The sequence below is a fragment of the Erwinia sp. JUb26 genome (assembly GCF_003751505.1).
GTDB lineage: Bacteria > Pseudomonadota > Gammaproteobacteria > Enterobacterales > Enterobacteriaceae > Erwinia.
Genome location: NZ_RJVB01000001.1, coordinates 918990 through 976660, shown reverse-complemented (window position 1 = coordinate 976660; position 57671 = coordinate 918990). Strand labels below are relative to the sequence as shown.

Annotated in this window: 54 protein-coding genes, 1 pseudogene and 1 other annotated feature (2 of these 56 cut by a window edge); of the genes and pseudogenes, 28 read left to right on the top strand and 27 right to left on the bottom strand. The window is 57.0% G+C overall.

The features are described 5' to 3' along the window. Together kdsA and EC836_RS04645 are read left to right on the top strand one after the other, a co-directional pair. Positions 1-67, top strand: partial view of a 3-deoxy-8-phosphooctulonate synthase gene (kdsA, locus tag EC836_RS04650; RefSeq protein WP_123330536.1) — the 3' end only. 788 nt of this gene lie to the left of the window's left edge; 67 of the gene's 855 nt are visible here — the last part of the coding sequence; the start codon falls outside the window, past its left edge; its stop codon occupies positions 65-67. Positions 68-179: 112 nt separating this feature from the next. Continuing rightward, positions 180-590, top strand: coding sequence for an META domain-containing protein (locus tag EC836_RS04645; protein WP_123330534.1), 411 nt, complete (start codon positions 180-182; stop codon positions 588-590). A 57-nt stretch (positions 591-647) separates the two neighbouring features. Here the strand turns inward: EC836_RS04645 and chaA are convergent, their stop codons facing one another. Further along, positions 648-1739: a sodium-potassium/proton antiporter ChaA gene (chaA, locus tag EC836_RS04640; protein ID WP_123330532.1), complete on the bottom strand. Its 1092-nt coding sequence runs from the start codon at positions 1737-1739 to the stop codon at positions 648-650. A gap of 397 nt (positions 1740-2136) precedes the next feature. On the opposite strand from chaA, the gene chaB reads away from it, so the two are divergent. Further along, positions 2137-2367, top strand: coding sequence for a putative cation transport regulator ChaB (gene chaB, locus EC836_RS04635; protein ID WP_123330530.1), 231 nt, complete (start codon positions 2137-2139; stop codon positions 2365-2367). A 9-nt stretch (positions 2368-2376) separates the two neighbouring features. Here the strand turns inward: chaB and EC836_RS04630 are convergent, their stop codons facing one another. The 5 genes from EC836_RS04630 to EC836_RS04610 all read right to left on the bottom strand — a co-directional run bounded on the left by EC836_RS04630 (position 2377) and on the right by EC836_RS04610 (position 8954). Further along, the gene (locus EC836_RS04630) at positions 2377-3399 is read right to left on the bottom strand and encodes a LacI family DNA-binding transcriptional regulator (protein ID WP_123330528.1); all 1023 of its coding nucleotides are present in this window, start codon (positions 3397-3399) and stop codon (positions 2377-2379) included. A gap of 28 nt (positions 3400-3427) precedes the next feature. After that, a complete protein-coding gene (locus EC836_RS04625; RefSeq protein WP_123330526.1) occupies positions 3428-4834 on the bottom strand; it encodes a sucrose-6-phosphate hydrolase in 1407 nt (468 codons plus the stop codon). Further along, entirely contained in the window at positions 4831-6204 is a 1374-nt protein-coding gene (locus EC836_RS04620; protein WP_123330790.1) for a sucrose-specific PTS transporter subunit IIBC, read from the bottom strand. Before EC836_RS04620 ends, EC836_RS04625 begins: the two co-directional genes overlap by 4 nt. A 39-nt stretch (positions 6205-6243) precedes the next feature. Then, on the bottom strand, positions 6244-7887 hold the full coding sequence (locus tag EC836_RS04615) for a carbohydrate porin (RefSeq protein WP_123330524.1): 1644 nt from the start codon (positions 7885-7887) through the stop codon (positions 6244-6246). 143 nt (positions 7888-8030) lie between these two features. Beyond that, positions 8031-8954 carry an aminoimidazole riboside kinase gene (locus tag EC836_RS04610; RefSeq protein WP_123330522.1) on the bottom strand — a complete coding sequence of 308 codons (924 nt, stop codon included), beginning with the start codon at positions 8952-8954 and terminating at the stop codon, positions 8031-8033. A 668-nt stretch (positions 8955-9622) separates the two neighbouring features. Here EC836_RS04610 and EC836_RS04605 point away from each other — a divergent pair. Next, entirely contained in the window at positions 9623-10300 is a 678-nt protein-coding gene (locus tag EC836_RS04605; RefSeq protein WP_123330788.1) for a gamma-glutamylcyclotransferase, read from the top strand. An 18-nt stretch (positions 10301-10318) separates the two neighbouring features. On the opposite strand, the gene EC836_RS04600 is transcribed toward EC836_RS04605, so the two are convergent. The 9 genes from EC836_RS04600 to EC836_RS04560 form a co-directional block, all read right to left on the bottom strand. Then, positions 10319-11761 (bottom strand): serine/threonine-protein kinase, encoded by a 1443-nt coding sequence (locus tag EC836_RS04600; protein ID WP_123330520.1) that lies wholly within the window; start codon positions 11759-11761, stop codon positions 10319-10321. A gap of 36 nt (positions 11762-11797) precedes the next feature. After that, positions 11798-12751 (bottom strand): hypothetical protein, encoded by a 954-nt coding sequence (locus tag EC836_RS04595; RefSeq protein WP_123330518.1) that lies wholly within the window; start codon positions 12749-12751, stop codon positions 11798-11800. A 14-nt stretch (positions 12752-12765) separates the two neighbouring features. Next, positions 12766-13542: a PP2C family serine/threonine-protein phosphatase gene (locus EC836_RS04590; RefSeq protein WP_123330516.1), complete on the bottom strand. Its 777-nt coding sequence runs from the start codon at positions 13540-13542 to the stop codon at positions 12766-12768. Next, positions 13539-14708, bottom strand: coding sequence for a type VI secretion system-associated FHA domain protein TagH (tagH, locus tag EC836_RS04585; protein ID WP_123330514.1), 1170 nt, complete (start codon positions 14706-14708; stop codon positions 13539-13541). The genes EC836_RS04590 and tagH overlap by 4 nt, the downstream gene beginning before the upstream one ends. 24 nt (positions 14709-14732) lie before the next feature. After that, positions 14733-15431, bottom strand: coding sequence for a type VI secretion system-associated protein TagF (tagF, locus tag EC836_RS04580; protein WP_123330512.1), 699 nt, complete (start codon positions 15429-15431; stop codon positions 14733-14735). Beyond that, positions 15415-17460 (bottom strand): type VI secretion system membrane subunit TssM, encoded by a 2046-nt coding sequence (gene tssM, locus EC836_RS04575; protein WP_123330510.1) that lies wholly within the window; start codon positions 17458-17460, stop codon positions 15415-15417. The genes tagF and tssM overlap by 17 nt, the downstream gene beginning before the upstream one ends. Then, positions 17460-18686, bottom strand: coding sequence for a type IVB secretion system protein IcmH/DotU (icmH, locus tag EC836_RS04570; protein ID WP_370346631.1), 1227 nt, complete (start codon positions 18684-18686; stop codon positions 17460-17462). Before icmH ends, tssM begins: the two co-directional genes overlap by 1 nt. Positions 18687-18791: 105 nt before the next feature. Further along, positions 18792-19280 carry an SH3 domain-containing protein gene (locus EC836_RS04565; protein WP_123330784.1) on the bottom strand — a complete coding sequence of 163 codons (489 nt, stop codon included), beginning with the start codon at positions 19278-19280 and terminating at the stop codon, positions 18792-18794. A 392-nt stretch (positions 19281-19672) separates the two neighbouring features. Further along, positions 19673-20221, bottom strand: coding sequence for a YbhB/YbcL family Raf kinase inhibitor-like protein (locus tag EC836_RS04560; protein WP_123330508.1), 549 nt, complete (start codon positions 20219-20221; stop codon positions 19673-19675). A gap of 852 nt (positions 20222-21073) precedes the next feature. On the opposite strand from EC836_RS04560, the gene EC836_RS04555 reads away from it, so the two are divergent. Further along, positions 21074-22510, top strand: a complete 1437-nt coding sequence (locus tag EC836_RS04555) for a YchO/YchP family invasin (RefSeq protein ID WP_123330506.1) — start codon at positions 21074-21076, stop codon at positions 22508-22510. 144 nt (positions 22511-22654) lie between these two features. Then, complete coding sequence (locus EC836_RS04550; protein ID WP_123330504.1) at positions 22655-23560, top strand: bestrophin family protein; 906 nt, start codon at positions 22655-22657, stop codon at positions 23558-23560. A 43-nt stretch (positions 23561-23603) separates the two neighbouring features. On the opposite strand, the gene EC836_RS04545 is transcribed toward EC836_RS04550, so the two are convergent. Beyond that, positions 23604-24671: a porin gene (locus EC836_RS04545; RefSeq protein WP_304466141.1), complete on the bottom strand. Its 1068-nt coding sequence runs from the start codon at positions 24669-24671 to the stop codon at positions 23604-23606. Between the two features lie 852 nt (positions 24672-25523). On the opposite strand from EC836_RS04545, the gene EC836_RS04540 reads away from it, so the two are divergent. The 6 genes from EC836_RS04540 to spy all read left to right on the top strand — a co-directional run bounded on the left by EC836_RS04540 (position 25524) and on the right by spy (position 33128). Beyond that, complete coding sequence (locus tag EC836_RS04540; RefSeq protein ID WP_123330502.1) at positions 25524-26744, top strand: aspartate aminotransferase family protein; 1221 nt, start codon at positions 25524-25526, stop codon at positions 26742-26744. Continuing rightward, positions 26741-27775 (top strand): arginine N-succinyltransferase, encoded by a 1035-nt coding sequence (gene astA / locus EC836_RS04535; RefSeq protein ID WP_123330500.1) that lies wholly within the window; start codon positions 26741-26743, stop codon positions 27773-27775. The genes EC836_RS04540 and astA overlap by 4 nt, the downstream gene beginning before the upstream one ends. After that, positions 27772-29241 carry a succinylglutamate-semialdehyde dehydrogenase gene (astD, locus tag EC836_RS04530; RefSeq protein ID WP_123330498.1) on the top strand — a complete coding sequence of 490 codons (1470 nt, stop codon included), beginning with the start codon at positions 27772-27774 and terminating at the stop codon, positions 29239-29241. The genes astA and astD overlap by 4 nt, the downstream gene beginning before the upstream one ends. After that, positions 29238-30563, top strand: a complete 1326-nt coding sequence (gene astB / locus EC836_RS04525; protein WP_123330496.1) for an N-succinylarginine dihydrolase — start codon at positions 29238-29240, stop codon at positions 30561-30563. The genes astD and astB overlap by 4 nt, the downstream gene beginning before the upstream one ends. Positions 30564-30634: 71 nt before the next feature. Beyond that, positions 30635-31666 carry a succinylglutamate desuccinylase gene (gene astE, locus EC836_RS04520; RefSeq protein ID WP_123330493.1) on the top strand — a complete coding sequence of 344 codons (1032 nt, stop codon included), beginning with the start codon at positions 30635-30637 and terminating at the stop codon, positions 31664-31666. 970 nt (positions 31667-32636) lie between these two features. Continuing rightward, positions 32637-33128, top strand: a complete 492-nt coding sequence (spy, locus tag EC836_RS04515; protein ID WP_123330491.1) for an ATP-independent periplasmic protein-refolding chaperone Spy — start codon at positions 32637-32639, stop codon at positions 33126-33128. Between the two features lie 90 nt (positions 33129-33218). Here spy and cho read toward each other — a convergent pair whose 3' ends face one another. From cho to EC836_RS04500, 3 genes are all read right to left on the bottom strand, one after another. Further along, on the bottom strand, positions 33219-34079 hold the full coding sequence (gene cho, locus EC836_RS04510) for an excinuclease Cho (RefSeq protein ID WP_123330489.1): 861 nt from the start codon (positions 34077-34079) through the stop codon (positions 33219-33221). 359 nt (positions 34080-34438) lie between these two features. Next, positions 34439-35266 (bottom strand): ammonia-dependent NAD(+) synthetase, encoded by an 828-nt coding sequence (gene nadE, locus EC836_RS04505; RefSeq protein ID WP_123330487.1) that lies wholly within the window; start codon positions 35264-35266, stop codon positions 34439-34441. 123 nt (positions 35267-35389) lie between these two features. Continuing rightward, positions 35390-36580: a multidrug effflux MFS transporter gene (locus EC836_RS04500; RefSeq protein WP_123330485.1), complete on the bottom strand. Its 1191-nt coding sequence runs from the start codon at positions 36578-36580 to the stop codon at positions 35390-35392. Positions 36581-36887: 307 nt separating this feature from the next. Between EC836_RS04500 and osmE the strand changes: the two genes are divergently transcribed. Further along, complete coding sequence (osmE, locus tag EC836_RS04495; RefSeq protein WP_123330483.1) at positions 36888-37223, top strand: osmotically-inducible lipoprotein OsmE; 336 nt, start codon at positions 36888-36890, stop codon at positions 37221-37223. A gap of 117 nt (positions 37224-37340) precedes the next feature. Here the strand turns inward: osmE and EC836_RS04490 are convergent, their stop codons facing one another. From EC836_RS04490 to hxpB, 4 genes are all read right to left on the bottom strand, one after another. Next, a complete protein-coding gene (locus tag EC836_RS04490) occupies positions 37341-37718 on the bottom strand; it encodes a DUF6515 family protein (protein ID WP_123330481.1) in 378 nt (125 codons plus the stop codon). 168 nt (positions 37719-37886) lie between these two features. After that, positions 37887-39284 carry an L-cystine transporter gene (locus EC836_RS04485; protein ID WP_123330479.1) on the bottom strand — a complete coding sequence of 466 codons (1398 nt, stop codon included), beginning with the start codon at positions 39282-39284 and terminating at the stop codon, positions 37887-37889. Between the two features lie 151 nt (positions 39285-39435). Next, complete coding sequence (locus tag EC836_RS04480; RefSeq protein WP_123330477.1) at positions 39436-40038, bottom strand: metal-dependent hydrolase; 603 nt, start codon at positions 40036-40038, stop codon at positions 39436-39438. Positions 40039-40222: 184 nt separating this feature from the next. After that, positions 40223-40894, bottom strand: coding sequence for a hexitol phosphatase HxpB (gene hxpB / locus EC836_RS04475; RefSeq protein ID WP_123330475.1), 672 nt, complete (start codon positions 40892-40894; stop codon positions 40223-40225). Between the two features lie 182 nt (positions 40895-41076). Between hxpB and EC836_RS04470 the strand changes: the two genes are divergently transcribed. Beyond that, on the top strand, positions 41077-41616 hold the full coding sequence (locus EC836_RS04470) for a YniB family protein (protein WP_123330474.1): 540 nt from the start codon (positions 41077-41079) through the stop codon (positions 41614-41616). Between the two features lie 42 nt (positions 41617-41658). Here EC836_RS04470 and EC836_RS04465 read toward each other — a convergent pair whose 3' ends face one another. Beyond that, positions 41659-42552: a fructosamine kinase family protein gene (locus EC836_RS04465; RefSeq protein ID WP_123330471.1), complete on the bottom strand. Its 894-nt coding sequence runs from the start codon at positions 42550-42552 to the stop codon at positions 41659-41661. A gap of 102 nt (positions 42553-42654) precedes the next feature. Continuing rightward, on the bottom strand, positions 42655-42948 hold the full coding sequence (ghoS, locus tag EC836_RS04460) for a type V toxin-antitoxin system endoribonuclease antitoxin GhoS (protein ID WP_123330469.1): 294 nt from the start codon (positions 42946-42948) through the stop codon (positions 42655-42657). A 290-nt stretch (positions 42949-43238) separates the two neighbouring features. Between ghoS and EC836_RS04455 the strand changes: the two genes are divergently transcribed. The 14 genes and pseudogenes from EC836_RS04455 (at position 43239) to EC836_RS04395 (ending at position 56075) form a co-directional block, all read left to right on the top strand. Then, positions 43239-43994 (top strand): YdiY family protein, encoded by a 756-nt coding sequence (locus EC836_RS04455; protein WP_123330467.1) that lies wholly within the window; start codon positions 43239-43241, stop codon positions 43992-43994. A gap of 302 nt (positions 43995-44296) precedes the next feature. Next, positions 44297-46225, top strand: a complete 1929-nt coding sequence (thrS, locus tag EC836_RS04450) for a threonine--tRNA ligase (RefSeq protein WP_123330464.1) — start codon at positions 44297-44299, stop codon at positions 46223-46225. 3 nt (positions 46226-46228) lie between these two features. Next, positions 46229-46780, top strand: a complete 552-nt coding sequence (gene infC / locus EC836_RS04445) for a translation initiation factor IF-3 (protein ID WP_123330463.1) — start codon at positions 46229-46231, stop codon at positions 46778-46780. 92 nt (positions 46781-46872) lie between these two features. Further along, positions 46873-47070 carry a 50S ribosomal protein L35 gene (gene rpmI, locus EC836_RS04440; RefSeq protein WP_010275699.1) on the top strand — a complete coding sequence of 66 codons (198 nt, stop codon included), beginning with the start codon at positions 46873-46875 and terminating at the stop codon, positions 47068-47070. A gap of 40 nt (positions 47071-47110) precedes the next feature. After that, entirely contained in the window at positions 47111-47467 is a 357-nt protein-coding gene (gene rplT, locus EC836_RS04435) for a 50S ribosomal protein L20 (protein ID WP_105594995.1), read from the top strand. A 119-nt stretch (positions 47468-47586) separates the two neighbouring features. Then, positions 47587-47711 (top strand) — a sequence feature (Phe leader region). Beyond that, a pseudogene (locus tag EC836_RS24810) lies at positions 47595-47636 on the top strand (hypothetical protein). (Overlaps the previous feature by 42 nt.) A gap of 78 nt (positions 47712-47789) precedes the next feature. After that, positions 47790-48773, top strand: a complete 984-nt coding sequence (gene pheS / locus EC836_RS04430; protein ID WP_123330461.1) for a phenylalanine--tRNA ligase subunit alpha — start codon at positions 47790-47792, stop codon at positions 48771-48773. A 15-nt stretch (positions 48774-48788) separates the two neighbouring features. Then, the gene (pheT, locus tag EC836_RS04425) at positions 48789-51176 is read left to right on the top strand and encodes a phenylalanine--tRNA ligase subunit beta (RefSeq protein ID WP_123330459.1); all 2388 of its coding nucleotides are present in this window, start codon (positions 48789-48791) and stop codon (positions 51174-51176) included. A gap of 4 nt (positions 51177-51180) precedes the next feature. Further along, the gene (gene ihfA, locus EC836_RS04420; protein ID WP_004157378.1) at positions 51181-51480 is read left to right on the top strand and encodes an integration host factor subunit alpha; all 300 of its coding nucleotides are present in this window, start codon (positions 51181-51183) and stop codon (positions 51478-51480) included. Between the two features lie 141 nt (positions 51481-51621). Then, positions 51622-52602, top strand: a complete 981-nt coding sequence (btuC, locus tag EC836_RS04415; protein ID WP_123330457.1) for a vitamin B12 ABC transporter permease BtuC — start codon at positions 51622-51624, stop codon at positions 52600-52602. A gap of 47 nt (positions 52603-52649) precedes the next feature. Then, positions 52650-53195, top strand: a complete 546-nt coding sequence (locus EC836_RS04410; protein WP_123330455.1) for a glutathione peroxidase — start codon at positions 52650-52652, stop codon at positions 53193-53195. Continuing rightward, positions 53196-53936, top strand: coding sequence for a vitamin B12 ABC transporter ATP-binding protein BtuD (gene btuD, locus EC836_RS04405; protein WP_123330453.1), 741 nt, complete (start codon positions 53196-53198; stop codon positions 53934-53936). 73 nt (positions 53937-54009) lie between these two features. Continuing rightward, on the top strand, positions 54010-54468 hold the full coding sequence (locus EC836_RS04400) for a C40 family peptidase (RefSeq protein WP_123330451.1): 459 nt from the start codon (positions 54010-54012) through the stop codon (positions 54466-54468). Positions 54469-54635: 167 nt separating this feature from the next. Then, the gene (locus EC836_RS04395; RefSeq protein WP_123330449.1) at positions 54636-56075 is read left to right on the top strand and encodes a protein adenylyltransferase SelO; all 1440 of its coding nucleotides are present in this window, start codon (positions 54636-54638) and stop codon (positions 56073-56075) included. On the opposite strand, the gene EC836_RS04390 is transcribed toward EC836_RS04395, so the two are convergent. Both EC836_RS04390 and EC836_RS04385 read right to left on the bottom strand, forming a co-directional pair. Beyond that, positions 56072-56851, bottom strand: a complete 780-nt coding sequence (locus EC836_RS04390) for a heme ABC transporter ATP-binding protein (protein ID WP_123330447.1) — start codon at positions 56849-56851, stop codon at positions 56072-56074. The two genes, EC836_RS04395 and EC836_RS04390, sit on opposite strands and share 4 nt — an antisense overlap. Continuing rightward, positions 56844-57671, bottom strand: the 3' portion of a protein-coding gene (locus EC836_RS04385) for an iron ABC transporter permease (RefSeq protein WP_123330445.1). 174 nt of this gene lie beyond the right edge of the window; only the last 828 of its 1002 coding nucleotides appear in the window; its start codon lies off the right edge, out of view; it ends in the stop codon at positions 56844-56846. Before EC836_RS04385 ends, EC836_RS04390 begins: the two co-directional genes overlap by 8 nt.

The window sequence follows — 57671 nt, the reverse complement described above, 5'->3', positions numbered from 1 at the left end:
CCTGGTGCAGATGAAAGCCATTGACGACCTGGTCAAAAGCTTCCCTGAGCTGGATACCAGCAACTAATACGGTACACTCTCTCCGGGCCTGGCTTTCAGGCCCGTTTTCTCTCTGACGTTTCTCTTCGTCTTTCGGCACCCGACGGCGTGCGGACCTGAGTTCTGTTTAAGGAGCCACGATGAAAAAATCCATTTTGCTGATGCTGGCGACCCTGGCCGCCAGCGGCTGTAGCAGTGACGGCAACCGTTTTAATGAACAGCAGCTGCTGAATCATTACTTTGTGCTGACTTCGGTCGATGGCAAACCCGTTGCGCAACGCGCCGGCATCCGTCCGGGTATCAGCTTCGCGCCGGGGCTCAGGGTCAGCGGCGTGATGTGCAATCGCTTCTTCGGCCAGGGGCAACTCGAACAGGATCGGCTGAAGGTGCCCCAGCTGGCATCAACCCGGATGCTGTGCCGTGACGGTGAACTCAACCAGTGGGAACAGATGTTGGGTGAGGTGCTGAATACGGGAGCCAGCGTAACGCTGGATCGGCAAACGCTGACGCTGAATGGGGCGGGACATACGCTGGTCTATCGTGCTGAGTAACGCGCGGAAGAAGAGTCAATCAGAGAGCAAAGGGCCGGATTATCCGGCCCTTTGATTTTACAGCATAACGGTCATCAGATAGGCGATAAACAACGCCAGATGCGCAGCCCCGTTCAGCACGTTGGTGCGCCCGGTTGAGAATGAAATCTGGCACAGGATCAGGGCTGAAATCATCACCACCATCTGCGGCGATTCCAGACCGAAAATCAGCTCCTGACCGGTCAGCGAAGCGATAATGGTGACCGCCGGTACCGTCAGCGAGATCGTCGCCAGCACCGAACCAAAGAACAGGTTCATCGCGCGCTGTACCTGATTGGCCAGCACCGCTTTAATTGCACCCAGCCCTTCAGGGGAGAGGATCAGCAGCGCCACCAGGAAGCCGGTAAACTGCTCCGGGGCATTCATTGCCGTCAGCAATTCACCCAGCGGATTGGCATTCATTTTGGTCACGGCAATCACGGCGATCAGATGCACAATCAGCCAGGCAGTATGCCACGCGCTGCTGTGTGCAGACGGTTTACCGTGATGTGGGTCGCCGTCATCATCTTCGTGTTCATAGACAAACAGACTCTGGTGAGTTTTGGTCTGGATCAGCAGGAATACCCAGTACATCGCCGCTGAAATCGCGGAAACCAGCAGTGCCTGAGCCATGGAAAAGTTGCCGTTCGGCAGCGCCACGGGCAGCACCAGCACAATCACAGCCAGCGGGAAAATGGCGATCAGATACTGTTTTACGCCGACCAGGTTAACGTACTGCGTGGCGAATTTGCGGCCGCCCAGCAGCAGGGCGAAGCCAACCAGCCCGCAGGTGACGATCATAATGATGGAGAACAGCGTATCGCGCATCAGCGCCGGGGCGGCATCGCCGGTGGCCATCAAGGCGGAAATCAGGCTGACCTCAAGGATCACCACCGAAAGGCTGAGGATCAGCGATCCGTAAGGTTCGCCCAGACGGTGTGCCAGCACGTCGGCATGGCGAACAACGCTAAAGGCGCTGCTGAGGATGGCGACCAGCGCAAGGGCATTAATGCCGACGACGACGGGCAGTGAGGTGGTGTTACCCCAGAACCACAGGACCAGCAGCGCGGCGAGGGGGAAGAACAGGGAGTACTCGGTGTGGCGGGTTTTACTGCTCTCGTGGGCACTCATAGGCTAACGCTCCTTATCGAAATCCGCTGGCCCAAAGCCGACATTATCGGGGGCCTTATAAAGTCGTGACTGAAGTATCAGTGACAAGTGGCGAAAGTGTAATCTTTTTTTTCACGTAGCCGAAAACTATTTACGTGATTTTACTGATTTTAAGTAAATTCGGTCCTAAATCATTATTTTTGATAATTTGGCGTTTATCATGATGAATTATCAGGTTGTTTATTAAATAAAATAAAATAATCTAAAGAATAAAGTGGGTTGATTATGGGTTTGCGGCGCGGTTATGGGCTGAGTGGTGCTGAATTTCTTTCAGATCGGTTAAAATCAGGGGTGGCAAAAAATGACCCGTGCACCAGGCTTTAAGAGTACTCAATGTGATTAATTCAGGAGGTCACTTATGCCTTACGATTCCCGCCAGGCGCTGCCCGACGCCGTTCAACACGTTCTTCCCGCACACGCGCAGGAGATCTATAAAGAAGCGTTTAATAACGCGTGGGAGCAGTATAAAGACAGCGACGATCGCCGGGGTAATGATTCGCGGGAGGAGGTCGCGCATAAAGTGGCCTGGGCTGCCGTGAAACACCAGTACCACAAGGGCGATGACGAGAAATGGCATAAGAACCGTTGATGCCTGGCTTTAGATTTGCGGATTTTTCGCCCGGCGCCATTTCAGCCGGGCGGGCAGCCAGCGCTGGGTCACCTCCGGCGTCTGCTCATCAATCAGCTGTACGATCATCTCAAAGCAGTTCCACGCCAGCAGCCGCTCATCCTGCTCGACCGTATCAATGCGCACTGACAGCGCGTCATACAGATAATGATCGTCAAAACTACACAGGTGCATCGGCGTATCCAGCAGTCCGTGCTGGCTCAGATAGCGCAGCACGCCTTCCTGTAGTCCGCAGGCCGCACAGAACAGCGCCTGCGGAACGCGGCCCAGACGGGCATACAGATCGGCAAACATTTCGTAACCGGAGCTGGAGTGGTAGTGACCGTGCATGATCCACTCCGGACGAACCGCCACGCCGGCGCGCGCTAAACCCTGTTGATAGCCGGCCAGACGATCGCGTGTGGGAGAGATACGTGGCTGCCCGCCGAAGAAGTAAATTTCGTCATAACCTTCGCGAGCCACCGCTTCCAGCAGCGTGGCGGTGGGTTCGGTAGCATCGGTGATCACCAGCGGCAGCGATGACTCGCCCAGATGGCGGTCAAAAAGCACCACCGGCAGCTGCTGATTAATTTTCTGATACTCGCTGTCATTCAGCATGCTGGAGGCCACAATCAGGCCGTCGATCTGACGCTGGATCAGGCTACTGACCGCCAGCGTTTCCTGACTGGCGTTTTCAGCGGTGCAGGCGATCAGCAGCTGCAGTCCCGCATCGCGGCACAGCATTTCGAGTTCGTGAGAGAAACGGGCAAAGCCGTGGTTGGTCATTTCCGGCACCACCAGGCCAAGGGTATTGCTGCGGCTGGAATTTAACGCGCGGGCGTGGATGCTGGGCTGATAGTGGTGCTGGCGAGCGATATCCATCACCCGGCTGCGGGTCGTTTCCGCAACGCGCAGCTCTTTGCCGCGACCATTAAGCACCAGACTGGCGGTGGATTTGGATACACCGGCCAGCCGGGCGATATCGTTAATGGTGATACGTTTGTTTTTAGTCACAGTGGCTTAGGCGTGAATGAACGGACGATCATTCTATCACGCATTGCCGCAACCTCCAGTGACTGAGGCTAATCTGCGCGCTGCCGCTGAACCGCAGATGCGGCTGTGCGTCCGGAAAGTAGCGCGATGACATCACCGCTTCGCCGCCGTTAATAAAGATTTCCACGCTGGAGTGGTCGCAGAGGATCTGCAGCGTGCGGACCTCACCGGACCAGCGGCGTTCTTCCGGTTTACCGCTGCGCAGGTTTTTGCGTCCCAGCGTCAGGCCATGATGATCAACGTTAAGGCTCAGTACGTCACCGAAGCTGGCGCGGAAGCTGCCGTCGACCGACAGCAGCAGTTCGGCACTGTCTACGTCCAGCGCAGGCAGGTTACCCGCAACGCCGTTCATCTGCGTTTCCTGCTTGCGCAGCAGCTGGAGTTCACGCGCCGGTCGCTGAATCAGCCGATCGCCCGCCAGCGTCAGTTCGCGAGGGCAGGTCATGGTATGGATCCAGCCGTGGCTCAGCGTCGGCTGATAAAATTCATCGCCGTCCGGTAGCCCCATCCAGCCAATCAGCAGGCGGCGTCCATCGTCGCTGAGGCAGCTTTGTGGCGCGTAAAATTCGAAGCCGAGATCGAGTTCATGAAACTCGCCGTGGCTGAACTGCGCCGTGTCGTAATCCAACGTGCCGCAGAAATAACCGCTCTGGAAGGTGTTGCGATAACGCCAGCCGTCGGCCTCCAGCCCCTGAGGGCAGGTCAGCAGGATTTCACGATCCTCCAGTCGGAACAGGTCCGGGCATTCCCACATATAGCCGAAATCGCTCAGCCCGTTCAGGCCGCTGCCCGCCATTTCGCCCAGCAGCGTCCAGCTGTGCAGGTCGGGGGAAATCAGCAGCAGCACTTTCCCCTGTAGCTGCAGGTCCTGCGCGGCCAGCACCATATACCAGCTGCCGTTATGCTGCCAGACTTTGGGATCGCGGACGTGGCCGGTATACCCTTCCGGCAGCGACAGCACCGGGCCGAGTTTGCGAAATTCGCCGTGTTCGTCCTGTACCGCCAGGCACTGCCATGCGGTACGTCCGTCCTCGAATTTCACGTTACCGGTATAGACCAGCGTCAGCTCGCCGTGATTGTCCACCGCGCTACCGGAGTAGCAGCCGTGGCTTTCGTAGCTTTCGGACGGCGCCAGCGCCAGCGGCTCGTGCCGCCACTGCACCAGATCCGCCGAGCTCCACTGACCCCAGAATTTGGCCCCGTGCGCACAGGCCAGCGGGTTCCACTGATAGCACAGCGTATAGCGGCCATTAAACTGAATAAATCCGTTGGGATCGTTCATCAGCCCGACGGGCGGAGCCAGATGCCAGGCCGGGCGATGACGATCGGCCGCCGCGCGCTGCTGGCCGCTGAGCACCGCGCGCAGCGCCTGTTTCACCAGATGGGCGTCACTCATGCTTTGACCTCAACTTTGATTTTCAGCAGTAAGGACAGCACAAAGGCGGTCACAAACGCAATCACCATGCCGATCAGATAGTTGATCATCGAGCTGCTCTGTACAATTGCCAGCCCCGGCAGGGCGGTCAGGCCCACGGCCACCATATTGACGTGCATCGCCACCACCCATGCGCCACCGACGGCACCGCCGATCAGCCCGGCGATAAACGGTTTGATAAACCGCAGGTTGATACCAAAGATGGCGGCTTCGGTGATGCCCAGCATCGCCGAGAACGCCGAGGGTAGAACAATACTGCGGGTGCGCACATCGCGGGTTTTAAACCATACCGCCAGACAGGCGCCGCCCTGGGCGACGTTGGCCATCGACCAGATCGGCAGGAGGAAGTTAACGCCGATTGAGGGGTTACCCAACAAACCCGCCTCAATGGCGTGGAAGCTGTGGTGCACGCCGGTGATCACAATCACCGAATACAGGCCACCGAAGATCAGCCCGGCCAGCCAGCCCGCGTGAGCGATCAGCGTGCTGAGCACCAGTGAAATACCCTCGCCCAGCCCGCGACCGGCAGGGCCGATAATCAACAGGGCGACGAAGCCGGAGATCACCACCGTCAGGAACGGCGTGAGGATGATATCCAGCGCGTTGGGGATAAATTTGCGCAGGTTTTTTTCACAGTGGCTCATAAACCAGACGGCCAGCAGCACCGGGAATACCGTACCCTGATAGCCGATCATCGCAATCTCCAGACCAAAGAAGTTCATGGTATGGAAACCGCTGGCGACACCCCACGCGTTGGTTAACGCCGGGTGGGTGAGAATGCCGCCCAGCGTGGCACCCAGATAGGGGTTACCGCCGAATTCACGCGCGGCGGTAAAACCAATCAGGATCGGCAGGATGATGAAGGCCGCCGAACTGCACATATCCAGCATGATAAACAGCGCGCTGCTGGCATCGACCCAGCCATACGTCTTGATCATGCCCAGCAGGCCCATCAGCAGGCCCGAGGCGACAATCGCCGGAATGATCGGCACGAAGATATTCGACAACGTACGCGCAATGCGCTGCAGCGGATTCAGCTTTTTCGCTGCGATATCCGCCGCTTCACTCTTGCTCGACTCGTTAATGCCCGCCACCTTAATAAATGCGGCGTGAACTTTATTCACGATGCCGCTGCCGAAGATGATCTGCATCTGGCCCGCATTGCGGAAACAGCCTTTGACGCCCTCGATCGCTTCGATGGCCTCCTTTTGCACCTTATCATCGTCGACCATCACCAGCCGCAGCCGGGTGGCACAGTGCGCGGCGCTGGCGATGTTTTCCCTGCCGCCCAACAGCGGCAGGAGTTCACGGGCTATTTTGTCAAAATCCATCATTCCCTCAGTCGGTGATTTAATGTTTCAGGCCGGTTATCAGAACCAGGTTTCCATCTGTACGCCAAAGTTCCATTCGCCACCGGCGCTGAAGCCGGTGCTGCCGAACGAATCATCGCTGGCATAGCGGTCCAGAGAACTGTTCCAGTCCATCCAGGTGGCGAACAGGCGAATTTCCGGGCGCGTGAAGAAGTCGCCGATATCGGCAACCTTAAACGTCGGCGCGAAGGTCAGTTTCCAGAAGCTGCCGGAAACGGCTTGCCGATCTTTATATCCCTGCGGATCGAGATCCATGTATTGATAGCTGCCTTCATAAGCCAGCGCAAAACTCGGGTTGATTTCCTGGATCAGGCGCGCATTTACCGTCGCCCAGCGGTAGTGGTCGCCTGCGGCATAGCGGTCGCTGCTGCTTTGTGCCAGCACCGCCGGGGCAAAGCTCCAGCGATCGCTCAGCGGCGTAACGCCGTAGCTGGCCAGACGCCAGGTCTGTGCCTGTTGGGTCAGGTTGCCGTCGGATCCGATACCTTTCACTTCGGCACCCAGTCCGCGGCCGTAAAGCACGGCGGTTTTCGCCTGGCCTTCACGCAGTCCCCAGAAGCTGTCGTTATGCAGTGCCAGCATGGCGTGCAGGCCGGTGTCGCCCGCGTTGTCGTTCTGGCGGGCGGTATTCACCCGCTCGTCGTTATCCTTCGCCCGCAGGCCGCTGAGCATCAGCTGGAACGGGCCGGCAAAGTTGTTGGTGGTGACAATGTAGTTTTGAATGGTGTTATCAATCGCTTCAATATCGCCAAAGTTACGGCCATACAGGGAGAAGCTGCTCTTCAGCCCCTCGTTCCACTGCACGTCGTAGATACCGCCACCGGTCCCGGCGAGGAATACCACGTCAGAATCGAGCCAGTGAATGTCGAAGTTATCGCGGTCGAAGCGCTTACCGGCCCACAGGGTACTGTGGCTGAACGGGCCGCTGAAATCCGGTAAATTGCCCAGCTCTACGAACGCCTGGCGAATATTCAGTTCGCTGGTGCTGCCTGTCCAGTCGTTGTAGTCCTTCTGGCCGTCCGCCAGCATCGCCTTGAAGCGGGTGGTGGCGCCGTTAGCCAGCTGCTGCTTGTGTTCGAAATTCAGTTCGACGTAGGTGTTGTTTTCATTGCCCAGTCGGCCTACCGCGCCGCCGGTTTCCCCGGCCGGGGTCAGGTAAGGGCCGCTCTGCGTTCCGGCGGCGGAGTCGTTCATGATCAGGCCAGAACGGGCGTAGCCGTGGAATTCAAATCCGTCAGCAAACGACGCTTTAGTTTCCACCGGTGCGGCGCTGGCCGTTTGCCCGGACTGAACGTTCGCTGCGCTGGCGGAATTCGCGTCAGCAGGGGCTGAAGCCGAGGCAGCCAGTGAACCTGACAGGCCATTACCTGCTGCGGCATGCGAAGTCGCCGCAGAGCCTGCCGTTGCCGAAAGCGCAGCCGTTTCATTTTGACGAGAGGTTTGTGCCTGAAGTCGGGCGACGTCTTTTTCTGCGCGGCTGGCGCGGGTTTCCGCGTTGGCAGCACGGTTTTCAGCCTGCTGCAGGCGCGCTTCCATCGCGGCTAATCGCGCTTCAAGGCTGCTGAGAGTCGGGGCGGCGAAACTGAGAGTGGGTGTTGCAAGCGCCAGGCCGATGGCAAGGGTCAGAATTGAAGGTTTGATCATCTTCGCGGTTTTCCAGAGAGTGTGTTTTATGATTTTGCTAAACCGGTTCGATCGCGAGGTTATGCCAGGTGGCACGAAATGATCAATCTGAATTGCTAACCCGGTTTAGGAAGTGTGATCGGGTTAGCATTTTATCCATTTAATTAGAGGATTTCGGCCAGATCGGCGGCATACGGTAGGGCGGTCATCGCGCCTTTGGCGGTGGTGGCCGCTGCGCCGCTGCGCTGGGCCTGCTGGATAGCGGATTCCAGCTGACGCGGTGCCAGCGGATTATCTTCCTGCGCCAGTGCTGCCAGCAGTCCGGCTACGAAGGCATCACCCGCGCCGGTGGTATCGACCACGCTAACCGTTGGTGCCGGGAAGTGCTGTAGCGAGCCGTTCTGCCACAGCCACACGCCGTCGGCACCGCAGGTGACCAGCAGTAGGGCGGGCTGGTAGCGACTGCCGAAATCGGTGATTCGGGCGGCGAGATCGCTGGCGTCGCTGAGTGTCGCCAGCTCGTCTTCGGACAGTTTAATGATATCGGCCTGGCTGAAGGCGGTATCCAGCAGTGATGACAGCAGCTGTCGGTCCGGCCACAGGTCCTCGCGAAGATTGGGATCGAAGCTTACCCAGCCACCGGCCTGCTTGATGGCGTGCATTGCCTCCAGCGCCGCGCTGCGGCTGGGTTCGGCGCTGAGAGCTATGGAGCACAGGTGCAGCCCTTCGCCGGCGGCGAAGCGCGGCAGCCGTTCGCTGCTGAGGAACAGATCGGCGGCGGGGCGCACCATAAAGGTAAACTGCCGCTCGCCGTGCTGGTCCAGGCTGACCAGCACGGTTGAGGTGCGATGACCTTTTTCGCGATGCATATTGCTGATATCAACGCCTTCGCCTTGCAGTGTCTGCTGCAGGAATTCGCCGAACGGATCATCGCCCACGCAGCCGATAAAGGCGCTGTTGCCGCCAAGCCGGGCGACGCCGACCGCGACGTTAGCCGGTGCGCCTCCGGGGCATTTCAACAGGCGATCGTCCTGTTCCGGTAGCAAATCAATTACTGCATCACCCAATACCCAGATTCGTTGCGTCATTGTGATTGTCCTGAAGTAAAAATCTGCCAGTAAGCTAAACTGGTTTAGCAAAAAAGAAAAGCGCTAATGATTGGATAGTTGAGGGTTGTCTGAACGTTCAGGGCATTGTGCTTGTAGCGGCGGGTCCCCTCAAAACTAACGAGTCGCTGTAGCTCTAAAAACTCACATTTCAGGCCGCACAAAACTAACAGAGCAGACGGGTAGCGCTCCCGAACGGGCTATTCGCAGCGCTGAGCGTAGAGAGGAAGGCCGGATTTGCCCACAGGGAAGTGGGCAAAAGGCGCAGCCGCGCAGGACGCGCGTCTGCGGCGGTCCGTGAGGCTGACGAACGAAGAGAAGGCATCGCGAAGCGACGCGAGGACCTGCCCGGCAGGGGACGCTCCCCGTCAGCGCAGTCATCATAAGTGAAGACAACACCACTCAGCGGGGATCCTAATCATCTCAATGAATGCAACACGTACAAAGCATCAACCCTATCGCTTACAGCAAATTTCACCCTCCCGTCACCGCCCGGACATTTTTTTTCTTTTGTGATCGACCTCTAACTTGAAAGCTGCTGAATAAATGCATAAGGTCAGTAATAATGTTTGATAAAATAGCTAAAAATAGTCAGATCACGGATGGCAAAATCAGCAGGACGGAATTTGAGCAGTGGCGTGGAGGTAAAAGTGTTAACACGAGATTTCTTATTAAAAGCTGACTGTAAAACCGCTTTTGGTGATATCGAGGACTCACTGTTATGGAGCGCGGAGCAGCGGGCCGCTTCGCTGGCGGCTGCCCTTGCATGTCGTCCTGACCACAGCCCGGTATGGATCTTCGGCTACGGATCGCTGATGTGGAACCCGGTGTTTGAAGCCGATGAAGTGGCTGCCGGAACGTTAGTTGGCTGGCATCGTGCGTTTTGCCTGCGCCTCACCGCCGGGCGCGGTACCGCCAGTCAGCCTGGCCGAATGCTGGCGTTGAAAGAGGGCGGTGAAACCACCGGCCTGGCCTTTTGCCTGCCCGAAGCAAAGCTCCATGAAGAGCTGGAGCTGCTGTGGAAGCGCGAGATGATCACCGGCTGCTATCTGCCGACCTGGTGCGAACTGGCGCTGGATGATGGCCGAAAAGTCACCGCGCTGGTGTTTATTATGGACCCACGCCATCCGCTCTATGAAACCGACTCCTGTCCGCAGACCATTGCGCCGCTGATTGCTAAAGCCACCGGCCCGCTGGGCACCAATGCCCAGTATCTGTTTTCACTGGAACAGGAACTGAACCAGCGCGGCATCAATGACGACTGCCTGACCGATCTGGCAAGCAAGGTGCGTGAACTGCAGCAGTGCCACAGCGGACTGGCGGGATAATCCCGCTCAGATATTCCATCAGTGCGCCGGGTTAATCAGCCAGGTTCCGGCGCGATCGATTTTTAACCGCTGGCTGTAATCGCCTCGGGTACTGTGTACCTGCAGCAGATAGTCGCCAGCGGCCAGATTCAGCACGGCGTAACCGCTGTTGTTTGGCGTCACCGCCATCGCGTTGTTGTTCAGCAACAGCGTATCCCCACTGCTTAATTTCAGATACACCGTTGCCAGCGCAGGCGCGTTAGCTGGTGCCGTCGTTGCACCGGCGTCGCTTTCTGTCGGCGTTACCTCAGAGGGTGATGCCGTATCTTGCGGCTGTGGATCGCGGTTCAGTATCCAGACCACCGCGCCCACGGCCAGCAGTGCCAGCCCGCTCAGCAGCAGCAGGGGCCCGGATAACCGCGGTGGATTTTTCGGCGTGAGAAGCGGCTCGGCGGCGCTGGCTGCCGGATTCACTGCCACGCTCGGAGCTTCCGTTTCCGCCTCGGTTTCCGGAACGATCACCGGCTCGGCCTGTGGTGCGATCGGCGGCTCGCCGAAGGCGCTGACTAACTCCTCCACTTCGCTGACCGGCAGACTGATCAGCGACGCCAGCTCATCTACCGACTGCGGGCGCTGCGTGGCATCCATCGCCAGTGAGCGATCGATGGCATTCAGCAGCGGCAGCGAATACCCCTCGGGGAGACGTTCACTCAGCGGCCGATAGCTGTCTTCAATGCTACGTACCACGCTAACCGGCGGCGGATTCCCAACGATAAGCGTATGCAGCACCGCACCCAGCGCATAAATGTCGGTCCACGGGCCCTGTTCCGCATCGCTTTCTTCGCAGTACTGCTCCAGCGGCGCGAATCCGGGCTTGAGCATAATTTCGGTTTCGTCAGAGAGGTTACCGATTTCTTTGCGGGCGGAGCCGAAGTCCAGCAGCACCGGTAGCTGATTTTCCTGGATTTGAATATTATCCAGCGAGATATCCCGGTGCAGGTAGCCCGCACGATGGATGGTGTTAATGGCGCCGAACAGCGGCGGCAGCAGCTGGCGGATCCACGCCTCGTTAATCGTTTGCGGCTGGTTGTTCTGCCACGCTTTTAAGGTCATCCCGCTGTAGAACAGCGTGCCCATATAGGCGGTACCGTTGCCCTGCCAGAAGCGCAGAACGTGCACCAGCCCGGGATGATTAAAGCGCGCCAGCAGTCGGGCTTCCTGCACGAAGCTGTTCATCCCGGCGTTAAACAGCCGCTGATGGCGCTCGGCGCGTAGCGTAACGGACAGATCCTCGCCGCGGGTGGCCAGCGAGTTCGGCATAAATTCCTTAATGGCGATAGTGCGTTCCAGCAGATGGTCCCAGGCGCGATACACAATGCCGAAACCGCCGCCGCCAATGACTTCCTGAATTTCGAACTCATTGAACCGGTAGCCCGGCGGCAGTGCTTTGCTCGCGTTTTGTTGCTGCTCGTTTGCCGACATAATAAAAACTCTCCTAACGTACGCTACGCCAGATACTCAATTAACGGTGCGCCAGGCACCTGTTGCCGGGTCGGCAAGATCGGCATGCAGGGCATCAACCAGCAGCACGTTCACTTTCACTTTGGGATTGATAACCGCTGACCATGACTGGCGCAGTGTCTCAACCCGCTCCTTAATTTCCGCAGCGTTGCTGGCGTCGGTTTTATCCATTTTAATCAGCAGCGTTCCCTCAAAGGACCAGGCGTGCAGTTCGGGACTAAACGGCAGCACCAGCCAGCTGTCCGGGGCATCTGCGCGGCTAACCACCATGCGCTGATTATTCACCGTCACCACCTCAAGTTCGCCGGAGGCAGGATGCAGATCGCGCAGCGGGTATCCCTGATAGAAGGTCACCGCCAGGGGCAGAGGAGGCTGCTGGCCATTCATCAGGCTCAGTTCGCTGTTGCCCTCCAGCCAGCCATCGGTGGTGCAGGTCATAGATTTCGCGTCGGGGATAAACAGCGACGCGCCGCGATCGTCCCACCACGTGCGGAAATGACAGCCGCCGGGCAGATCGAAATAGTGTAGTGGTACGGTGTTCGCCGGGCGGGAGATATCCAGCGGCGCGGCGTTATCGGCGGTCGCCGTAGCGGTGGCATCGGCGGTGATGACCGGCTGCCAGCCGCCGTCCTGTTGGGCGCTGCCAACGGCCAGCACCGAACCCCGGCTGCTGGTCATCTGCCAGGACAGCGCGTTCAGTTTGCCGCACTGGTTGCGCAGCAGATTGCCCACCTGCGGTAAGAACTTATCGAGCACCGCCGATTCGGTGGCTTTCGCGGAAACAATGCGCAGGTTAATCTGTTGCTGGCACCAGGACTGCGGCGCGCTGCTGGCGACATTGTCAATAAACACGTCCAGCGCAAGGCTGGGGGAGGAGACCACCCGGTAATCTTCCGCCTGCGCGCTGGCGGCAGCCATCAGGCTCAGGACAACTGGCAACCAATATTTCATAGCATTCCTTGAAATCAATCGCGCGGTGGTAAAAACCGGGCCGAATCCGTTAGAGAAAAAAGCAGTGTGGTGTCCTGTGGCGAGCCGCACCATACGGCCACGGCGCTAAGATTATCCTGTTTTTCGCTGCGGTCGATAGCTTTCTGCATTAGGGCCAGCCATTCCTGCGGCGAGTTTACCATTCTTAGCGCCTGTTCCATCTCGGCAGGCGTTAAATTATTCCAGAAACCATCGCTGCACAGCAGGAAAACATCGCCGTCTTCCAGCGGCAGTACGGGGCTGTAATCATGGGGCTTCGCGCTGTCGGTGCCCAGAGCGTTGTACAGTAAATGGCTGTTTATCCCTGTATTATCATAGCCGGCGTCCTGCAACTGCTGCACCAGGCTGTGGTCGCGGGTCATACCGTGAACCACTCCGCGGCGAAAGTGATACACGCGAGTGTCCCCGGCATGGCACCACCAGGCCCGCTGGCCGGGACGATCGATAAACAGTGCAGCCAGCGTGGTACTCATTTTACTGAAGGCGGGTTCGGCCTGCTGCGCCGCGCGGATGGCCCGTTCGCAGGCGATCACCATCTCTTCCGTCTGCAACGGTGTTAGCATCTCCAGGCCGGCAACCTCGGACAGCAGCGTATCCCGGGCAATGTACGCGGCGCGGTCGCCACCGGGGCTGCCCGCCACGCCGTCGCAGACCACAAATACACCGAATGTCTCGTTAAGCTGCGTCCCGGTGGCATCCTGATTGCTGGCCCGCGCGCCGATCTGGGAGGTGCTGCAAAAGGTGATATTCATCGATCCTCCTCGGCGGTTTGAGAATCTTTATACTGGTTGACTTCCATTTCGTACGCCTGCAGAAACGCCTCGCCAAACAGCGAGTGGAAATCATCCTCAATGTCTCCGGAAGTATGCTGATAGTGGCGCACAAAATAGTCCCACAGCGCCGCCTTGCGCGATGCGCTGAGCGCCAGTCTGGGGATGGCATTGTCCTGGCGGGCGTGTTCTTCCAGCCGCTGTGGATTAAACGATTGCAGCATCGCGGCGATAATCGCGCGGATCCCGGAGGTCATCCCCAACTGGTGGGCCTGCAAATCAACCAGCGCATCGCGCACCGCCTGCTCGGGCGGCATAAAGCCCGGCATCTGGCTTTGGTAAATCTGCATCAGCACCGTTTTCCCACTGGGTAATATTTTAAACGGATTGTTCGCCTCATTGAGGATCATGGTCATCTCGGCTTTGACTCCGCGCTTGAGGATCGAACGCGAGGAGAGCAGGGCGACCGTGCCCTGTGAGAACAGGCTTAGCATGCGGCCGGTCAGACGCATCTGTTCTTCGCTGAGTGCCGCGGCGTGTCCGGCGGCGGGATCCAGCCCCATGCCTTCCAGCAGCGCATGCAGCAGGCGCTGCTCATGGCTGCCTTCGGCTTTCGGAGACTCGCTGTCGCTGTGCTCAGGGGCCAGCGGGCCGATTGCCAGCCTGGCGGCAGCGTCGCGTGCGGCGCGCTGTTCAAGCTCTTCCGCGCTGGGTTTTTCCTGCGGGCGCTCCGGCAGCAGGGTATCCGGCTGAAGGATGCCCAGTGGATCGCCTGCCGCTTGGTTTTCGTCTCTGAACAGCAGCAGCGGATCGTCCAGCACGACGCCGTCGTCGGCCCGGTCAGGATCGCTGACCAGGATGTGGTAGTCGCCAATATCCAGCGTATCGCCGTGCACCAGTGAGACCTGTTCACCGCGAGCGAGGGATCGTTGATTGTGAATCACCGCGATAACGCTGCCCTGGCTGGTCAGGCGACACTCGCCGGTCGGAGAAACGTGAACCAGCGCCTGCAGGCGAGAAATCGTGCGTTCGGGATCGGGAAGCACCAGATGATTATCCGCGCTGCGGCCGATAGTTCCCCCCGGTGGGGTGAAATCGCAGCTGTCGGCGCTGTCCCGATCCTGGGGGGTTAAAAGAGTGAGTCGCATGCTTCTCCCGTTTTCGCTCCGGACTTAATCAGCCGGGTCAAACATCGGTGGATAGAGTCCGTGACGCGGCGATTTTTCGGCCAGGGTCGGATGAAACAGCTGGCTGAACAGCTGCGCGGTCAGATTGCCGCTGTGCTTATGGCTGACCAGCGGGTAGCCATCGCTCTGGTTGGTCCACCAGTAGCTGGTGTACTGCAGCGGATCGAAGCGGCGCGAAACGTCCTGCCATGCCAGCGTCGGGCAGTCGCGATAGCCAATAAGCGCTGTGGCATCGAGTTTTTCAGCCTGCGGCAGCGGGGCGAGCTTATTTATCGCCTGTTCCGTTTCATCGACGCTTTTCTGCTGGCTGACCGCCTGCCGCAGGGTATCACCGAGCGCATTAAACCATTCTCCGGCCAACGCCAGCTGTACCGGGTGCCACTGCTGTACCGCGATGGTCTGCGCAGCCATCAGCGGCCAGATGCGGCCAACCCGATCCCGCGATGGCATCAGGCAGCCAATCTGTACCTGCTGGACACCGAGCGTTGCGGGCAGCGCAAAATTCCAGATCGGCGCACGGGCGAAGGCCTCAGTACAGCCATTGTGGGCATGCTGCCACTGCGCTACGCCGGACTTAAACCAGTTTGACCAGTGGGCAAGCCGGGATTCCGGCATCCGGCGATGCACAAAATCGCCCGCCGCCGGGAGTTTGCCATACCATCCCGGATCAGTGTGGGTTGCCATTTTGCTTTCTCATTATCAGTGCGCCGTCGCGGGCATACGGCGAGCTTTGGATCTGCCGATCGAGAAGCTGGCTCAAATGCCAGTCCAGCTGCTTAAGCTGAGCGTCGGTCATATCCGGCGGCGGATTGCGCGACAGGATTTGCATCACCCAGTCGCGCAGGAACGGGCCGTCGTAGCTGCGCGGCTGATACAGCATTTGATAGGCGCGCAGAGCGTTGTGGCTGAAGCCCTCGTCGCTACCGTTATCTTCCCGCAGCGTCAGCGTTATCGCCTGGGCAACGCGCGGCAGCAGCAGCGATTTCAGCGCGTTCTGATACAGGCCCCAGCTGGCGTTAAACAGCTGCTCTCCGCGATATAATCCACCGCGCATCGTCAGCGGTGGGGCCGAATGCGTAAAGTCGGGCGACTCGGGTAAGGCCACCAGGCTGTTTAAAAACGGCAGCAGGCCGGTAATATCGCCACCGTTATTCTCGCTGAGTGTGCGGGCCTGCTGCTGAATTTCCGGCAGCCGATCGGCAACCTGCTGTAAATAGCGCTGATTTTTATCATAGCTTACGAACCACAGCGCGCAGCAGGTCACTAAACCGGCGGCCAGAGCGGCATAGCCCATTCGGTGCAGTCGCTGATTGCGCTGCTCCCAGCGCCGGTCGCTACCGGCCAGCGCGCTTTCACGAAACACCACCTTGCTGAGCAGGTCGTGAATAAAATAGCTTTGGCCTTTGTTGGCCGGAATCGGTGCCGTGCGGCTGACGCTGTTCCAGCTGGCCAGCGACTGTCCCTGAGGCTGCGGCAGTTGAAGCTTACGCGCCAGTTCGCCCATTACCCGGTCGAACGGCAGCCCTTCCTGGGTACCGCTGGTAAAGAACAGGCCGCGCACGGACCAGGGCAACTCACCCTGTTGAGGGGCGAACATCGTGGTCAGATATTCCGCCAGCAGCGGGCGCAGCGAGGCAAATTCCTGTGGGAAGAGGAAGCAGTCTGCGCGCTCCTGCAGGTCGGTCTGCCGCGCCATGTTGCAGGCAAGGTCGGTCATCAGCTGATGGCAAAGCTGATGGAAATGGTGCTCAAACTGCGGCAGCAGCGGGGTATCCACGGCCCGATCGGCGTGCAGTGGGAAGGTGAATCCAAAAATCTGCTCGCGCTGGCTTTTATCGCACTGGGCAAAATAGCTCATAAAACCTTTCAGCAGGTCGCTTTTGGTCACCATGATATAGACCGGGAAATGGATGCCCGTCTGCTGGTGAAGTTCCGCCAACCGGTCGCGCAGCGCAGCGGCCTGCGCGAGACGGACATCGGACGGATCGCTGAGCAGATCGGCCACACTGAGGGTGACGATCACCCCGTTAATCGGCTGGCGTGGGCGATAGCGTTTTAGCAGGGCGATAAAGGTTTGCCACTCGCTGGCGTCGCGGGTGCGCTGGCTCTCCTGCAGGGTGTATCTGCCTGCGGTGTCCAGCAGTACTGCCTGACGGGTGAACCACCAGTCGCAGTGCCGCGTGCCGCCGACGCCGCGCAGGGCACCTTTATTCAGGGTGTCGGGCAGGGCGAATTCCAGCCCCGAATTCAGCAGCGCGGTGGTTTTACCGGCACCGGGCGCACCGACAATCAGATACCAGGGCAGCTGGTAAAGATAGCGGGCGCTGAAAAAACGCAGCCAGCGGCTGCGGCGCGAAGGGGAACTCTGCGGAAACTGGATTTTTTTCAGCTGCTGCGTGGCATCGTGAAAGCGCATATCCAGCATTTCGCTGGTGGCCTGTAGATCGTTTTGTTCGCTGCTGTTCAGCTGCAGCCGTGCCAGCATCCGCCGGTTATACCAGGCGCGATAAAGCTGTGGCAGCAGCATAAACAGCCCCCACAACAGGTAGCAGCTGGCGATCAGCAACTGGCGATTCAGATCGCTGTCAAGCAGCTGAAACTGGCTGAGGGCCAGCAGTGGGCCGAGCATCCAGATCAGGGCGCACAGGGCGCTGACGCCGAGCAGGCCCCATATCGGGCGGCAGGTAAGCAGTGCGAAAATAGTTTTCAACATCATGATTTTCCAGTGCTGTTGCTGCTGTCATCGTTTTCAGGCGCGGCGAACAGGGTGATTTCAACACGCCGGTTCTGTGCCCGATTTTGAGCGCTGTCGTTCGGCATCAGCGCACCGCTGTCGCCGCGCCCCTGAGTGCGAATGGATACGCCGGGCTGAGCAATCAACTGCTGCATCAGGCTGGCGATGGCGGAAGCCTGCGCCTGGGAATATTCATAGCTGGAGGGGAAACGCTCCTCGCGGCGCGGTTTGTCGTCGCTGAACACGCTGATCAGCAGCGTACCGTGAACGGCTTCCAGCGCCGTGGCTACCCTGGCGATGAGCGCCCGTCCTTCAGTAGAAAGTACCGTGCCGGAGGCATTAAACAGCCCGTCCACCGGCAGGATCACCCGGCTGCCGCTGCTGGTATCCACCACATCCAGCTGATGGGCGGTGATCAGATCGCTAAGCCGCAGGCGCAGATCGGTTAGCGCCTGTGGGGCCGGGCCGCGCTGGCCGGCAATCGTTTCCGGCAGCGGGGTTTGCCAGATTTGCTGCAGCAGCGTGCTGGCAGTATTGCCCAGGCGCCAGTTGAGGCTGGAAAAGACCAGACAGGCGATAAAGGCAGTGATCGAGATGCAGGCCCACAGCGGCACCGGTGCACGCCAGGGAGCGCTTTCCAGCGGCAGTTCGGCCGGGGGCGACGGACGATGATGCTGCGGCGTATCGCGCACGTTAGAAATGAGCACCGCCAGACGGTCGCGAATGGCATCGCGCTGGCTGCGGCCGTTTTCCATTGTCCGATAGCGGCCCTCATAGCCCAGCAGCAGGCAGTAGTTAATGACTTCTAACAGCCACAGATGCTGATCGGGATTTTGCGACAGCCGGGAAAGTAGCTGAAAGAACTTATCGCCGCCCCAGGCTTCATTATGAAAGGTCACCAGCAGCCCGTTCCCGGACCAGACGCCGCGATTGCCCCACGGCGTTTGCGCGGCCGCCTCATCCAGCACCGTACAAAGGCAGTAGCGGGCACCGATGATCGTTTCAAACGGCAATTCCACTTCACGGCAGCGGCTTTCAAACAGACGAATCTCATCGACCAGCTGCTGGCGTAAACCGGCCGGATCGTCATGGCTGATGGCCTGGCGGATCTGCACCACGGCGTTCAGCAGAGAGGAGGCTGCTGCCAGCAGAGGGTTATCCAGGGCCGCGTTGTTCTCTGTCGCCGGAGAAAGTTCTGGCATCATCAGGATTCGGGGATCTCAGCTGTGTGCTGCAGCCGGGAAAAGAAGCCAGCTGCACAAATTATGTCATCCATTCACCGGCAGTGTGGCTGCCGCATTGGGTTCGGGTTATTGCAGGATCCAGGTTGCCGTATCGCCGTTGCGACAGGCTTTGCTCTGCCCGCCAACGTCAACGCACTCTTTCTTACTTGCCTTACGCGGGCGAGGGCGATCGTTGCGCAGCGTGGCGTCATACAAATCGCTTTTCACACCGGCTTTCAGCGGGACATAGCCCGCCAGCTGTTGCGGATCGTCTCCGGCAATCGCCAGCCAGTGATCTGCTTCACCTAGCACGGTGAAGGGCTTGCCGGTTTCCAGATAGCGCACGATCTTGCCGCTGTAGTCCGGGCGGGTCATCACCGAGGCTTTATACAGGGCGCGGTATTGCTGATTGACGGGCGTAAAAGAAGCCGGGGCCTGCACCGCATAGCGGTGGACCAGCTTCACGCCGTTGACCTCACTGGTCACCAGGGTGTCATCATCCGGCTGTGACGGCGCCGTTTTGCATCCTGCGAGGGAAAACACGGCCAGCAAGATTAACGCGCTGCTAATTTTCACTTTGATCCCCGTGAATCTGTTCAGTATATCTGACTGTAAGTGCAGCAGAGCCGCGCCAGCCACGCTCCACCGCAGCCGAACGGCGTTCACGCTCTTTCGGCTGGGAGGAATAAAATTGCCCGGATTTACATCAGGATAACGTGTTGGGACGTTTACCTGACATTTTTGGGAATAGAATCCATTGCAGGCGCTGAATGAACATGCTAGCAGTCGCCCGGTTTGCCAGATTTTGCCTGAAAGGAGTGATAACGGCAATTTGATTAGCGCTAATAATGCTAATTTTCCTTATCTGCTGCGTAGTTGGCGTGAAAACAGGCATTTGGAGAGGGGCCCGATGAGGCAGAAGGCATCACCGGGCGAGCGATCAACACCACAAGTGGCGTGATGGCATGTCAATCATTGCCGTAGCGGCCGATGATACCGGCACCGGCCAGCGCGTGGCCCTTCAGTGCGTTAAGCAACTGATCGCGGGTCAGGCCTGCGGGTAGCGCGTCTGCGGCCAGGTCGCTGGCGATAAGCGTAAAGACATAATGATGCGCGCCGCTGCCTGCCGGAGGGCAGGGGCCGTGGTAGCGTGCGGTTCCCGGGCTGTTGTTACCGCCGGTAAATCCTTCGCCGCTGGTCAGATCGCCACGGGCAAACTGTTTGCTGCTGGCAGGAATGTTGTAGGCCACCAGATGTGAGACGCCGAGGCCTTTTGCGCCTTCGGGGTCAAAGACCATCAGGGCAAAGCTTTTGGTCCCGGCCGGTGCGTTATTCCAGCTAAGTGCCGGGGAGACGTTTTCCCCGGTGCAGCTGACGTTACCTGGTGTGGCGCCGGCAAACTGTTTATCCAGAAGGGCATTATCGGTGAAGTCGGGGGAGCTGAGGGTGAAGATTTCCTGTGCGCCAGCGCCGAGGCTGGCTAAGAGGAGTGAGGTGGCGAGTAGCGTTTTTTTCATTGACGTTCTCCGTTTTAAAGTGGTGCTGATTGATGTTTGAAATCTCAAATCTCAAATCTCAAATCTCAAATCTCAAATCTCAAATCTCAAATCTGAAATCTGAAACTCTGAGCGTTCGGCGCTGGCGCTGGCTGGCCGGTCCCCCTTCTGGGCCGGTCCTCGCGCGGCGTTGCACGCCGTGCCTTCACGTCGTTCATCAGCCGGTCGGACCGACACAGACGTGCCCTCCCTGGCCCGACCGTGTCTTTCCCCCGCGTCCTGCGGGTGAATCCTGGCTTCTTCTCTCCTCTCAGCGCTGCGGATGTTCCATACGGGGACCGGCCAGCCTGTTTTGTTATTTCAGTATTGTCTGGTAATGGAAAACTGTCAGCCTGTTCTGGCACATCAGTGATCATAGAACGCAAAACAGCGAGCAGATTAGTTGTAGGGGGAACAGCCTCTGCGGAAGTCGGGTAATCCGCAGCGCTGAGATGTAAGCATCAGGCCAGGATACGCCAACAGGACGTTGGCGTAAGGCTGCGTCGTGTCAGGGACGACGCGTCGCAGCCGGTCCGACAGGGCGGATGCTGGAATCGAAGGCACCGTGCAACGCACGGCGCGAGGACCGCCCGGCAGCCGCAGAGGCTGTTCTCCTTGCACCTGTGCACCAGCGATGCCGCCAAACAGACTCAATTCACATCAGGAGTTTTCAGCATTTTTCAAAAGCATAACTTCGCCAAAAGCAACGAGTACCTACCGCCCGGATTTTCACCGACCAGCATAATCTGTGTTAAAGTTATAACTCGCCAAATTTGTGAGGCACCACACATTTAACCCGCTATAAAAATATTGCTTTTGCTATCTTAAATGCCTATGAAACGATTTGTCCGCCGTTATCCCATCGTCCTTTCTCTGCTGATTACGCTATCCGGCCTGCCTGTCGATCGCGCATGGGCCTTTGACGCGGAAAATCAGGTAGAGGAAGCCCCCTTTGACGATCCCGCCCGCTTCAGCAATATGGTGCAGCAGCTGCCCGCGCTGAACAGCGGTGCCTCCGACGATCTGCTGGAAAAACGTATCGCCGAAGCGGTAAAAAGCATCGGTGAAGCCAGTATGGCAAGCGACAGTGATAAGCCCCTGCGCGAACAGGCGGAGCTGTGGGCATTTAACCGTTTTCGCGATTTGGCCTCCGAACGAGCAGCCAGAGAAGGGGAACACCTGCTGTCGCCTTACGGACGCGCCAGCATTTCACTGGCGGTGGACGATGAGGGAAGTTTTAACGGCACCTCGGCGCAGCTGATTACCCCCTGGCAGGATAACTATCAGTATCTGACCTTCAGCCAGCTTGGCCTGGAGCAAACCGAATACGGTGCGGTAGGCAACGCCGGGCTGGGCCAGCGCTGGATAGCCGGAAGCTGGCGGCTCGGCTATAACGCTTTTGTCGACGATTTGCTGACCGAAAACCAGCAGCGCGGATCGCTGGGCACCGAAGCATGGGGCGAATATCTGCGCTTTTCGGCCAACTACTATCATCCACTCAGCGGCTGGCGTAATCGCGGCAACAGCAGCCAGATGCGCATGGCGCGCGGCTACGATATAACCACCCGGGGTTATCTGCCGTTCTATCGTCAGCTTGGCGTGTCCCTCAGCTATGAACAGTATCTGGGGCGCAATATCGACCTCTTCCACAGTGGAAATATGATGGACAATCCCACGGCGGTGACATTGGGGATCAACTACACTCCGGTGCCGCTGTTCACGTTTAGCGCCAATCATAAAGAGGGCGACAGCGGCGAGTCGCAGGACCAGTTCGCCCTGAAAATGAACTACCGCATCGGCGTGGCGCTCAGCAAGCAGCTTTCAGCCAGCAACGTTGATGCCGCACAGTCGTTAAGCGGCAGCCGCTATGATGCGGTGAATCGCAATAATTCTCCGGTGATGTCTTTCCGCCAGCGAAAAACGCTGTCCGTGTTCCTGGCTACGCCGCCGTGGCAGGTGCAGCCGGGTGAAACGCTGCCGCTGAAACTGCAAATTCGCCACAGCAATCCCATTAAGGCGGTCAGCTGGCAGGGCGATACCCAAACCCTGAGCCTGACGCCGCCAGTTGACAGCAGTGACCCGCAGGGATGGAGCATTATTATCCCCGCCTGGGACAATTCAGCGGAGGCGAGCAATGAGTATCGTCTGTCGGTGACGCTGGAAGACAGCAAACAGCAGCGCGTTACCTCTAACTGGATCACGCTGAAACTGTCTCCGCCGGTAGCGATTCAGGATCCGCGCGCGGAAAATTATGATTTTCTGACCCCCTGACGGCGGGAGAGGGGATACCGCTGAAATGCAAAAAGTTGTCAAGATAGCGCCCGAAAATATATGTGATTAAAGTCACAAAATACTCCTTCCCAACGTCAGGGTTTTTCTGCACAATCTGCGAAAAATACTACTCACCTGCTCATCATGATCATCCGTCCGCATCGTCACTGGTTTGTTCGCCTGTTTGCCTGGCACGGCTCTGTGCTACCCGATATTTGGTTTCGCCTGACACTTAATCTAATGATGTCGGTGATTGCAATTCTGTGTCTTGACTGGTATGAAACGCTGGGAATTAAGCTGACCCTCGCCCCCTTCAGCCTGCTCGGGGTGTCGATCGCGGTTTTCCTTGGTTTCCGTAACAGCGTCTGCTTTGGCCGCTTTATCGAAGCCCGCATGTTTTGGGGAAATCTGCTGATTGCCTGCCGAACGCTGCAACGCCTGGCGCTGGCGATATCCCCGGCGGAAGCGCCGCGCGTGATGTCGCTGCTGCTGGCGTTCTGCTACAGCCTGAAGCACCAGCTGCGCCGTACCGATGCCCACGAGGATTTGCGCCGCTATCTGGGCGATGAGGCCGATGAGATTCTGGCCCGCCGGTCACCGACCAACTTTATTGAGCTTCAGCTCTCTAACTGGCTGGCGGTTCAGCGCCGTAACGGGAACCTTTCTGACATTCTGTATGCCCATATGGACGCCAGCATCAATCAGCTGTCGCAGGTACTGGGGGGATGTGAGCGGTTGGCGAGCATGCCGATTCCGTTTGCCTACGGCCTGCTGCTGCACCGCACGGTGTATCTGTTCTGTACGCTGCTGCCGTTCGCGCTGGTGCCGGATCTGCACTATATGACGCCGCTGGTCTCGGTATTTATTGCCTACACCTTCCTGTCGCTGGATACGCTGGCGGAAGAGCTGGAGATGCCGTTTGGCCTGGCCAATAACCATCTGCCGCTGGATGCGATGTGCACTAATATTGAGATCAATCTGAGGGAAATGAATCTGGAGCAGGAACTGCCGGATACGCCTCAGCCCGATCTGCACTACCGCTTAACCTGATAATGCAGGGGGCGACCCGCTGTGGTCGCCCCCCGTGCCCGGATTAGAACTGATAGTTCAGACCGACACCGGTGACGTCGTCATTCGCCAGCCCCAGCGGGTTGTTGTCGCTGAGCAGGTTAACTTTGTATTCGGCATACGCCAGGAAGTTCTTGTTGAAGTAGTAGTTCGCCCCGAAGGAAACGTACTTCACGATATCCGCGTCACCAATGTTTTCAATGTCTTTACCGCGTGATGACACGTAGGCCAGTGACGGACGGAAGCCGTTCAGGAACTGGTACTGCGCCACCGCTTCAAAATTCACAGCTTTGTTAGCAAAGCCGCCGCTGATTGGCGTGGCGTTGTGCGTGTTGCCGTAAACCGTTGCCAGATAGATCTGGTTGGCATCGTACTTAATCGCCGTCGCCCATGACTCAGCACGATCGCCTTCACCGCGCGCTGCATTATTTTGTGCCTGAGTACGGCCAAGGTTGGCATAGGTGCCGACCACGCTCAGACCCCAGTCAGCGCTGTAGCTGACGGAGGTCGCGTAGCCGTCACCGTTGCTGCGGCGCACGGCATCGGTGCCGGTACGATCGTTTTTGCCCTGGTACTGCAGAGCCACATTCAGGCCGTCAACCAGACCGAAGAAGTTGCTGTTACGCCAGGTTGCCACGCCGGTTGAACGCGTGGAGAGGAAGCCGTCCGCGTAGCCGGAGTCGCCGCCGAATTTCGGCAGCATATCGGTCCAGGCCAGCGCGTCATACACCAGACCATAGTTTCGGCCGTAGTCAAATGAACCCCATTTACCAAACTTCAGACCGGCAAAGCCCAGACGGGTTTTGTCGCCGCTCAGCGCATCCGCGCCTTCGGTTTTGTTCAGCTGGAAGTTGTACTGCCACTGGGCGTAACCGGTCAGATCCTGCGCAATCTGCGTTTCGCCTTTAAAGCCAAAACGGGCGTAGGAAACATCGCCATCGTTACCCGTGTCGTCCGAGAAGAGGTGACCAACGTTGATCTTACCGTTCAAATCCACCTTGTTGCCGTCTTTGTTATAGATCTCTGCTGCCTGCACGCTGCCAGTGGCCAGAAGAGCCGGTATCAGTAATGCCAGTAAAGAACGCTTCATCATGAGTAACCCTGTTTTAAAATTATATTTTCTTTGCATTTAGTGCGGTGGTGAAGGTGACATAAAAATATGTTTCATGAAAATTGAATATATGTAACAAATTATTACTGAGTGTTTTTTGGCAGGGTTTTTATATGTTATTCCTTATGTTGCAATACGTATTAGCTATGCATCTTTTAAGGTTATGAAGAATTTTAGTAAGTTAATTGCATGATTTTAATGTGTAAATTAATATTTCATTTTTATGAAAAACAATATTTATTTATCGCATTATGGGTAATTATTGAACGGTTTGAGTGATTTTTGTTTTATGGTTAATTATCGAAATTGGGTTAATGCTATTTATCGTAAAGCTTTTTCATTAACACAAAATGTCCATATGTAATGTCTGTGTTTTTAGGGTTTTTTAATTAATAAATCTAAATAATACAGGGTGGGATTATAAGGCTGAGTGTTAAAAAATGATTTCTTCAGCGAGTTTACGCTGAAGACGCGGCATGCACGGTTCTGGTGCGCAAGTGCTGCATTATGGTGCGTTAACTTCCTCTTTTTACGGCCGAATTCTATCAGCGATCACATAAACAATATTTTATTTTACCAATGCATAATTCCTCTTTTTTTTGTGTGGCTAAGCCGGGGATTTACATTGATATTCACTTTTTATGCATTTTGTGTGAATAGTGACTTGTTGTAAGTTATTGATATTAGGTTGTTGAAATTGGTTTATGCATTTTTTTGCTGGCTGGCACGCTCTGTGCAATTTACAGTAGAGCTGCAATGAATCATTTCATTAACATTTAATACACCTTTAGTTCACCATGAAAACTAAAGGGTTAAGCGATAAACGAGGCCGCTATGCAACCGTCAATCTCCCGTGAAAATTTCGATCAATGGATTGTTCCAACTTACGCCCCTGCCAGCTTTATTCCGGTGCGGGCGGAAGGCTCAACGCTATGGGACCAGGAAGGGAAGTCGTATATCGACTTCGCCGGGGGAATTGCGGTGAATGCGTTGGGCCATGCTCACCCCGACCTGCAGCTCGCCCTGCAGCAGCAGGCCGCGCTGCTGTGGCATACCGGTAATGGTTATACCAATGAGCCAATCCTGCGGCTGGCAAAACAGCTGGTGGATGCCACCTTCGCAGACCGTGCGTTCTTCTGTAACTCTGGTGCGGAAGCTAACGAAGCAGCGCTAAAGCTGGCGCGTAAGGTGGCCCACGACGGCGGCGATGTGCAGAAAAATGGCATCGTGGCGTTTAACAATGCGTTTCACGGCCGCACGCTATTCACCGTTTCCGCCGGTGGCCAGCCTGCCTATTCGAAAGACTTCGCCCCGCTGCCGGGAGGCATTCAGCACGCGGTTTACAACGACCTGGCCTCTGCGGCGGCGCTGATTAACGACCAGACCTGTGCGGTGATTGTTGAGCCGATTCAGGGGGAAGGAGGGGTGGTGCCTGCTGAACCGGCCTTCCTGCGCGGCCTGCGTGAACTCTGTGATAAACATCAGGCGCTGCTGATTTTTGACGAAGTGCAGAGCGGCGTGGGCCGTACCGGCTCGCTGTATGCCTACATGCATTATGGCGTGACGCCTGATGTGCTGACCACGGCTAAAGCGCTCGGCGGCGGTTTCCCGATTGGTGCCATGCTGACCACCGAAAGCCTTGCTGCGCATCTGAATATCGGCAGCCACGGTACCACTTACGGCGGTAACCCGCTGGCCGGTGCGGTCGGTGGCAAAGTGATGGAGCTGATCAACCGTCCGGAAATTCTGGCAGGCGTGGCGGAGCGTCACCGCTGGTTTGTTGACGGCCTGAATGAGATCAATCAGCGCCTGCAGTTGTTCAGCGAAATCCGTGGGCTGGGCCTGCTGATCGGCTGCGTGCTGAATCAGGATTACAGCGGTAAAGCCAAACTGATTAACCAGGCCGCCGCGCGTGAAGGCCTGATGGTACTGATCGCCGGGGCTAACGTCGTGCGATTTGCCCCGTCGCTGATTATCACTAAACAGGAAGTCGCGGAGGGGCTGGCACGCTTCGAACGCGCCTGCCTGGCCGTAACTCAAGGAGCCGCCGTATGATGTTTATTCGTCCCGTTGAACGAGACGATCTGGCTCAGCTGATGAACCTCGCCGGTAAAACCGGCGGGGGACTGACCTCTCTGCCCGTTGACAGCGATACGCTGTCAGCGCGTATCGAACGTTCATTAATGACCTGGCAGGGAAAACTGCCGCGGGCTGAACAGGGATACGTTTTTGTGCTGGCAGACGGAGATACCGGTAAAGCGGTAGGGATCTGTGCCATCGAAGTGGCGGTGGGTTTGCAGGATCCCTGGTACAACTTTCGCGTCGGCACCCAGGTGCATGCCTCGAAAGAGTTGAACGTTTATAACATGTTGCCGACGCTGTCGTTAAGTAACGACCACACCGGCAGCAGCGAGCTGTGTACGCTGTTCCTTGACCCGGGCTACCGTAACGGTAAGAACGGCTATCTGCTGTCTAAATCGCGCTTCTTATTTATGGCGGCGTTTCGCGACCGCTTTATGCAAAAAATCGTCGCGGAGATGCGCGGCGTCAGTGATGAAAACGGCCATTCGCCGTTCTGGGACAGCGTCGGCAGCCGCTTTTTCTCCATGTCATTCAGCGATGCCGACTATCTGAGCGGCACCGGGCAAAAGGCGTTTATCGCCGAGCTGATGCCTAAACATCCCTTATATATTGATTACCTGTCGCCGGAAGCCCGTGCGGTGATCGGTCAGGTTCATCCGCAGACGGCCCCGGCGCGGGCGGTGCTGGAGGCGGAGGGCTTCCGCTTCCAGAATTATGTCGACATTTTCGACGGTGGCCCGACCCTGGAGTGCGATATCGATCGCGTTCGTGCGATCCGTAAAAGCCGCGAGCTGGTGGTTGAGCTGAACGAACAGCAGGATGAGACGCTACCGCTCTGCCTGGTGGCAAATCAGCACTATCAGCAGTTCCGCGTGATGCTGCTACCGGCCGATATGCAGAGCGGCACCCTTGCCGTCACTGCCGCTCAGGCCGAAATTTTACAATGCCAGGCAGGAGAGAACCTGCGGGTAGTGACACTTTATCGTGAGGAGAAAACAGCATGACGCACTGTATTAATGGTCAGTGGCTGACCGGCGGCGGTGAGACCATCGGTAAACTGGACCCGGTAAAGGGGGAACTGCTGTGGCAGGGTAAATCTGCCACCGCTGCACAGGTCTCCGACGCCTGCGAAGCCGCCCGTGCGGCTTTTTCTGCCTGGGCCCGTCGGCCGTTTGCCGATCGCCAGGCGATCGTTGACAAGTTTGCGCAGCAGCTGGAAAAAAATAAGAGCGAGCTGAGCGAAACGATCTCGCGCGAAACCGGCAAGCCGCGCTGGGAAACGCTGACCGAAGTGCAGGCGATGATCAATAAAGTGGCGATTTCGCTGCGCGCTTATCATGCCCGCACCGGCGAGCAGGCCGAAGGTGAAAGCTCTCTGCGCCACCGTCCTCACGGCGTGATGGCGGTCTTCGGGCCGTACAATTTCCCGGGGCATTTACCTAACGGGCATATTGTTCCCGCGCTGCTGGCCGGGAATACCGTGGTCTTTAAGCCGAGCGAGCTAACGCCGCTGACCGCTGAACTGACCGTGAAGCTGTGGATCAATGCCGGCCTGCCCGCCGGGGTGATTAACCTGCTGCAGGGCGGCCGCGACACCGGCCAGGCGCTGGCGCAGGATGCGCTTATTGACGGCGTGCTGTTTACCGGCAGTGCGGCAACCGGCTATCAGCTGCATCGTCAGCTGGCCGGGAAACCGGAGAAAATGCTGGCGCTGGAAATGGGCGGCAATAACCCGCTGATCGTCGAAGATCCTGACGATATTGACGCTGCTGTGCATATCGCCGTGCAGTCCGCTTTTATCAGTGCCGGGCAGCGCTGTACCTGCGCCCGCCGTTTGTTAGTGAAAAACGGTGCCGCCGGGGATGCCTTCCTGGCGCGTCTGGTTGAAGTGGCAGCACGTATTCGCACCGGCGGCTGGAATGATGAACCTCAGCCGTTTATGGGCAGCGTGATTTCATTGTCGGCGGCGGAAAAAATCTATGCCGAATGGCAGGCGCGGGTGGATGCTGGTGGCCGGGTGTTGCTGCCGATGCAGTGGCCTCAGCGCGATAGCGCGATCCTGACCCCGGGGATTATTGACGTGACCGGGCTGCAAAATCTGCCGGATGAAGAGGTCTTTGGCCCGCTGCTGGCGGTGATCCGCTACGACGATTTTGACACGGCAATTCGCCTCGCCAATCAGACCCGCTACGGTCTGGCCTGCGGCCTGATTTCACCGCAGCGCGAGAAGTTTGAGCACCTGCTGATTGAGGCGCGTGCCGGAATTGTGAACTGGAATAAACCATTGACCGGTGCTGCCAGTACCGCACCGTTTGGCGGCATTGGTGCCTCTGGCAACCATCGTGCCAGCGCCTGGTACGCGGCGGATTACTGCGCGTGGCCGATGGCGACGCTGGAGTCGGCCGATCTCAGCCTGCCAGCAACCTTATCACCGGGGCTGGATTTCAGCGCTGAAGGAGAGACGCGATGAGCGCTCGTGAAGTGAATTTCGATGGTTTGCCGGGGTTAACCCACCATTACGCCGGATTGTCGTTTGGTAATGAGGCCTCAACCCGCAATCAGCATCAGATGTCTAACCCTAAACTGGCCGCGCAGCAGGGGCTGGTCAAAATGAAAACCCTGGCGGATCTGGGTTTTGCCCAGGGAGTGATCCCACCGCATGAGCGGCCAAATGTCGACGCGCTGCGGCAGATCGGTTTCACCGGCAGCGATGCGCAGGTGGTGGCTCAGGCGGCAAAACAGGCCCCGCAGCTGCTTTCCGCCGTCAGCTCTGCCTCTTCCATGTGGGTGGCGAATGCCGCTACGGTTTCGCCGTCGGCTGACAGTGCCGATGGCCGTGTGCACCTGACGGTCGCTAACCTGAACAACAAGTTCCACCGGGCGATAGAAGCACCGACCACGGCGAATCTGCTGCGGGCGATTTTCCGCGATGGCAACCATTTCTCCGTGCACGATGCGCTGCCGCAGGTGGCGATGTTTGGGGACGAGGGCGCGGCCAACCACAACCGTTTCAGCCACGGCTACGGCGAAGCGGGCGTGCAGATGTTTGTCTATGGCCGCAGCGAGCGGGGCGGAGTGGCCCCGACGCGCTATCCGGCTCGCCAGACGCTGGAGGCCAGCGAAGCGGTGGCGCGTCTGCACCAGCTCGATCCGGCCCGCACAGTATTTGCCCAGCAGAATCCGGCGGTGATCGACCAGGGCGTATTCCATAATGATGTCATCGCCGTGAGTAATCAGCAGGCGCTGTTCTGTCATCAGCATGCATTCTTAAATCAGCCGCAGCTGCTGGCCGAACTGGCCGAAAAACTTCCTGGCTTTACGGCGATCGAGGTGCCGGATAATCGCGTCAGCGTGGCGGATGCGGTGTCCACCTATCTGTTCAACAGCCAGCTGCTGAGCAAGCCGGATGGCAAAATGCTGCTGGTATTGCCGGAGGAGGCGCGTCGCCATGCGGGCGTCTGGAACTGGCTTAATGAGCTGATCGTCAGCGGCAGTCCGATTGATGAGCTGAAGGTGTTCGATTTGCGCGAAAGTATGTTCAACGGCGGTGGCCCGGCATGTTTGCGCCTGCGGGTGGCGTTGAACGAGGCGCAGCAGGCGGCGGTCAATCCGTCAGTGATGATGAACGACCGGCTGTTCAGCACGCTGAACGAGTGGGTCGATCGACACTATCGCGATCGGCTGTCGCAGGCCGATCTCGCCGACCCGCAGCTGCTGCTGGAAGGGCGTACCGCACTTGACGAACTGACTAAGCTGCTAAACTTAGGCAACGTATACCGTTTTCAGCAGTAACGCGATCGTTGCAGGGCCGGGGAGCTTCCCCGGTCCCTCAGGGCTGAGCGGCGATGCATAAAGGAGTACTGATGCAAGATTTTCTCACCTTAACTCTCGCCGGTGAGCGGCCCTCCGCCGTTGCCGGGCGTAATGCGCAGCTGAGCTGGCGATGGATCGATGAAGGGATTCTGGAACTGACGCCGCATCACCCGGCGCAGATGGCACTGGTGATTTCCACCGGCATCCACGGTAATGAAACGGCTCCCGTCGAAATTGTCGATCGGCTGCTGAATTCGCTGCTGAGCGGTGAGACGCCGCTGGTGGCGCGCCTGCTGGTGATTTACGGCAATCCGGCGGCTCTGCGGCAGAATAAGCGCTATGTGCATGGCGATATGAACAGAATGTTTGGCGGCCGGTGGCAGCAGTACGAAGACTGTCCGGAAGCACGCCGTGCCTGGCGTCTGGAGCAGGCGATGGAGAATTTCTGGCAGGTGAGCGAGCATGACGAAGTGCGCTGGCATATTGATATGCATACGGCGATTCGCGGTTCGTATCATCCGCGTTTTGGCGTGATGCCGCAGCGTGAAACACCGTGGCCGGAGGATTTCCTTTACTGGCTGGGCGCTGCCGGGCTGGAGGCGCTGGTGTTCCACCGCGCGCCGGGTGGAACCTACACCCATTACAGCAGCCATCATTTCCACGCTGCCAGCTGTACGCTGGAGCTGGGTAAGGCGCAGCCGTTTGGCCATAACGATCTGGCGCAGTTTTCCGCCACGGCTCAGGCGCTGACTGCGCTGATCAGCGGCGGCACGCTGCCTGCGGTGGTGGCACCGCCGCTGCGCTATCGGGTTTCTCAACAGATCACCCGGCATTCGGATCGTTTCGTGCTGCATATGGGCGGAGAGACGCTGAATTTTACCGCGTTCGCGCAGGGGACACTGTTGGCTGAAGATGGTGATACGCAGTATTACGTGCAGCAGGCGCGTGAGTATGTGCTGTTCCCGAATCCGAATGTGGCTGAAGGTTTACGGGCCGGGTTGATGCTGGTGGCGGAGGATGCCAGTGAGGTGATTGATGTGCCAGAGGCTGAGGGATTCAGCGTTGTCAGTCCGCCAGCGTGAGTGGCGAGGATCTGTTTAAGCACCTTTCTAAATAGTTCAGTTCGTTCATACTGACTGGTGTCGCTGTGAAATCGGTGACTGGCTGAGCCTCTGTGGCCGCGATCGGGCGATCCTCGGCCGTGCTTAGCCCGGTACCTTCGATTGCAGCACCCGGCCTGCCGGACCGCCGGCGACGTCTCATCCCTGACCCGACGCAGCCTTACGCCAACGTCCTGTTGGCGTATCCTGGCCGGATGCTTCCATCTCAGCGCTGCGGATGCCCTGTAGCGTCCGCAGAGCCTCGCCTGCTCTATACTTGTCGCTATTTTAAAATCGCATATACGAAAAATAACAAAAGCAGGGTGGGAGCCGCGGTGCTGCTGTGGCATTGGCGACTGGCTAAGCCTCTGCGGCCGCAATATCTTTGTCGCTGTCTTTTAACAGGCAACTCAGGAGTACAAGAGCGGGCTGGCGGTTCCCCCGTCTGGCAATCCACAGCGCTGAACGCAGAGAGGAAGCCAGGATGTGCCCGCAGGACGCGGGCGCAAGGCTCGGTCGGCGCAGGGACGCGACGTCTGAGCCGGTCCGGCAGGCTGACGAACGAAGTGAAGGTACCGCACAGCGGCGCGAGGACCCGCCAAACGTGGGAACCGCCAGCCTGCTCAGAGCACCTTATCGCCACAAATCCTGAACTCAAATACCCATGCGGCAGGCATTCGCAGAAAAGTGTAAAGCGCTTAACTTTTTCCTTCCGAAATCCCGCCCGGGCGATTACACTCCTCCATATTCCCTGCATAAACCCCTTCAAATTCATATTCTTTTGCAATTCTTCACCAAAATCTTCTCATTCTCTTCATGATTGGCTTCAAATTGTCTTTTATGCTTTCAGGCCTTTACTCACCCTCTGAGTACTTGACGTTGGGGGACGTAAACTTGCTTTCGACAACGCGACAACCGGGTCGCCATAGAAATGAAACATAAGGACAATACTATGCGTAAATTAACCTCCCTGTTTGTTGCTGCCACGCTGGCAGTGGGTGCAGCCAATATCGTTCATGCTGCAAACGACAACCTGACTCCGCCTCCTGCCGGTGGCGACAAACCGATGATGCATAAGCCACCTCGTCACGGCGGCGGTATGCACGATATGTTTAAAGGTCTGAATCTGACCGACGCACAGAAGCAGCAGATTCGTACCATCATGAAAGAGTCGCACAAGGACATGAAACGTCCACCGCTGGAAGAGCGCCGTGCGATGCATAGCATCATTGCTTCTGACAGCTTCGACCGTGCTAAAGCCGAAGCGCAGGCAACGCAGATGTCCGCCAACGGTAAAGAACGCGCGCTGTCGATGCTGGAAACACAGAACAAAATGTATAACGTGCTGACCCCCGAGCAGAAAAAACAGTTTAACCAGAACTTTGAGAAACGTCTGACTGAAAAACCGCAGCACGACGGTAAAATGCCTCCAGCAGACGACTAATCCTCGCTGAACGTATTTGAAACCGCCGGTGTTGCTCACCTCCGCCCTCAGGGCAGTGGGCAGCACCGGCGGTTTTGTTTGCTTTGCAGCTCAAAGCGCCACGATTGGCAGTTTACCGGCGATCAGCGGCTTGCTGAGGATCTTATAGCCGTCGCTGTCAAACCCGGGTAGCGCGGTACTGAGCACTGCGGCTTCAGCGATATCGCTGACCGAACCCAGATAGAGCCAGTTGTTAATCACGTGGATCTGCTTCTGACCCATCCCTTCTTCAATCACGCCAACGGCACCCTGCCACGGCCAGCACTGCACGCGCACCGCTTCCAGCGCGGCCAGCAATCGTTGCTGATGTGCTTCCACGCTCTCCTTGCCGCAACAGGCTCCGGCACAGCGCCGCAGCGCGGACCGGAAACAGCCGCGACCGGCGGTCAGCGGTTCCATACCCAATAATCCGTAGCAAAGCTGCTGTTCATCGGCGATTTTTTGTAAATGCTGTAGCGCAGCACGACGATTGGCATACAGACCGAACAGGTTCGGCGTATGTGAGAAATCAACCTCTTTGGCGTACACCACCTGTGGGCGCTGATTCACCAACTGCAGGGCGCAAAGCTGGCGGTTTTTACGCAGCCGTTTGTTAAACAGCGGCTGCTGAATTTTGATCATCTGCGCTTCCAGCAGCAGCGCGCCCAGTTCGCCGGCCGTGGTAATGAAGCTGATACGCGTTGACTGGCGCAGCATTTTCGCTTCATCAGCGGTGCGCAGATGCGACATCACCCGGCTGCGAATGTTGACGCTTTTGCCTATGTAGAGCGGCAGGCTGTCGCTGTCACCGTGAAAGGTGTATACGCCGGGCAGGTTAGGGAGATCGTCTATCCACGGGCGCAGATGCTCGGGATACTGATAGATGGCCGCCGCTTCAAATTCCAGGCGGTGGCTGACGATTTTTTTGACCACTACGGACTCCAGTTACTGGTTGTGCATACAGTATAGCAGAAATAATAGTCAGCTGTGAGCAGTGGGCAGAATCAGGGGGCGGGGAAGTCGGACCCAGGAGGGCATAAGCAGAGAACAGGACGCCTGATGTAGTTAACAGGAAGCAGGTAACAGAAGTCGTCAGCAGGAACAGGGGAAGTAGCGATAAGGTGGAAACAGATGATTGGCAGTTGGAAACTGGGATGATGTGAGGTGCCGATATAAAAGCGGCTCGCAGTGAGCCGCATTATTATCGAGTCAGTTAACCGCCTGAACGACCATCGTTGCCGTCAGGCAATGACGCCGAACTGTTTACCGGCACCGCCAGAACAATTACCGGGTTATTTTTTCCAGAAATCATCAAACACGGTAATCGGCGTGCGGCGTTTATGCTCGGTTTTCTGATACCAGCCTTCGATGATTTTCGCTGCGGCAGGATCGATCGTTTCCCCTTCCAGATAGCGGTCGATCAGCTGGTAGGTGACGCCGAGCGCCACTTCATCCTGCAGGCCGGGACGATTATCTTCCAGGTCCGCGGTGGGCTGTTTCAGATACAGGTGTTCCGGGCAGCCCAGCGCTTTCAGCAACTGTTTTCCCTGTCCCTTATTCAGACGGAAAATCGGGTTGATATCGGTGCCGCCGTCGCCGTACTTGGTGAAGAAGCCGGTCAGCGCTTCGGCCGCATGGTCGGTGCCCACCACGACGCCCGCCGTCATCCCGGCGATGCTGTACTGCGCTTTCATCCGTTCACGAGCCTTTTCATTGCCGCGAATAAAGTCAGACAGCGTGATACCGGCATCACGCAACGCCTGCTCGCTGGCCAGCACCGCCTGCTTGATATTCACCGTCAGCACGCGGTCCGGCTGGATAAAGCCAATCGCATCCTGGCAGTCCTGCTCATCGGCCTGCACGCCATAGGGCAGACGCACGGCGATAAACTGATAGCTGGTATCCGCCGTTTCTTCGCGCAGTTCGTTAATCGCGGTCTGGCACAGCTTTCCGGTCAGCGTTGAGTCCTGTCCGCCGCTGATGCCAAGCACCAGGGTTTTCAAAAACGGATACGTTTTCAGGTAGGACTTAAGAAATTCAACGCTGGTGCGAATTTCTGCACGTGCATCGATAACCGGTTTGACACCTAATGCCGCAATAATGTCCTGTTGCAGAGCCATTTACCTCTCCTCAGATTCAGCGCCGACGGACGGCAGCCAGTAATATTATGTCTGTTTAAGCTAACGCGCCCGGCGCGAAACAACAATCTTCACGCGCGATGTTTACCACCGACTGCTGACAAATCAGACTTTTTTCGGCTTTTGTGCCAGCAGCGTAAACATCACGATAGCCAGCATGTAGCAGCCAAAAATGGTGGCCGCCATGGTCATTACCGAGGTGCCACCGATGCCGGTCACCGGCACGCTGATGCCGCCGAGGGTAAACATCGCTACGCCCAGCACCGCTGACGCGCTGCCCGCCCGATGTCCCTGGCTTTGCATCGCCAGTGAGGAGGCGGTGACCGAAATCACCCCGTTGCTGGCTACGCTGAAGAACAGGGCAATCAGCACCAGCGGCAGCGCGGCGGCGGTGAGGCCCGCCAGCAGCAGAGTGCCTGATGAGATAAATGCCAGCATCAGGCCGCCCTTCAGTACCCGGTATTCACCCCATAGCGGGCAGAGGCGCGCACTCAACTGAGATGCAATAATCAGGCCTACGCCGTTAGCCGCAAAGCAGAAACTGAACGCCTGCGGGGACAGATGATAGATCTCCTGCAGGACAAACGGCGATGCGCCGATGTAGGCAAACATGCCCGACATCATAAAGCCCTGGGTCAGGCAGAAGCCCATAAACGGGCGATGGGTGATAACCTGGCCCAGCGCCGCCCAGGCGGAGAGAATACTTCCCTGGCTGCGGCGTTCAGGGGCTAGCGTTTCGTGCAGCTTGAGCTTAGCCAGAATAAACAGCAGAACGGCGATTACCGCCAGCGCCATAAACAGCCCGCGCCAGTTGAGGAAGGTCATCAGCGCGCCGCCCATCACCGGTGCAGCAATCGGGGCCAGGCCGTTCACCAGCATCAGCAGGGCAAAAAAGCGTGTCAGCTCATGCCCGGTGTACATATCGCGGGCAATCGCGCGCGACAGTACGGCTCCGCCTGCGCCCGCCATGCCCTCGAACAGGCGCGCCAGCAGCAGCTGGTGGATGTCCTGCGCCAGCGCGCAGCCAATGGAAGCAATCAGCAGCAGAATCAGCGACAGAAGCAGAGGGCGGATACGGCCGTATTTATCGCTGAGTGGGCCAAAGAACAGCTGGCCGAGACCCAGACCCAGCAGCCCGGCGGTGAGGCTCAATTGGGCGGTAGCGGTTGGCGTTTGTAAATCGCTGGCCAGTTCCGGCAGTGCCGGGAGATAAAGGTCAATGCACAGCGGGCCGAGCGCCGCGAGAAGGCCGAGCGTAATGGCGTAGCCAAGACGTTTTGGAGATGCAGGTGTCATGAATCCTCTGAATGAAATAGCAGGTGGTAGTTCTGTTGATCGAGCGGGTGCTGCGTTTCGGCTGATGCTTCCGCAGGGCAGGCATCGCGCGCTTGTTGATGCATGCTGGATGGCCCTCCGCGACCGGGTATTTATACCCTGCGCGGCAACCGTTATGGGTGAAAACAGGGGTGTGAACGTTCATTCTCAATGAAAGAAGTATAAGGCCAGCGGCAGTCAATCTGTAATATTTTCACCAGTTAAAGTTGAAAATCCGGCACTTATATTCCAGGCTTAATCGACATGGACAATAAATGAGGAATAACATATGCGTAAATTGACGGGATTGATGGGTGCTGCGTTAACACTGGCCGTTTTATCAGGCTGTACCGCTTACGATCGTGCCGAAAGCTATGTCACCAAGCCGGTGGTACAGGATGTGAAAAAAGGCATGACCCGCCAGCAGGTCCGCGATATCGCGGGTCCGCCGTCGACGGAAATCACCATGGTTCACGCACGTGGAACCTGTCAGACCTACGTTCTGGGTGAGCGAGACGGCAAACAGCAGACCTATTTCGTGAGCTACGGCGATACCGGGAGAGTGTTGAACTACGGCTTCCAGAGCTGTAAAGAATACGATACCGATCCGCAGGCAGGGCAGTAATCCTGCAAAGCGCTAACTAAAGACGGTTAACATCTTGAATATAAACGGCAACGCTCTGTAATAAGCGTTGCCGTTTTGCTTTGCGCCCAGCCATCCCTGTCTGCGCCCTGTAGACAATCACAGTCCCGGTGGGCGTGGCACTTCCAGATACTCACCATTGATGTTGCGGCGATAGTAGTGGCCGTCCTGCACGTAATAACGTTCGCCGTTGTAGTCCAGCGCACGCATATCGGTGACCCGATCTACCGGGCGATCGACGACGACATAGGTGTTGTCGTTCTGCCGCTGGTAGTAGTTGCCGTTCAGCACATAGTAGGTCAGTCCGCCAATCAGCACTGCCGCCGCCGCGTCAGGCAGGAACGACAGTCTTCCCGGTCCGCCGCCGCCGTGCCAGCCAGGACCCGGGCCGGATGGACCCCAGCCTCCCGGATGGGCGGATGCCAGCACGGGGGCCAGCAGGGATAAGGCGAGCAGGGTGGTCATCACCTTTTTCATAATTAGTTCTCCAGGTTCTTTGCGCTAGCATCGTCCTAAGCTTCGTGAAATACAAGCGGCTCCCAGTGGCTATTAGCGGCTGCTTACAGCGCTTAACGCTTCCTTAACCTGGAGGGATGATAATCCCGATGCCCATAAGGGCACCGGGTTAAAGCGGACGGCTAGCGATCAGCGCTGCGCCAGTTCGGCGTCGTTATCCGCATCGGTGTTCAGAATCTTCTTGTCGGTCTGCTTCAGCCACTGGCTGGTCAGCGTACCGGCAGTCATTGAACCGTTAACGTTAAGTGCGGTACGGCCCATGTCAATTAGCGGTTCGATGGAGATCAGCAGGGCAACCAGCGTCACCGGCAGGCCCATGGCCGGGAGCACGATCAGCGCAGCGAAGGTTGCACCGCCGCCTACGCCCGCAACGCCTGCCGAACTCAGCGTGACGATACCGACCAGGGTGGCGATCCACACCGGGTCAAACGGGTTAATGCCAATGGTTGGTGCAACCATCACCGCCAGCATTGCCGGATACAGACCGGCACAGCCGTTCTGACCGATGGTGGCACCGAATGAGGCTGCGAAGCTGGCGATGGATTCCGGCACGCCAAGACGACGGGTCTGGGCTTCCACGCTTAATGGAATGGTCGCGGCGCTGGAACGACTGGTGAAGGCAAAGGTAATCACCGGCCACACTTTACGGAAGAAGCGCAATGGGTTTACACCGTTGACCGACAGCAGCAGGGCGTGCACCGCAAACATAATGGCCAGGCCCAGATACGAAGCCAGCACAAAGCTGCCCAGCTTGATAATGTCGGTGAGGTTAGAGGTCGCCACCACTTTAGTCATCAACGCCATGACACCGTAAGGCGTTAGTTTCATGATCAGGCGCACCAGCTTCATCACCCAGGACTGCAGGGTATCGATGGCTTTCAGCACACGCTGACCTTTCTCCGCATCATCCTTCAGCAGCTGCAGTGCCGCCACGCCGAGGAAGGCAGCAAAAATCACCACACTGATAATCGAGGTTGGATTCGCGCCGGTCAGGTCGGCAAACGGGTTTTTAGGAATGAAGGAAAGCAGCAGCTGCGGCGCACTCAGATCGGCCACTTTACCCACGTAGTTGGTTTGAATCGCCGTGAGGCGCGCGGTTTCCTGCACGCCCTGCACCAGACCGCTGGCATTGAGGCCAAACAGCCAGGTGACCAGCACGCCTACCGCTGCTGAAATGGCGGTGGTAAACAGCAGCACGCCAATGGTCAGTACGCTGATTTTACCCAGCGATGAGGCATTATGCAGGCGGGCAACGGCGCTGAGTATCGAGGCAAAAACCAGCGGCATAATGATCATCTGCAGCAGCTGGACGTAGCCGTTGCCGACGAGATTGAACCAGCTGACGGATTGTTTAATCACCTCGCTGTTTTCGCCGTAAATGGTATGCAGCGCCAGGCCAAACAGGACGCCAACCACCAGGCCAACGAGGACTTTTTTCGACAGACTCCAGCCTTGGCGGCCGGTTTTTGCCAGCAGCAGTAACAGGGCGACGAAGGCCACCAGGTTAAGAATGAGCGGGAAATTCATTAAGGCATTCTCCAAAAGTGACGGCGTAAGCGCCGTCAAAACGGTTGACAGTTAATTTCTGTCGCGTAGCAAGTAGGGCAGTGGCGGAATGGTAACAGTTTGGAATGGTGCAGGTTTATATCCAAAAGCTATTAATTATAACTTTTCGTGTTTATTTGCTTAATTGCTGTTCTGGTTGGGCGTTAATTATTCTACTAATACTGTTTTGCACGGTATTCATTACGGAACTGGGCCATCCGCCCGCACCAAAATGCTGCATTCCCGGCGGGAAAAACATCGCATAGCCGACCAGCGCCAGGCATAACATGCGCTCCAGCTGATTGCCTTTCTGACTGTTGAGCAACGGTAATCGAAAACGCCAGCGGCAGGGCCAGAGCAGCGGCACACCCGCGGGCGTCAGCATATCGGCGACAATATGGCTGAGATAACCCAGCACCATTCCCTGAAACGCATCGGCGGGAATGATCCAGCCGTCGGGGAGTTTCATCTGTAGCAGCGCCACGCCGCCGGCAACGGCCAGCAGGCTGTGGGTAAACCCCCGATGGCCAAAAGCGCGGGCAATCGGCTGAGACAGCCATTTAAGCCGCTGACCGAGCAGCGACTTCGGGTGATCGATATCAGGAAGCAGACAGGTCAGCAGGGTAGCCGGAATAATGTGCCACCAGTCGGCGCTGGCCAGAACCGGGGTCAGTTCGGCACGCTTGGCAAAAATTGCGCTGGCAATGGCAAAAATAAGATGGCCCTCGGCCGTCATGGAGAATACCTGGCTACATAGCTGTCAATGCATCCAGTATAGGGAATATATACAGTAGAATAAATATGTGACGCTGTAACGAAAGATAAATATTTTGTGCCCGGATTAACATTTATACAACGCAGGCGTCAACATTGCCGTGACGTCAGCTATCCGGGCAATAAAAGTCAGGAAACGGGCCCGGTTAACGGCCGAGCAAATGCTGGCTGGTCAGCTCATTTAACGACGTGAGCTTAACATCTGCCAGCGCCCAGCGCGGATCGGCAGCGTACTCCTCATCCGGCACAACAATTGAGCGCATGCGCGCGGCTTTCGTGGCGATCATGCCGTTGAAGGAGTCTTCCAGCGTCACGCAGTTAAGCGGGTCCACGCCCAGTCGAGTTGCGGCATCGATGTAAACCTGCGGGTGCGGTTTGCTGTAGGGCAGGGATTCGGCAGAAGCAAGAATCTCGAAGTGACTACGGATGTTAAACATTTCCAGCACCCGCTCAAGCATGAATAGCGGAGAGGCGGAGGCCAGGGCGATCTTCAGCCCTGAGCGTTGGCAAAGCTGCAGCGCGTGTTCCACGCCTGGCAGCAGCGGGCGTGTTTCTTCCACCAGTTCCAGTGACCGGTTGATAACACGCTGTGTGACTTCCTCCTGAGTCGGGCCGTTCCACGGCAGTGTTTCATACCACATACGAACGACCTGATCGATGCGCAGGCCCAGCGTATCGGGCAGCTCCTCGCGGCGGCTCATATCGATGTCCAGCGTGCTGAAAATATCCAGTTCTGCCTGGTGCCAGAGGGGTTCGGAGTCGATCAGCAGGCCATCCATATCAAAAATGGCGGCAACGACGGGGCGGTGATAGGACATTTTGTGGCTCCATTAAACGGTTTATGTCATTTTAACATGAACATCGCACTGACCTAAAATCACTGCCGGCCATGACCCCGTTGCAGGGGGGCATAACGCAGCGGTGTGAATCGCATTTAGCAGGCACTTTTCGCTTAGTACAGGTAAACTATCGGCGAAATATCATATGGACAGGAGAATGCATGACTTATCAACGGGCTGGCCAGATCGCGATCGTCAAGCGAATTGCAGGCTGGATTATCTTTATCCCTGCGCTGCTATCCACGCTGATTTCGCTGCTGGGTTTTCTTGAAAAAAGCCAGGAGCAACGTGACGGCATCAATGCGGTAATGCAGGATTTTACCCATGTGATGATCGATATGATCCGCTTTAATACCGGATTTTTGCACAGTTTCTGGACCAACTCGCCGGTGCCGAATTTTAACGGCGGCAGCAATATCCTGTTCTGGGTGATTTATATGCTGATTTTCGTCGGACTGGCACTTCAGGCTTCCGGCGCGCGCATGTGGCGCCAGTCCCGGCATCTGCGTGAAGGGATTGAAGATCGGATGATTCTGGAGCAGGCCAGAGGAGACGAAGGTTTGAGCCGCCAGCAGCTGGAAGAGAAAATTGTGGTGCCACGACACACCATTTTCCTGCAGTTTTTCCCGCTGTATATATTGCCGCTGATCGTAGCCGTGGCCGGATATTTTGTGCTGAAGCTACTCGGTTTTATTCTGTAAACCGCCTGCTTCTGTAAACCGCCTGCGCGCGCAGGCTGGCATTCAGGCCAGCTGTGCGCGCTTGTTACCCAACTCATCCTCGTCCAGCAGCGCAAGTACCGCACGCTGTGCCTCGCCCAGCCAGCTGCCGCCAAACACATTCGCCCGATTAAGCAGGTAGTAAAGCTGATAAACCGGCTGCCGCTGACTGTATCCATCCGGAAGCGGCCACACCGACTGATAGCCTTGCAGGATCTCTGCAGGAAGATCGGGATACCAGCTGAGCATTGCCAGGTCGCACTCTCTGTCGCCCCAGTAGCAGGCGGGATCGAAGATCCACGGGCCGCTGCTGCTGCCTGCGCAGTTGGCGGGCCATAAGTCGCCGTGCAGCAGCGACGGTTCTGGATGATGCGACGCCAGAATGCTCTGTGCGCAGCGGGTAATTAATTCGATATCGCCGTACTGGATACCTTTTTCCGCAGCCAGCTGCAGCTGCCAGCCGATGCGCTGCTCGGCAAAGAACAGTGACCAGCGGCGGAGCCAGCTGTTAGGCTGCGGTGAGGTGGTGATATTGTTATCAAAATCGAGGCCAAACTGTGGCTGCTCGCTCCACTGATGCAGGCGCGCCAGCTGTTCACCAAGTGTTCGGGCCGTGACGGCATCCAGCGGGCTGGGCTGGATGAACTCCAGCAGGAGGAAACTGGCATCGCGGACGCTGCCGACGCCGTAAACTTGAGGTACGCGCACGGTGCCACTGCGTGCCAGCAGCTGGAGCTGATCGGCTTCCCAGGTGAATAAATCCAGCATCTCTCGCTGATTGCATTTGACGAACACCTGCTGCTTACCGTAATGCAGAAGCCAGGCAGGGTGGACGTCGCCGCCCGGTAGCTCTGTGCGTTGGGTGATTTCACCGGGACCAAGCTGTTCATTCAACAAACGATTGATGGCTGACCACATAGGAAGCTCCTCTTTTGTACGCCGTGAACAGGGTTACCGTATCGCTTAAAGGATAACCAGTCTGCGCGTTAATGCACGTTAATCGTACATTTTTACAAAAACTTAGCTTTGATCCTGCGTATTAAAAGATGCAAACGTCTGGACTTCAACCTCCGGCTGCTCCCCCAGAACCAGTTCGCCCACGCTGGCCGCCTGCTCCCTGAGTTCATCGATCGACAGAGCGCTGACGATGCCGAAATTGTTGGTGCCCAGTTCGTGCGGATGCCCTTCGGCGTCGTTGAGCGTGGTTGAAAAGCCGGCATTTAACATCGTGCTGTTGAGTTCGAGCAGATTAGCGAGCCCGCTTTCATGGTAGCGAAAGGTCACAACGTATTGGGTTACGGCGGAAGAACTCATGGCTTACCTCTTTGTTAGAAAACTCCTTTCAGCATAGGCCATCCCCCGGACGGGGTGGAGGAGATGGCTAGAGATATTTCTTATTTACAGCCTGATGTTTTCCCGTCAAATACCCTCTATAATGCGCGCCGTTAATGGGAATGTTCTCATTCATCGAGTAGATTTGTCATGATGCTTGATAAAAAGAGTGATTTAACAAATTGTTACGTTTATTACCGTAAATTGCGTTGATCGTCCTTCAAAAGGCTTCAGACTTACTCTTTTCAAAACTGCCGTACGGGTCACATTAAATGAAAGCGCTTAGTAAACTGTCTGTCGTTCTGCTGCTCTCCGGGGGAGCACTGTGTCAACAAGCCCTGGCTGATAACAACGTATTTACGGTTATGGATGACCCGAGCACCGCGAAGAAACCTTTCGAAGGCAATGCCGCAGCGGGCTACCTGGCTCAGAGCGGAAATACCAAAAGCTCATCCGCCACGGCAAATACCAATATGACCTGGTATCAGCCAAGCACGGCTTACAGCCTGTGGGGCAATGCGAGCAACACCTCATCTAACGATGAGCGCTCTTCTGAGACCTATCAGGTTGGTGGACGTACGCGTTACAACATGAACAGCGCGGACTACCTGTTTGGCCAGGCGAGCTGGCTTAGCGACCGTTTTAACGGTTATGACGGTCGTTCGATTCTGGCCGCAGGTTATGGTCGCCAGCTGCTGAACGGTCCGGTGCACTCACTGCGTGTGGAAGCCGGTCCTGGTGTGCGTTATGACGATTTCCATGAAGGCGGCCATGAAACTCAGGCGCTGGCCTATGGCGCATTCAGCTACCAGTGGCAGTTGACCGATACCACCAAATTCATTCAGGGTGTATCCGTACTGGGTAGCGACGATACTACCGTTAACTCAGAAACCGGCCTGCAGGTGGCGATCAACGACCACTTTGCGTTGAAGCTGGCTTACAACGTGACCTGGAACCAGAATCCTCCAGAGTCTGCGCCGGAAAGAACCGACACCAAAACCTCGGTATTACTCTCCTACGCGATGTAATGCACTACGGGCCGAATATTCGGCCCGTTTTTCTTTTGGCATAATGCCAGCCTGCCCGTAATGCCTGTTTCCCCCCGCTGCAATTTAATCCCGCGCCGTGCAATTAGCCGCTATGACGTGTAAGATACTACACCTTCAAAGGTTTCTCTGATTCTGAGCCACTTTTGAGTCTGTGTACCAGACCGTGTACCAAACCGGCAAATGTGAGCGGGTTTTAAGTGCTAAGGGTCTGGTTTATAAAGTAAAACCAATGTTTGTATGTAGCCTTGCGTATGGGTTACCACTGCAATTAAGGATGTTACATGCCAGTGATTACTCTTCCTGATGGAAGTAAGCGTTCGTTTGACCACGCCGTAAGCGTGATGGATATTGCCCTGGATATCGGTCCTGGCCTGGCGAAAGCCTGTATTGCCGGACGGGTAAATGGTGAGTTGGTGGATGCGGTTGATCCAATCGCTGAAGATGCCAATGTGGCCATCATCACAGCCAAAGACGAAGCCGGTCTGGAAATTATTCGCCACTCCTGTGCACACCTGTTAGGTCATGCGATTAAGCAGCTGTGGCCAGATACCAAAATGGCTATCGGTCCGGTGATCGACAACGGTTTCTACTATGATGTTGACCTCGATCGCACCCTGACGCAGGAAGATATCGAGCAGTTGGAAAAGCGTATGCACCAACTGGCCGAAACCAATTACGACGTCGTTAAACAGAAGGTTAGCTGGCAGGAAGCGCGTGACGCCTTTGCTGCACGTGGTGAAACCTACAAAATGACCATTCTTGATGAAAACATCAGCCATGACGATCGTCCTGGTCTGTATCATCACGAAGAATATGTCGATATGTGCCGGGGTCCGCACGTACCGAATATGCGTTTTTGCCATCACTTTAAGCTGCAGAAAATCTCCGGTGCCTACTGGCGCGGCGACAGTAATAATAAAATGCTGCAGCGTATCTACGGCACCGCATGGGCCGACAAGAAGCAGCTGGCGGCATATCTGCTGCGTCTGGAAGAAGCGGCAAAACGCGACCATCGTAAGATTGGTAAGCAGCTTGACCTGTATCATATGCAGGAAGAAGCACCGGGCATGGTTTTCTGGCACAACGACGGCTGGACGATCTTCCGCGAGCTGGAAGTGTTTGTGCGCACCAAGCTGAAAGAGTACGAGTACCAGGAAGTGAAAGGTCCGTTCATGATGGACCGCGTGCTGTGGGAAAAAACCGGCCACTGGGAAAACTACAAAGAGGCGATGTTCACCACTTCTTCTGAGAACCGTGAATACTGCATTAAGCCAATGAACTGCCCGGGTCACGTGCAGATCTTTAACCAGGGGCTGAAGTCGTACCGCGATCTGCCGCTGCGTATGGCTGAATTTGGTAGCTGTCACCGTAACGAGCCGTCAGGCGCACTGCACGGTCTGATGCGTGTTCGTGGCTTTACTCAGGACGATGCCCATATCTTTTGTACCGAAGAGCAAGTGCGTGATGAGGTAAACAGCTGCATCAAGATGGTGTACGACATGTACAGCACCTTTGGCTTTGAAAAGATCGTGGTTAAGCTTTCCACGCGTCCTGAAAAGCGTATCGGTACTGACGACCTGTGGGACCGCTCCGAGGCCGATCTGGCCGCCGCGCTGAAAGAAAACGATATTCCGTTCGAATATCAGCCGGGTGAGGGCGCTTTCTACGGTCCTAAAATTGAATTTACCCTGCATGACTGCCTCGACCGTGCATGGCAGTGCGGCACCGTACAGCTCGACTTCTCGCTGCCGGGCCGTCTGAATGCCTCTTATGTGGGTGAAAGTAATGAACGTCAGGTGCCGGTGATGATTCACCGTGCAATCCTGGGGTCCATGGAGCGCTTTATCGGGATTTTGACCGAAGAATATGCCGGTTTCTTCCCGACCTGGCTTGCTCCAGTACAAGTTGTGGTAATGAATATTACCGATGGCCAGTCCGAATATGTTGCAGAATTGACTCGAAAACTGCAGAATGCGGGCATTCGTGCAAAAGCGGACTTGAGAAACGAGAAGATTGGCTTTAAAATCCGTGAACACACTTTACGACGTGTCCCGTATATGTTGGTCTGTGGTGATAAAGAGGTGGAATCTGGCAAAGTAGCCGTTCGCACCCGCCGCGGTAAAGACCTGGGAAGCATGGACGTAAACGAAGTGATCGCGAAACTGCAGAATGAAATTCGCAGTCGCAATCTTCATCAATTGGAGGAATAAAGTATTAAAGGCGGAAAACGAGTTCAACCGGCGCGTCCTAATCGCATTAACAGAGAAATTCGCGCCACTGAGGTTCGTCTGACTGGCGTCGATGGCGAACAGATTGGTATTGTCAGTCTGGATGAAGCTTTAGAAAAAGCTGCAGAAGCAGGCGTTGATCTTGTCGAGATCAGCCCTAACGCCGAACCGCCCGTTTGCCGTATTATGGATTACGGCAAGTTCCTTTATGAAAAAAGCAAATCTTCTAAGGAACAGAAGAAAAAGCAAAAAGTTATCCAGGTTAAGGAAATTAAATTCCGTCCTGGTACCGATGATGGCGACTATCAGGTAAAACTACGCAACCTGATTCGCTTTCTGGAAGATGGCGATAAAGCCAAAATCACACTGCGTTTCCGCGGTCGTGAGATGGCGCACCAGCAGATCGGTATGGAAGTGCTTAACCGCGTCCGTAAAGATCTGTGTGAAGATATCGATCTGGCAATTGTCGAATCCTTCCCTACGAAGATCGAAGGTCGCCAGATGATTATGGTGCTCGCTCCCAAGAAGAAACAGTAGGCCCTAAAGTAATCCTGCCGTGCGCTTCGGCGTGCGGTGTGATTCGCCTGTCTGGTTCATTTTATTAACAATGCGAAGTGGATATTTTTTAAATGCCAAAGATTAAAACTGTACGTGGCGCGGCCAAGCGCTTCAAGAAGACCGCTTCTGGCGGCTTCAAGCGTAAACACGCTAACCTGCGTCATATTCTGACTAAAAAATCTACTAAGCGTAAACGCCACCTGCGTCCGAAAGGTCTGGTGTCTAAAGGCGATCTGGGTCTGGTTATTGCCTGCCTGCCGTACGCATAAGTATTTTTTTAAACTTTCAGAATATTAACAGGAGAGCTAAATGGCTCGTGTAAAACGTGGTGTAGTTGCTCGCGCACGTCACAAAAAAATCTTAAAACAAGCTAAAGGTTACTACGGTGCACGTTCACGTGTTTACCGCGTTGCCTTCCAGGCAGTTATCAAAGCTGGTCAGTATGCTTACCGCGACCGTCGTCAGCGTAAGCGTCAGTTCCGTCAGCTGTGGATCGCGCGTATCAACGCAGCAGCCCGCACTAACGGTATTTCTTACAGCCGTTTCATCAATGGCCTGAAAAAGGCTTCTATTGAGATCGACCGTAAGATCCTGGCTGACATCGCCGTATTCGACAAAGCAGTCTTCTCTGCTCTGGTAGAAAAAGCGAAAGCAGCTCTGGCGTAAGCCAGATTTGAAGAGGGGGAGCTTGTCTCCCCTTTTTTATTGCCTGTAACCTAAGCAAAAGATTGACTTTTCTGCCTCCGGGTATTTCAATAGAACGGTTCCCGCAAGCAACCAGGTAACAATAAGCATGAACGCTAATTTTCGTTTCTTTTTTTACTTTAGCACCTGATTATCGGGGGCTTTTGCGCAAAGAAAAGAAACGAAAAATCGCGCTAAAAGCCTCCCTAGTGGAGGCTTTTTTCGTTTCGGTGCTGAATACGTAACGATGTTATCGTAAAGACTAAAAACAGACCGGCCACGGTGGCTGGAAGAAGAGGAAAGCATGTCACATCTCGCAGACCTGGTGGCGCAAGCGAAAGCCGCCATCAATGATGCCCAGGATGTCGCCGCGTTAGATAACGTGCGCGTCGAATACCTGGGGAAAAAAGGGCTTCTTACCCTGCAGATGACTACCCTGCGTGAACTGCCAGCGGAAGATCGCCCGGCAGCGGGTGCGGTAATCAATGAAGCTAAACAACAGGTGCAGGATGCGCTCAATGCGCAAAAGAACGTGCTGGAATCTGCGGAGATGAACGCGCGTCTGGCGCAGGAGACTATCGACGTCTCCCTGCCGGGGCGTCGTATTGAAAATGGCGGTCTGCATCCGGTCACCCGTACCATCGACCGTATTGAAACCTTCTTCGGCGAACTGGGCTTCTCGGTAGAAACCGGACCGGAGATCGAAGATGACTATCATAACTTTGATGCGCTGAATATCCCCGGCCACCACCCGGCGCGCGCCGACCACGATACGTTCTGGTTTGATGCCAAACGCCTGCTGCGTACTCAGACCTCCGGCGTGCAGATCCGCACCATGGAAACCCAGCAGCCGCCGATTCGCGTTATCGTCCCGGGCCGCGTTTATCGTAATGACTACGATCAGACTCACACCCCGATGTTCCATCAGATGGAAGGCCTGATCGTTGATAAAAACATCAGTTTCACCAATCTGAAAGGTACGCTGCACGATTTCCTCAACAACTTCTTCGAAGCCGATCTGCAGGTGCGTTTCCGTCCTTCCTATTTCCCGTTCACCGAACCGTCCGCGGAAGTGGATGTGATGGGTAAAAACGGCAAGTGGCTGGAAGTGCTGGGTTGCGGCATGGTGCACCCGAACGTGCTGCGCAATGTCGGGATCGATCCGGAAGTTTATTCCGGCTTTGCCTTCGGCATGGGTATGGAGCGTCTGACCATGCTGCGCTATGGCGTGACCGATCTGCGCGCCTTCTTCGAAAATGATTTACGTTTCCTCAAACAGTTTAAATAAGGGCGGGTAAAACCAATGAAATTCAGTGAACTCTGGTTACGTGAATGGGTCAATCCGGCCATTGACGGCGAAGCCCTGTCCGACCAAATTACTATGGCTGGCCTGGAAGTTGACGGCGTAGAGCCCGTTGCCGGTGCTTTTCACGGCGTGGTGGTGGGTGAAGTGGTGGAATGCGGCCAGCACCCTAACGCGGATAAACTACGCGTTACCAAAATCAACGTGGGCGGCGATCGCCTGCTGGATATCGTCTGCGGCGCTCCAAACTGCCGTCAGGGCCTGAAGGTGGCCGTTGCTACCGTCGGTGCCGTCCTGCCGGGTGACTTCAAAATTAAGGCTGCCAAGCTGCGCGGCGAGCCGTCTGAAGGCATGCTGTGCTCCTTCTCCGAGCTGGGTATTTCCGACGATCACCAGGGCATCATCGAGCTGCCGCTGGATGCAGCCGTTGGCACCGATATCCGTGAATACCTCAAGCTGGACGACAGCACTATTGAAATCAGCGTGACGCCAAACCGCGCTGACTGCCTGGGCATTATCGGCGTAGCGCGCGATGTCGCGGTGCTGAACAAGCTGCCGCTGGTTGAACCGGAAATTGCTCCAGTGGCGGCAACGCTGAACGATACTTTCCCGATTAGCGTGTCTGCGCCGGAAGCCTGCCCGCGCTATGTGGGCCGTGTAGTTAAAGGCATTAACGTCAAGGCAGCAACCCCGCTGTGGATGAAAGAGAAGCTGCGTCGCTGCGGCATCCGTTCTATCGATCCGGTCGTGGATATCACCAACTTTGTGCTGCTGGAACTCGGTCAGCCGATGCACGCCTTCGACCTAGATCGCATCAATGGAGAAATCATTGTGCGCCTGGCGGAAGAGGGCGAAAAGCTGACCCTGCTGGACGGCAGCGAAGCCACGCTGAACAGCGACACGCTGGTGATTGCCGATGCCGGTAAGGCGCTGGCGATGGCCGGTATCTTTGGTGGTGAACACTCGGGCGTTAATGAAGAAACCCAGAACGTGCTGCTGGAATCTGCGTTCTTCAGTCCGCTGTCGATTACCGGACGTGCGCGCCGTCACGGCCTGCATACCGATGCGTCCCACCGCTACGAGCGCGGCGTTGACCCTGCGCTGCAGCACAAAGCCATTGAGCGCGCTACGCGCCTGCTGCTGGATATCTGCGGTGGTGAAGCCGGTCCTTTGATCGATGTCACCAGTGAACAGCATCTGCCTAAACGTGCCACTATCACGCTGCGCCGCGAGAAGCTGGATCGCCTGATTGGCCATGTCATTTCCGATGCGGATGTCACCGATTTCCTGACCCGCCTGGGCTGTGAAGTCACCGTCGGTAACGGCGAGTGGCAGGCGAAGGCACCAAGCTGGCGTTTCGATATGGAGATTGAAGAAGATCTCGTGGAAGAAGTGGCCCGCATCTACGGCTACAACAATATTCCGCACGTTCCGGTCCAGGCCTCTCTGGAGATGACTCAACACCGCGAAGCGGACCTGTCCCTCAAGCGCGTGAAGTCTCTGCTGGTCGATAAGGGCTATCAGGAAGCAATCACCTACAGCTTCGTTGACCCAAAAATCCAGGCGTTGCTGCATCCGGGTGAAGAGAGCCTGCTGTTGCCAAGCCCGATTTCCATCGAAATGTCTGCGATGCGTCTTTCACTGTGGAGCGGCCTGCTCGGCGCGGTGGTCTATAACCAGAATCGCCAGCAGTCTCGTGTACGCCTGTTTGAGAGCGGCCTGCGCTTTGTGCCTGATAGTCAGGCAAACCTGGGTATCCGTCAGGAGGTTATGCTGTCTGGCGTGATCGCCGGCAATCGCATTGAAGAGCACTGGGATCTGGCGCGTCAGGCCGTTGACTTCTATGATTTGAAAGGTGATTTAGAGTCTCTGCTGGAACTGACCGGCAAGCTCGATGAGATCCAGTTTGTAGCAGAAGCCAATCCGGCGCTGCATCCGGGGCAGAGCGCAGCAATTTATTTACGCGGCGAAGCCATCGGATTCATCGGTGTAGTCCACCCGGAACTTGAGCGAAAACTGGATCTTAACGGCCGTACGGTGGTGTTCGAACTGCTGTGGGATAAGGTCGCAGACCGCGTCCTGCCTGATGTCAGCAGCATTTCGCGCTTCCCGGCAAACCGCCGAGATATTGCCGTTGTTGTGGCTGAAAATGTCCCGGCAGCAGATATCATCACAGAGTGTAAGAAAGTTGGCGTAAATCAGGTAGTTGGCGTAAACTTGTTTGACGTGTACCGTGGTAAGGGCGTAGAGGAGGGTTTCAAGAGCCTCGCTATCAGCCTGATTTTGCAAGATACCAGCCGGACACTCGAAGAAGAGGAGATTGCCGCTACCGTTGCAAGATGTGTAGAGGCACTGAAAGAGCGATTCCAAGCATCCTTGAGGGATTGAACCTATGGCGCTTACAAAAGCTGAAATGTCTGAATATCTGTTTGAGAAGCTTGGGCTTAGCAAACGGGATGCCAAAGAGCTGGTAGAACTGTTTTTCGAAGAAGTGCGTCGTGCTTTGGAGAACGGTGAGCAGGTCAAACTGTCAGGATTTGGCAACTTCGACCTTCGCGACAAGAATCAACGTCCGGGACGTAACCCGAAAACCGGGGAAGACATCCCGATTACGGCCCGTCGGGTAGTGACTTTCCGTCCTGGCCAGAAGTTGAAGAGCCGGGTAGAAAACGCTACACCGAAAGAAGACTGATATTCGCAATTCAAAAAGGCCGCGCAAGCGGCCTTTTTCATCTCTGCGTGATGCAAAGTTTTCATCTCCGGTCAACGGCACTTCCATTTTCCCCATTTCCCTCTAAAATTAACTCTCTGTTTTCTCTCCAAAACGTCGCTTATGACCCTGCTTTCTCAACAGATTACGCGTGCAAAACGGCGCTCAAGGATTTGGCTCGGCGCGCTGGCGATATTTTGTCTGCTCCTGCTGCTGCTTAGTCTGTGCGTTGGCGAACGCTGGATCCCGCCTACGCGCTGGCTAACGGCCGATGCCGATCTGTTTGTCTGGCAGCTGCGCCTGCCGCGTACGCTGGCAGTCCTGCTGGTGGGAGCCACGCTGGCGGTCGCGGGCGCGACGATGCAGGCACTGTTCAATAATCCGCTGTCCGAACCGGGCCTGCTGGGCGTCTCCGCCGGGGCGGGCGTCGGGCTGGTGCTGGCCGTGTTTGTGGGTAACGGCGACCCGTGGGTGATGAGCGTCAGTGCCATTGCCGGAGCGCTGTTTATCACGCTGTTATTGCTGCGTTTCGCCCGTAGGAATCTTTCCGGCAGCCGCCTTCTACTGGCGGGGGTGGCGCTGGGGATCGTCTGTAGCGCGATCATGACCTGGGCGGTTTATTTCAGCAGCAGCCTCGATCTGCGGCAGTTAATGTACTGGATGATGGGCGGCTTCGGCGGGCTTGGCTGGAACGAGCGCTGGCTGATGCTGGCGCTGGTGCCGGTTTTGCTCTGGCTGACCACCCGCTCAAGGGTGCTTAACCTGCTGGCGCTGGGGGAAAGTTCTGCCCGCCAGCTGGGGTTGCCGCTGGTGCTGTGGCGTAACCTGCTGGTGCTGGCGATTGGCTGGCTGGTGGGCGTCAGCGTGGCGCTGGCCGGCGCGATAGGCTTTATTGGCCTGGTGGTACCGCACATATTGCGTCTGAACGGCCTCAGCGATCACCGTACTCTTTTACCCGGCTGCGCCCTCGCCGGGGCGGGCGTACTGCTGGCGGCGGATATTATCGCCCGCGTGGCGCTGAACGCTGCTGAACTGCCGGTGGGCGTGGTCACCGCCACGCTGGGCGCACCGATTTTTATCTGGTTATTATTGAGCAACCGTTAGCCGCTGTGCTTGTGCGGCTATCCATCCACGTTAAACAGGAATATTCAATGAGCATTTTTGCAACAGAACTGACTACGCTGGACGGTGAGAAAACCACGCTGGCACAGTGGCAGGGCGATGTCCTGCTGGTGGTGAACGTCGCCTCAAAATGTGGCCTGACACCGCAGTACTCTCAGTTAGAAAATCTGCAAAAGGCCTGGCATGATAAAGGGCTGACGGTGCTGGGCTTCCCCTGCAATGCATTTCTGGAGCAGGAGCCGGGTACCGAAGCGGAAATCAAAACCTTCTGCAGCACTACCTACGGCGTCACCTTTCCGATGTTCAGCAAAATCGAGGTGAACGGACCGCAGCGTCATCCGCTCTATGCGCAGCTGGTTGCCGCACAGCCACAGGCCGTGGCTCCGCAGGGCAGTGGTTTCCTCGAGCGTATGACCAGCAAAGGCCGCGCGCCGAAGCAGCCGGGCGATATTCTGTGGAACTTCGAAAAATTCCTGATTGGCCGCGACGGTCGCGTACTGCAGCGCTTCTCGCCGGATATGGAGCCGGAGGATGAGGTTGTGGTCAGCGCCATCAAACAGGCGCTGGCGGGCTAAATGCTGCTGGAAATCCGCCAGGCAAGCGTTGATCGGCGTCTGTTTCCCTTTAGCGCAGCGGTTGAGCGTGGTCAGCTGATCCATCTGGTGGGGCCAAACGGCGCGGGTAAAAGCTCGCTGCTGGCCTCGCTGGCCGGCCTGCTCAACGCGCAGGGAGACATTCTGCTCAACGGTGAGCCGCTGGCGGAGTGGGCCGGGCCGCGTCTGGCCCGGCATCGCGCCTTTCTGCCGCAGCAGCAATCGCCCTCGGCGCAGATGCCGGTCTGGCACTATCTGATGATGCACGAAGTGCAGCAGGCTTCCGCCACTGAGCCGCTGCTGATGCATTTTACCGATGCGCTGCAGATTAGCGATAAGCTACAGCGTCCGCTGGGGCAGCTATCCGGCGGCGAATGGCAGCGGGTTCGGCTCGCCGCCGTTTTTTTACAGGTCAGCCAGCCGGAAGGACAGCTGCTGCTGCTGGATGAACCGATGACGGGGCTGGATATCGGCCAGCAGGCCGTGTTTGACCGGCTGATTCCGGAACTGCTTAATCGTGGCGTAACGGTGATCATGAGCAGCCACGATTTGAACCATACGTTGCGGCACGCCGACTGCGTGTGGCTGATGCGGCCCGGGCAACCCGCGTTACAGGGCAAGCCGGAGCAGATCCTGACGCCGGAACACCTGTCAGCGCTCTATCAGGTGTCTTTCCGCCAGCTGCAGGTGGAAGGGCGGCCTTTTCTGACGACCTTCGCGTAACCGTACGCTAACGCTGTCAGCACGGCGAGTTTGCCGCTAAAGTTAATATTCCGACTCCAGAGGATGGTGTGCTATGCGTTACTGGTTTGTGTTGATGATCGTTATTCTTGCCGGCTGCAGCAGTCATGCCCCTCCGCCTAAAACGCAGCTGGCCGATCGGATAATGGTGATTGCACAGCTCGACGATCAGCTCTCGCAGTGGCACGGCACGCCTTATCGCTACGGTGGCATGAACCGGGGCGGAGTCGACTGTTCGGGTTTTGTCTATCTGACCTTCCGCGACCGCTTTGATTTACAGCTGCCCCGCACCACGTCAGCCCAGACCGACGTAGGCACGCGCATCAGTAAAGATGACCTGCTGCCCGGAGATCTGGTGTTTTTTAAGACCGGCAGCGGCGAAAACGGTCTGCACGTGGGCATTTATGACACCGACAATCAGTTTATCCACGCTTCGACCAGTCAGGGCGTGATGCGCTCCTCACTGGATAACGTTTACTGGCGCAAAGTGTTCTGGCAGGCGCGAAGAATCTAACCGGACAAGCGCGGCGTTGACCGGCTTTGCCGGCCCGTTAATCCGATGCAGCGGGAAGAAAGCAGAATAACCCTTCATAGTCTCCGTGTTTTATCCGCGCTCCGCGATTTACACTAGCTCCAGTATCTGTCTGCGGGGATATTCCCGCGGGCAATGATGGAGACAGCATGCAATTTAATAATACGTGGTTCCAGGAACTGAGCGGCTGCTACAGCGCCGTATCGCCCACACCGCTGGCGAATCCGCGTCTGCTTTACCGCAACGCGGCGCTGGCGCATGAACTCGGCCTGGGCGACGACCTGTTCAACGCGGAGAATGTGGGGCTGTGGAGCGGCGACCGCCTGATGGACGGCATGCAGCCGCTGGCGCAGGTTTACAGCGGCCATCAGTTCGGCGTCTGGGCGGGTCAACTCGGTGACGGTCGCGGACTGCTGCTGGGTGAGCAGCAGCTGGCCGACGGGCGTAAAATGGACTGGCACCTGAAGGGAGCCGGGTTGACGCCCTGGTCGCGGATGGGTGACGGCCGCGCGGTGCTGCGCTCCACGCTGCGTGAGTTTTTGGCCTCGGAAGCCATGCACGCGCTGGGGATCCCCACCACCCGCGCACTGACCATCGTTGCCAGCGATGAGCCGGTCTACCGCGAAACCACCGAACGCGGTGCCATGCTGCTGCGGGTTGCGGAAAGCCATCTGCGCTTTGGTCACTTTGAGCATTTTTACTACGCGGGCAATCAGCAAAAAGTGAATGAGCTGGCCGATTACGCCATTCGTCACCACTGGCCGCATTTACAGCATGAAGCCGATAAATACCTGCTGTGGTTCAGCGACGTGGTGAAGCGCACCGCGCGGCTGATCGCCAACTGGCAGAGCGTGGGATTTGCCCACGGCGTAATGAATACCGATAACATGTCGATCCTCGGCCTGACGTTGGACTACGGTCCTTATGGTTTCCTCGACGATTACCAGCCGGAATTTATCTGCAACCATACCGACCATCAGGGTCGCTACAGCTTCGAAAATCAGCCGATGATTGGGCTGTGGAACCTGAATCGTCTGGCTCACGCGCTTTCCGGGCTGATGACCACCGAGCAGCTAAAACAGGCGCTGGCAAATTATGAACCCGAGCTGATGCGCGCCTGGGGCGATAAAATGCGCGCGAAGCTGGGGCTGATGACCGCCGACAGGCACGATAACGATATTCTGACCGGTTTGCTGTCGTTAATGACCCGCGAGGGGAGCGACTATACCCGCACCTTCCGGCTGTTAAGCGACAGCGAGCAGCAGCAGTCGCGCTCACCGCTGCGCGATGAGTTTATCGATCGCGAGGCGTTTGACGGCTGGTATAACGTCTGGCGTCAGCGGGTCCTGCAGGAAGAGCGCAGCGATGAGGATCGCCAAAGGGCAATGAAGCAGGCTAATCCGGCGGTGGTGCTGCGTAACTATCTGGCACAGCAGGCTATTGAGAAGGCGGAACAGGACGACACCAGCGCGCTGGTGAGACTCCACCAGGCGCTGTCCAGTCCGTTTGAGGATGTAGCCGAATTCGCCGATTTGGCCCGTCGACCGCCGGACTGGGGTAAAAAAATCGAGGTCAGCTGCTCCAGCTAGCGGCGTAGGGCCACCTGTGGCACCCCTTCGATCTGATGAGGGTGCACCATCACGTCGGCGTGATACCAGCGCGTCAGCGTCTCTTCATCCAGCACGTCGGCCGGCGTGCCTTCGGCCACCAGTTTTCCCTGCGCCAGCAGCATCACGCGATCCGACCACAGCGAAGCGAGATTCAGGTCGTGCAGCACGCAGCAGACGCTGAGCGGATGCCGCTGGGTCAGCTGCGACAGCAGGCGTAGCAGGTGCTGCTGATGATAAAGATCCAGCGCCGAGGTTGGCTCATCGAGGAACAGCCAGCCGCGCGGCCCGTCCTGCTGCCACAGCTGCGCCAGCGCGCGGGCCAGCTGTACCCGCTGCTGTTCACCGCCGGAAAGCTGCAGGAAGTCGCGATTCGCCAGATTGGCGCAGCCGGTCAGCGCCATGACTTCCTGAACGATCGCTTTCTGCGGCTGACCGGGCCAGGGCGCGCGGCCCATCGCCACGACATCCGCCACGCTTAGCGGGAAGGTCATCGTCGTCTGCTGACGCATCACGGCCCGCTGCTGTGATAGCTTTGCCGGTGACCAGCCCGCAAGCGGCTTGCCGTTAAGCGAACACTGACCACGCTGCGGGGTATAGAAACCGGTCAGCAGGCGCAGCAGGGTCGATTTACCGGCACCGTTTGGTCCGATTAGCGACACCAGTTCACCGGGGTTCAGCGTGAGTGAGATATCCTCAATCAGCCAGCGTTGACCAAGCTGATAGCTGATTCCGCTGGCCGTTAATGACTCATCCATTCATACCTCCACGGCGGCGCAGGATCAGCCACAGGAACCAGGGCCCACCGATCAGGCTGGTGAGCAAACCGACCGGCATTTCCGCCGGTGCCACCAGCGTACGAGCCAGCGTGTCCGAAATCAGCAGCAGAATAGCACCGCTGAGCAGGGAAGAGGGCAGCAGCCAGCGATGATCGCCGCCGAGCCAGAAGCGCATCAGATGCGGCACCACCAGGCCGATAAAGCCGATAATACCACTCACTGACACCGCCGCGGCGACCAGCAGCGCACTGAGCACCAGCAGGTAGCGCTGGGTGCGCGGCACGTCAACGCCAAGATAGTGCGCTTCTTCCTCGCCCAGCTGCAGCAGATTCAGGCGGCCTGCAAGGCGCTGGACCAGCACCATCGCCGGTAGCACCACTGAGGCACAGACCAGCACGGTTGGCCACTGCGCTGAAGCCAGGGTACCCATCCCCCACAGCGACAGCTGACGCAGTTGCTGATCGGTACTGACCCACGAGAGAACGCCAACTGCTGCACCGCAGAGGGCGTTGATCGCGATTCCGACCAGCAACAGCCGACTCAGCCCACTAAAGCCCTGACGGCTAAGCAGGAAGATCAGCACCGTTACCGCGATGCTGCCGATAAACGCCGCCAGCAGCGGAACATACAGCGCGAAAATTCCCGGCAGAGAGACAGACATGACGATGGAGAACGCCACCGCCAGCGCCGCACCGCTGCTGATCCCCAGCAGGCCGGGATCGGCCAGCGGGTTACGGAACAATCCCTGCATCACGCAGCCGGAGAGCGCCAGTGCGCCGCCGACGATCACCGCCAGCAG

Bases quoted from the DNA above. Each gene is read 5' to 3' on its own strand.
- EC836_RS04645 (WP_123330534.1), top strand. From the start codon at position 180: ATGAAAAAATCCATTTTGCTGATGCTGGCGACCCTGGCCGCCAGCGGC.
- chaA (WP_123330532.1), bottom strand. From the start codon at position 1,739: ATGAGTGCCCACGAGAGCAGTAAAACCCGCCACACCGAGTACTCCCTG.
- chaB (WP_123330530.1), top strand. From the start codon at position 2,137: ATGCCTTACGATTCCCGCCAGGCGCTGCCCGACGCCGTTCAACACGTT.
- EC836_RS04625 (WP_123330526.1), bottom strand. From the start codon at position 4,834: ATGAGTGACGCCCATCTGGTGAAACAGGCGCTGCGCGCGGTGCTCAGC.
- EC836_RS04620 (WP_123330790.1), bottom strand. From the start codon at position 6,204: ATGGATTTTGACAAAATAGCCCGTGAACTCCTGCCGCTGTTGGGCGGC.
- EC836_RS04615 (WP_123330524.1), bottom strand. From the start codon at position 7,887: ATGATCAAACCTTCAATTCTGACCCTTGCCATCGGCCTGGCGCTTGCA.
- EC836_RS04610 (WP_123330522.1), bottom strand. From the start codon at position 8,954: ATGACGCAACGAATCTGGGTATTGGGTGATGCAGTAATTGATTTGCTA.
- EC836_RS04600 (WP_123330520.1), bottom strand. From the start codon at position 11,761: ATGTCGGCAAACGAGCAGCAACAAAACGCGAGCAAAGCACTGCCGCCG.
- EC836_RS04595 (WP_123330518.1), bottom strand. From the start codon at position 12,751: ATGAAATATTGGTTGCCAGTTGTCCTGAGCCTGATGGCTGCCGCCAGC.
- EC836_RS04590 (WP_123330516.1), bottom strand. From the start codon at position 13,542: ATGAATATCACCTTTTGCAGCACCTCCCAGATCGGCGCGCGGGCCAGC.
- tagH (WP_123330514.1), bottom strand. From the start codon at position 14,708: ATGCGACTCACTCTTTTAACCCCCCAGGATCGGGACAGCGCCGACAGC.
- tagF (WP_123330512.1), bottom strand. From the start codon at position 15,431: ATGGCAACCCACACTGATCCGGGATGGTATGGCAAACTCCCGGCGGCG.
- tssM (WP_123330510.1), bottom strand. From the start codon at position 17,460: ATGTTGAAAACTATTTTCGCACTGCTTACCTGCCGCCCGATATGGGGC.
- icmH (WP_370346631.1), bottom strand. From the start codon at position 18,686: ATGATGCCAGAACTTTCTCCGGCGACAGAGAACAACGCGGCCCTGGAT.
- EC836_RS04560 (WP_123330508.1), bottom strand. From the start codon at position 20,221: ATGAAAAAAACGCTACTCGCCACCTCACTCCTCTTAGCCAGCCTCGGC.
- EC836_RS04555 (WP_123330506.1), top strand. From the start codon at position 21,074: ATGAAACGATTTGTCCGCCGTTATCCCATCGTCCTTTCTCTGCTGATT.
- EC836_RS04550 (WP_123330504.1), top strand. From the start codon at position 22,655: ATGATCATCCGTCCGCATCGTCACTGGTTTGTTCGCCTGTTTGCCTGG.
- EC836_RS04545 (WP_304466141.1), bottom strand. From the start codon at position 24,671: ATGATGAAGCGTTCTTTACTGGCATTACTGATACCGGCTCTTCTGGCC.
- EC836_RS04540 (WP_123330502.1), top strand. From the start codon at position 25,524: ATGCAACCGTCAATCTCCCGTGAAAATTTCGATCAATGGATTGTTCCA.
- astA (WP_123330500.1), top strand. From the start codon at position 26,741: ATGATGTTTATTCGTCCCGTTGAACGAGACGATCTGGCTCAGCTGATG.
- astD (WP_123330498.1), top strand. From the start codon at position 27,772: ATGACGCACTGTATTAATGGTCAGTGGCTGACCGGCGGCGGTGAGACC.
- astB (WP_123330496.1), top strand. From the start codon at position 29,238: ATGAGCGCTCGTGAAGTGAATTTCGATGGTTTGCCGGGGTTAACCCAC.
- astE (WP_123330493.1), top strand. From the start codon at position 30,635: ATGCAAGATTTTCTCACCTTAACTCTCGCCGGTGAGCGGCCCTCCGCC.
- spy (WP_123330491.1), top strand. From the start codon at position 32,637: ATGCGTAAATTAACCTCCCTGTTTGTTGCTGCCACGCTGGCAGTGGGT.
- nadE (WP_123330487.1), bottom strand. From the start codon at position 35,266: ATGGCTCTGCAACAGGACATTATTGCGGCATTAGGTGTCAAACCGGTT.
- EC836_RS04500 (WP_123330485.1), bottom strand. From the start codon at position 36,580: ATGACACCTGCATCTCCAAAACGTCTTGGCTACGCCATTACGCTCGGC.
- osmE (WP_123330483.1), top strand. From the start codon at position 36,888: ATGCGTAAATTGACGGGATTGATGGGTGCTGCGTTAACACTGGCCGTT.
- EC836_RS04490 (WP_123330481.1), bottom strand. From the start codon at position 37,718: ATGAAAAAGGTGATGACCACCCTGCTCGCCTTATCCCTGCTGGCCCCC.
- EC836_RS04485 (WP_123330479.1), bottom strand. From the start codon at position 39,284: ATGAATTTCCCGCTCATTCTTAACCTGGTGGCCTTCGTCGCCCTGTTA.
- EC836_RS04480 (WP_123330477.1), bottom strand. From the start codon at position 40,038: ATGACGGCCGAGGGCCATCTTATTTTTGCCATTGCCAGCGCAATTTTT.
- hxpB (WP_123330475.1), bottom strand. From the start codon at position 40,894: ATGTCCTATCACCGCCCCGTCGTTGCCGCCATTTTTGATATGGATGGC.
- EC836_RS04470 (WP_123330474.1), top strand. From the start codon at position 41,077: ATGACTTATCAACGGGCTGGCCAGATCGCGATCGTCAAGCGAATTGCA.
- EC836_RS04465 (WP_123330471.1), bottom strand. From the start codon at position 42,552: ATGTGGTCAGCCATCAATCGTTTGTTGAATGAACAGCTTGGTCCCGGT.
- ghoS (WP_123330469.1), bottom strand. From the start codon at position 42,948: ATGAGTTCTTCCGCCGTAACCCAATACGTTGTGACCTTTCGCTACCAT.
- EC836_RS04455 (WP_123330467.1), top strand. From the start codon at position 43,239: ATGAAAGCGCTTAGTAAACTGTCTGTCGTTCTGCTGCTCTCCGGGGGA.
- thrS (WP_123330464.1), top strand. From the start codon at position 44,297: ATGCCAGTGATTACTCTTCCTGATGGAAGTAAGCGTTCGTTTGACCAC.
- rpmI (WP_010275699.1), top strand. From the start codon at position 46,873: ATGCCAAAGATTAAAACTGTACGTGGCGCGGCCAAGCGCTTCAAGAAG.
- rplT (WP_105594995.1), top strand. From the start codon at position 47,111: ATGGCTCGTGTAAAACGTGGTGTAGTTGCTCGCGCACGTCACAAAAAA.
- pheS (WP_123330461.1), top strand. From the start codon at position 47,790: ATGTCACATCTCGCAGACCTGGTGGCGCAAGCGAAAGCCGCCATCAAT.
- pheT (WP_123330459.1), top strand. From the start codon at position 48,789: ATGAAATTCAGTGAACTCTGGTTACGTGAATGGGTCAATCCGGCCATT.
- ihfA (WP_004157378.1), top strand. From the start codon at position 51,181: ATGGCGCTTACAAAAGCTGAAATGTCTGAATATCTGTTTGAGAAGCTT.
- btuC (WP_123330457.1), top strand. From the start codon at position 51,622: ATGACCCTGCTTTCTCAACAGATTACGCGTGCAAAACGGCGCTCAAGG.
- EC836_RS04410 (WP_123330455.1), top strand. From the start codon at position 52,650: ATGAGCATTTTTGCAACAGAACTGACTACGCTGGACGGTGAGAAAACC.
- btuD (WP_123330453.1), top strand. From the start codon at position 53,196: ATGCTGCTGGAAATCCGCCAGGCAAGCGTTGATCGGCGTCTGTTTCCC.
- EC836_RS04400 (WP_123330451.1), top strand. From the start codon at position 54,010: ATGCGTTACTGGTTTGTGTTGATGATCGTTATTCTTGCCGGCTGCAGC.
- EC836_RS04395 (WP_123330449.1), top strand. From the start codon at position 54,636: ATGCAATTTAATAATACGTGGTTCCAGGAACTGAGCGGCTGCTACAGC.
- EC836_RS04390 (WP_123330447.1), bottom strand. From the start codon at position 56,851: ATGGATGAGTCATTAACGGCCAGCGGAATCAGCTATCAGCTTGGTCAA.